This window comes from Paraburkholderia sp. BL6669N2, from assembly GCF_003387275.1.
Lineage (GTDB): Bacteria > Pseudomonadota > Gammaproteobacteria > Burkholderiales > Burkholderiaceae > Paraburkholderia.
Map to the genome: position 1 here is coordinate 2,645,734 of NZ_QUNA01000002.1, position 57,671 is coordinate 2,703,404.

At 61.2% G+C, this 57,671-nt stretch carries 50 protein-coding genes and 4 pseudogenes (2 of these 54 only partly in view); 22 read left to right on the top strand and 32 right to left on the bottom strand.

Going from position 1 to position 57,671, the window contains the following annotated elements; all coding sequences use genetic code 11:
* The 8 genes from B0G80_RS34360 to B0G80_RS34395 all read right to left on the bottom strand — a co-directional run.
* Positions 1-417, bottom strand: the 5' end (the start) of a protein-coding gene (locus B0G80_RS34360) for an acyl-CoA dehydrogenase family protein (protein ID WP_116122245.1). Its footprint begins 792 nt before the window's first position; only the first 417 of its 1,209 coding nucleotides appear in the window; it begins with the start codon at positions 415-417; its stop codon lies off the left edge, out of view.
* Positions 418-429: 12 nt separating this feature from the next.
* Positions 430-1,611, bottom strand: coding sequence for an acetyl-CoA C-acyltransferase (locus B0G80_RS34365; protein ID WP_116122246.1), 1,182 nt, complete (start codon positions 1,609-1,611; stop codon positions 430-432).
* A 38-nt stretch (positions 1,612-1,649) separates the two neighbouring features.
* On the bottom strand, positions 1,650-1,880 hold the full coding sequence (locus tag B0G80_RS34370) for a hypothetical protein (protein WP_116122247.1): 231 nt from the start codon (positions 1,878-1,880) through the stop codon (positions 1,650-1,652).
* A gap of 163 nt (positions 1,881-2,043) precedes the next feature.
* Positions 2,044-2,955: a LysR family transcriptional regulator gene (locus B0G80_RS34375; RefSeq protein WP_106283064.1), complete on the bottom strand. Its 912-nt coding sequence runs from the start codon at positions 2,953-2,955 to the stop codon at positions 2,044-2,046.
* A gap of 95 nt (positions 2,956-3,050) precedes the next feature.
* Complete coding sequence (locus B0G80_RS34380; RefSeq protein ID WP_181920120.1) at positions 3,051-4,070, bottom strand: zinc-dependent alcohol dehydrogenase family protein; 1,020 nt, start codon at positions 4,068-4,070, stop codon at positions 3,051-3,053.
* A 116-nt stretch (positions 4,071-4,186) separates the two neighbouring features.
* Entirely contained in the window at positions 4,187-4,618 is a 432-nt protein-coding gene (locus B0G80_RS34385; protein ID WP_106283062.1) for a tautomerase family protein, read from the bottom strand.
* A 201-nt stretch (positions 4,619-4,819) separates the two neighbouring features.
* A complete protein-coding gene (locus B0G80_RS34390) occupies positions 4,820-5,704 on the bottom strand; it encodes a 3-keto-5-aminohexanoate cleavage protein (RefSeq protein WP_116122249.1) in 885 nt (294 codons plus the stop codon).
* A gap of 47 nt (positions 5,705-5,751) precedes the next feature.
* Positions 5,752-7,158 carry an NAD-dependent succinate-semialdehyde dehydrogenase gene (locus tag B0G80_RS34395; protein WP_116122250.1) on the bottom strand — a complete coding sequence of 469 codons (1,407 nt, stop codon included), beginning with the start codon at positions 7,156-7,158 and terminating at the stop codon, positions 5,752-5,754.
* Between the two features lie 164 nt (positions 7,159-7,322).
* Here B0G80_RS34395 and B0G80_RS34400 point away from each other — a divergent pair, with 164 nt between their 5' ends.
* The 6 genes from B0G80_RS34400 to B0G80_RS34425 all read left to right on the top strand — a co-directional run bounded on the left by B0G80_RS34400 (position 7,323) and on the right by B0G80_RS34425 (position 11,789).
* Positions 7,323-7,619, top strand: a complete 297-nt coding sequence (locus tag B0G80_RS34400) for a DUF1330 domain-containing protein (protein WP_106283233.1) — start codon at positions 7,323-7,325, stop codon at positions 7,617-7,619.
* Between the two features lie 275 nt (positions 7,620-7,894).
* The gene (locus B0G80_RS34405) at positions 7,895-8,671 is read left to right on the top strand and encodes an enoyl-CoA hydratase/isomerase family protein (RefSeq protein WP_116122251.1); all 777 of its coding nucleotides are present in this window, start codon (positions 7,895-7,897) and stop codon (positions 8,669-8,671) included.
* A gap of 1 nt (position 8,672) precedes the next feature.
* Entirely contained in the window at positions 8,673-9,959 is a 1,287-nt protein-coding gene (locus B0G80_RS34410; RefSeq protein WP_116122252.1) for a CaiB/BaiF CoA-transferase family protein, read from the top strand.
* 54 nt (positions 9,960-10,013) lie between these two features.
* Complete coding sequence (locus B0G80_RS47425) at positions 10,014-10,412, top strand: hypothetical protein (protein WP_258879126.1); 399 nt, start codon at positions 10,014-10,016, stop codon at positions 10,410-10,412.
* Positions 10,413-10,509: 97 nt separating this feature from the next.
* The gene (locus B0G80_RS34420) at positions 10,510-11,223 is read left to right on the top strand and encodes a TetR/AcrR family transcriptional regulator (protein WP_258879127.1); all 714 of its coding nucleotides are present in this window, start codon (positions 10,510-10,512) and stop codon (positions 11,221-11,223) included.
* 131 nt (positions 11,224-11,354) lie between these two features.
* Positions 11,355-11,789 (top strand): PaaI family thioesterase, encoded by a 435-nt coding sequence (locus B0G80_RS34425; protein ID WP_106283056.1) that lies wholly within the window; start codon positions 11,355-11,357, stop codon positions 11,787-11,789.
* Positions 11,790-11,926: 137 nt separating this feature from the next.
* Here the strand turns inward: B0G80_RS34425 and B0G80_RS47890 are convergent.
* Positions 11,927-12,436, bottom strand: a pseudogene (locus tag B0G80_RS47890) (SDR family oxidoreductase); the annotation flags it as partial.
* Between B0G80_RS47890 and B0G80_RS34435 the strand changes: the two are divergent.
* The 5 genes from B0G80_RS34435 to istB all read left to right on the top strand — a co-directional run bounded on the left by B0G80_RS34435 (position 12,372) and on the right by istB (position 16,396).
* Positions 12,372-12,677, top strand: coding sequence for a hypothetical protein (locus B0G80_RS34435; protein WP_147309952.1), 306 nt, complete (start codon positions 12,372-12,374; stop codon positions 12,675-12,677). The pseudogene B0G80_RS47890 and the gene B0G80_RS34435 sit on opposite strands and share 65 nt — an antisense overlap.
* 10 nt (positions 12,678-12,687) lie before the next feature.
* A complete protein-coding gene (locus B0G80_RS34440) occupies positions 12,688-12,984 on the top strand; it encodes a CsbD family protein (protein ID WP_116122255.1) in 297 nt (98 codons plus the stop codon).
* A 65-nt stretch (positions 12,985-13,049) separates the two neighbouring features.
* On the top strand, positions 13,050-13,424 hold the full coding sequence (locus B0G80_RS34445) for a phage holin family protein (protein ID WP_106283052.1): 375 nt from the start codon (positions 13,050-13,052) through the stop codon (positions 13,422-13,424).
* A gap of 570 nt (positions 13,425-13,994) precedes the next feature.
* On the top strand, positions 13,995-15,629 hold the full coding sequence (gene istA / locus B0G80_RS34455) for an IS21 family transposase (protein WP_116122256.1): 1,635 nt from the start codon (positions 13,995-13,997) through the stop codon (positions 15,627-15,629).
* Positions 15,626-16,396, top strand: coding sequence for an IS21-like element helper ATPase IstB (gene istB, locus B0G80_RS34460; RefSeq protein WP_116116777.1), 771 nt, complete (start codon positions 15,626-15,628; stop codon positions 16,394-16,396). The genes istA and istB overlap by 4 nt, the downstream gene beginning before the upstream one ends.
* Before the next feature lie 449 nt (positions 16,397-16,845).
* Here istB and B0G80_RS34465 read toward each other — a convergent pair whose 3' ends face one another.
* Genes B0G80_RS34465 through B0G80_RS46185 form a run of 3 tightly spaced genes read right to left on the bottom strand, consistent with a single transcriptional unit; the run spans position 16,846 to position 17,593 of the window.
* Complete coding sequence (locus B0G80_RS34465) at positions 16,846-17,121, bottom strand: GlsB/YeaQ/YmgE family stress response membrane protein (RefSeq protein ID WP_106283231.1); 276 nt, start codon at positions 17,119-17,121, stop codon at positions 16,846-16,848.
* 29 nt (positions 17,122-17,150) lie between these two features.
* The gene (locus tag B0G80_RS34470; protein WP_116122257.1) at positions 17,151-17,432 is read right to left on the bottom strand and encodes a YqjD family protein; all 282 of its coding nucleotides are present in this window, start codon (positions 17,430-17,432) and stop codon (positions 17,151-17,153) included.
* 23 nt (positions 17,433-17,455) lie between these two features.
* Positions 17,456-17,593 carry a hypothetical protein gene (locus B0G80_RS46185; protein WP_181920230.1) on the bottom strand — a complete coding sequence of 46 codons (138 nt, stop codon included), beginning with the start codon at positions 17,591-17,593 and terminating at the stop codon, positions 17,456-17,458.
* Between the two features lie 243 nt (positions 17,594-17,836).
* Between B0G80_RS46185 and B0G80_RS47435 the strand changes: the two are divergent.
* A pseudogene (locus tag B0G80_RS47435) lies at positions 17,837-18,111 on the top strand (hypothetical protein); the annotation flags it as partial.
* 195 nt (positions 18,112-18,306) lie between these two features.
* On the opposite strand, the gene B0G80_RS34480 reads toward B0G80_RS47435, so the two are convergent.
* Positions 18,307-18,987, bottom strand: coding sequence for a hypothetical protein (locus tag B0G80_RS34480; RefSeq protein WP_116122258.1), 681 nt, complete (start codon positions 18,985-18,987; stop codon positions 18,307-18,309).
* 220 nt (positions 18,988-19,207) lie between these two features.
* Here B0G80_RS34480 and B0G80_RS34485 point away from each other — a divergent pair.
* A pseudogene (locus B0G80_RS34485) lies at positions 19,208-19,510 on the top strand (ParB/Srx family N-terminal domain-containing protein); the annotation flags it as partial.
* A gap of 281 nt (positions 19,511-19,791) precedes the next feature.
* On the opposite strand, the gene B0G80_RS34490 reads toward B0G80_RS34485, so the two are convergent.
* From B0G80_RS34490 to B0G80_RS34535, 9 genes are all read right to left on the bottom strand, one after another.
* Positions 19,792-21,828, bottom strand: a complete 2,037-nt coding sequence (locus B0G80_RS34490) for an alkaline phosphatase family protein (protein ID WP_258879129.1) — start codon at positions 21,826-21,828, stop codon at positions 19,792-19,794.
* A 356-nt stretch (positions 21,829-22,184) separates the two neighbouring features.
* On the bottom strand, positions 22,185-22,418 hold the full coding sequence (locus B0G80_RS34495; RefSeq protein ID WP_116122259.1) for a hypothetical protein: 234 nt from the start codon (positions 22,416-22,418) through the stop codon (positions 22,185-22,187).
* 178 nt (positions 22,419-22,596) lie between these two features.
* On the bottom strand, positions 22,597-23,253 hold the full coding sequence (locus B0G80_RS34500) for a TetR/AcrR family transcriptional regulator (protein WP_116122260.1): 657 nt from the start codon (positions 23,251-23,253) through the stop codon (positions 22,597-22,599).
* Positions 23,254-23,675: 422 nt separating this feature from the next.
* Positions 23,676-24,539 (bottom strand): 4Fe-4S dicluster domain-containing protein, encoded by an 864-nt coding sequence (locus tag B0G80_RS34505; RefSeq protein WP_116122261.1) that lies wholly within the window; start codon positions 24,537-24,539, stop codon positions 23,676-23,678.
* A 10-nt stretch (positions 24,540-24,549) separates the two neighbouring features.
* Positions 24,550-27,528 carry a molybdopterin-dependent oxidoreductase gene (locus B0G80_RS34510; RefSeq protein WP_116122262.1) on the bottom strand — a complete coding sequence of 993 codons (2,979 nt, stop codon included), beginning with the start codon at positions 27,526-27,528 and terminating at the stop codon, positions 24,550-24,552.
* Positions 27,529-27,800: 272 nt separating this feature from the next.
* The gene (locus B0G80_RS34515) at positions 27,801-28,541 is read right to left on the bottom strand and encodes an OmpW family protein (protein WP_116122263.1); all 741 of its coding nucleotides are present in this window, start codon (positions 28,539-28,541) and stop codon (positions 27,801-27,803) included.
* Positions 28,542-29,053: 512 nt separating this feature from the next.
* Entirely contained in the window at positions 29,054-31,078 is a 2,025-nt protein-coding gene (locus tag B0G80_RS34525) for an acyl-CoA synthetase (protein WP_116122265.1), read from the bottom strand.
* A complete protein-coding gene (locus B0G80_RS34530; RefSeq protein ID WP_116122266.1) occupies positions 31,075-32,031 on the bottom strand; it encodes a fumarylacetoacetate hydrolase family protein in 957 nt (318 codons plus the stop codon). The genes B0G80_RS34525 and B0G80_RS34530 overlap by 4 nt, the downstream gene beginning before the upstream one ends.
* 34 nt (positions 32,032-32,065) lie before the next feature.
* Complete coding sequence (locus B0G80_RS34535; protein ID WP_116122267.1) at positions 32,066-33,136, bottom strand: VOC family protein; 1,071 nt, start codon at positions 33,134-33,136, stop codon at positions 32,066-32,068.
* A 464-nt stretch (positions 33,137-33,600) separates the two neighbouring features.
* Between B0G80_RS34535 and B0G80_RS47445 the strand changes: the two are divergent.
* The 3 genes and pseudogenes from B0G80_RS47445 to B0G80_RS34550 all read left to right on the top strand — a co-directional run.
* Positions 33,601-33,812 (top strand): annotated as a pseudogene (locus B0G80_RS47445) (TetR/AcrR family transcriptional regulator); the annotation flags it as partial.
* A 529-nt stretch (positions 33,813-34,341) separates the two neighbouring features.
* Positions 34,342-36,888, top strand: coding sequence for a DUF3772 domain-containing protein (locus B0G80_RS34545; RefSeq protein ID WP_116122269.1), 2,547 nt, complete (start codon positions 34,342-34,344; stop codon positions 36,886-36,888).
* A 378-nt stretch (positions 36,889-37,266) separates the two neighbouring features.
* Entirely contained in the window at positions 37,267-38,019 is a 753-nt protein-coding gene (locus B0G80_RS34550) for a TetR/AcrR family transcriptional regulator (protein ID WP_106283040.1), read from the top strand.
* Positions 38,020-38,110: 91 nt separating this feature from the next.
* On the opposite strand, the gene B0G80_RS46500 is transcribed toward B0G80_RS34550, so the two are convergent.
* The 7 genes from B0G80_RS46500 to B0G80_RS34585 form a co-directional block, all read right to left on the bottom strand.
* Positions 38,111-38,443 carry a hypothetical protein gene (locus B0G80_RS46500; RefSeq protein ID WP_134137620.1) on the bottom strand — a complete coding sequence of 111 codons (333 nt, stop codon included), beginning with the start codon at positions 38,441-38,443 and terminating at the stop codon, positions 38,111-38,113.
* 39 nt (positions 38,444-38,482) lie between these two features.
* A complete protein-coding gene (locus B0G80_RS34560; RefSeq protein ID WP_181920121.1) occupies positions 38,483-39,172 on the bottom strand; it encodes a membrane integrity-associated transporter subunit PqiC in 690 nt (229 codons plus the stop codon).
* Positions 39,169-40,764 carry an intermembrane transport protein PqiB gene (locus B0G80_RS34565; RefSeq protein ID WP_116122272.1) on the bottom strand — a complete coding sequence of 532 codons (1,596 nt, stop codon included), beginning with the start codon at positions 40,762-40,764 and terminating at the stop codon, positions 39,169-39,171. The genes B0G80_RS34560 and B0G80_RS34565 overlap by 4 nt, the downstream gene beginning before the upstream one ends.
* A 65-nt stretch (positions 40,765-40,829) precedes the next feature.
* A complete protein-coding gene (locus B0G80_RS34570; RefSeq protein ID WP_116122273.1) occupies positions 40,830-42,170 on the bottom strand; it encodes a PqiA/YebS family transporter subunit in 1,341 nt (446 codons plus the stop codon).
* Positions 42,171-42,352: 182 nt separating this feature from the next.
* Entirely contained in the window at positions 42,353-43,816 is a 1,464-nt protein-coding gene (locus tag B0G80_RS34575) for an efflux transporter outer membrane subunit (protein WP_116123832.1), read from the bottom strand.
* A 2-nt stretch (positions 43,817-43,818) separates the two neighbouring features.
* Positions 43,819-46,992 carry an efflux RND transporter permease subunit gene (locus tag B0G80_RS34580; protein WP_116122274.1) on the bottom strand — a complete coding sequence of 1,058 codons (3,174 nt, stop codon included), beginning with the start codon at positions 46,990-46,992 and terminating at the stop codon, positions 43,819-43,821.
* Positions 46,989-48,167, bottom strand: coding sequence for an efflux RND transporter periplasmic adaptor subunit (locus B0G80_RS34585; protein ID WP_408968828.1), 1,179 nt, complete (start codon positions 48,165-48,167; stop codon positions 46,989-46,991). The genes B0G80_RS34580 and B0G80_RS34585 overlap by 4 nt, the downstream gene beginning before the upstream one ends.
* Positions 48,168-48,580: 413 nt before the next feature.
* Here B0G80_RS34585 and B0G80_RS34590 point away from each other — a divergent pair, with 413 nt between their 5' ends.
* Positions 48,581-49,336, top strand: a complete 756-nt coding sequence (locus B0G80_RS34590) for a TetR/AcrR family transcriptional regulator (RefSeq protein ID WP_116122275.1) — start codon at positions 48,581-48,583, stop codon at positions 49,334-49,336.
* 117 nt (positions 49,337-49,453) lie between these two features.
* On the opposite strand, the gene B0G80_RS47450 is transcribed toward B0G80_RS34590, so the two are convergent.
* Positions 49,454-49,585 (bottom strand): hypothetical protein, encoded by a 132-nt coding sequence (locus tag B0G80_RS47450; RefSeq protein WP_258879276.1) that lies wholly within the window; start codon positions 49,583-49,585, stop codon positions 49,454-49,456.
* 690 nt (positions 49,586-50,275) lie between these two features.
* Positions 50,276-50,458: a hypothetical protein gene (locus B0G80_RS34595; RefSeq protein WP_106283226.1), complete on the bottom strand. Its 183-nt coding sequence runs from the start codon at positions 50,456-50,458 to the stop codon at positions 50,276-50,278.
* Positions 50,459-50,976: 518 nt separating this feature from the next.
* Between B0G80_RS34595 and B0G80_RS34600 the strand changes: the two genes are divergently transcribed.
* Entirely contained in the window at positions 50,977-51,348 is a 372-nt protein-coding gene (locus B0G80_RS34600) for a hypothetical protein (protein WP_116122276.1), read from the top strand.
* Positions 51,349-51,893: 545 nt separating this feature from the next.
* Here B0G80_RS34600 and B0G80_RS34605 read toward each other — a convergent pair.
* Positions 51,894-52,511, bottom strand: a complete 618-nt coding sequence (locus B0G80_RS34605; protein ID WP_116122277.1) for a TetR/AcrR family transcriptional regulator — start codon at positions 52,509-52,511, stop codon at positions 51,894-51,896.
* A gap of 188 nt (positions 52,512-52,699) precedes the next feature.
* On the opposite strand from B0G80_RS34605, the gene B0G80_RS34610 reads away from it, so the two are divergent.
* From B0G80_RS34610 to B0G80_RS34625, 4 genes are all read left to right on the top strand, one after another.
* Complete coding sequence (locus tag B0G80_RS34610; protein ID WP_116122278.1) at positions 52,700-54,208, top strand: efflux transporter outer membrane subunit; 1,509 nt, start codon at positions 52,700-52,702, stop codon at positions 54,206-54,208.
* Between the two features lie 56 nt (positions 54,209-54,264).
* Positions 54,265-55,431, top strand: a complete 1,167-nt coding sequence (locus tag B0G80_RS34615; protein WP_116123834.1) for an HlyD family secretion protein — start codon at positions 54,265-54,267, stop codon at positions 55,429-55,431.
* Between the two features lie 12 nt (positions 55,432-55,443).
* Positions 55,444-56,985, top strand: coding sequence for a DHA2 family efflux MFS transporter permease subunit (locus B0G80_RS34620; protein ID WP_116122279.1), 1,542 nt, complete (start codon positions 55,444-55,446; stop codon positions 56,983-56,985).
* A gap of 105 nt (positions 56,986-57,090) precedes the next feature.
* Positions 57,091-57,671: the 5' portion of an AI-2E family transporter gene (locus B0G80_RS34625; RefSeq protein ID WP_116123835.1), read on the top strand. The gene runs 496 nt beyond the window's last position; only the first 581 of its 1,077 coding nucleotides appear in the window; its start codon is at positions 57,091-57,093; its stop codon lies off the right edge, out of view.

Sequence of the window (57,671 nt, forward strand, 5' to 3'; positions counted from 1 at the left end):
CGACGCCAGATCGGAACCCGAACCCGGCTCCGAATAACCTTGGCACCACCAGTCGGAACCATCGAGAATGCGCGGCAGCCAGTGACGCTTCTGCGCTTCGTCGCCGAACTTGATGAGCACGGGCCCCAGCATATTTACGCCGAACGGCACGATGCGCGGCGCGCCCGCCAGCGCGCACTCGTTCTCGAAGATGAACTTCTGCACGGCGTTCCAGCCCGGACCGCCGTATTGTTCGGGCCAGTGATTCGCGAGCCAGCCCTGTTCGTTCAGGATCGCGTGCCATTCGGCCATGTCGTCGCGCGTGAGGCGCAAGCCGTTGCGCACCTTGCTGGAGAGCCGCGCGGGCAGTTTGTCGTTCAGGAAGCGCACGACCTGCTGGCGAAAGGCTTCCTCCTCAGGGGTGAAGTTCAAATCCATATGCTGTTTCTCTCAATAGATTTCGAAGAGGCCGGCGGCGCCCATGCCGCCCGCAATGCACATCGTGACGACCGCGTACTTCACGCCACGACGCCGGCCTTCGATGAGGACGTGACCCGCGAGGCGCGAACCCGTCATGCCGTACGGATGGCCGATGGAAATCGCGCCGCCGTCGACGTTGAGGCGCTCGGACAGAATGCCCAGGCGTTGCTGGCAATAGACCGCCTGCGAGGCGAATGCTTCGTTGAGTTCCCACAGGCCGATATCGCCGACCGTCAGCCCGTGGCGTGCGAGCAGCTTCGGTACGGCAAGCACCGGGCCGATGCCCATCTCATCCGGCTCGCAGCCTGCTACCGCGAGACCCCGGAATGCGCCGAGCGGAGTGAGGTTCGCGCGCTCGGCGGCTTTCGCTTCCATCATCACGCAGGCCGATGCGCCATCGGAAAACTGCGACGAGTTGCCTGCCGTGATGAATTTGTCGGGGCCTTTGACGGGGGCGAGCTTCGCCAGCGCCTCAATGGTGGTGCCGGGACGATTGCAGGTATCCGCCGAGACCGTCACCTCACGCTGGCTGACGGCGCCCGTCTCCTTGTCGGTCACGGCCATCGTGGTCGTCACGGGCACGATCTCGTCGGCATAGCGGCCGGCGAGTTGTGCCTCCGCCGTGCGCCGCTGGCTTTCCACCGAGAAACGGTCCTGCGCTTCGCGGCTGATGCCGTAGCGCTGCGCCACGATGTCGGCGGTATCGATCATCGTCATGTAGAGCGAAGGCTTGTGCTCGACGATCCACGGGTCGAGCGCGGTCACGCCGTCTTCACGCGTACGGATGCTGGAGATGCTTTCGACGCCGCCCGCGATCATCGCCGGCGCACCGTCGACAACGATACGGCCGGCCGCCATCGCGATGGCCTGCAGGCCAGATGCGCAGAAACGCGTCACCGTCGTGCCCGCGATCGACAGCGGCAACCCCGCACGGATCACAGTCTGGCGCGCGATGTTGCGGCCCGTGTTGCCTTCCGGATAGCCGCAACCGAGGATCGCGTCCTCGATCAGCTCGAGGTCGACGCCCGAGCGTTCGACGACTGCCCGCACCGCGAACGAAGCCAGCGTGGGACCGGGTGTGATGTTGAATTCTCCACGGTGCGCTTTGGTCAATGGCGTGCGCGCGGTGGAGACAATGACGGCTTCTCGCATGGTCTGGCTCTGCAAAGTGGAATGAAGAGTCGAACGGATCAGGCGGTGTGATTGAGGCTCGCCAGGGTGGCGCCGCGCTCGACGAGATCGACAATCAGCGGCGACGGCTGCCAGAACACCGGGTCCCGTTCGGCGGCTCCGATAGCGTCGCTCAGTGCGCACCGCACCGCGACGCCCAGCGCGTTGACGGGCGGATTGTCGACAGTGACGACAGGAATGCGGTTGCGCAGCTCACGCCTGACGGCGTGTCCGGCCGAGTGGGAAGTCATGTCCCGCGTCTCCATGTATTTCGTGTTGACTGATTGTTAAATGCGCAGCGCGCATTGACAATCCAACTGGCAGTTGACGAACTGTTAACTGAAAGTTGACACTGGACATGGGAGAGTCTTGATCGAGCGGGGTGATGTGCCCGTCGGAGTGAAGCCCGGCGGTCTAGCTCCAGGCTTGCGCGAGCGAAAGGATTTCGGCGCGCAGGTAGTCGATCAGCGCTTGCGTCGCGGGCGACGGGTAGCGATTAGGCAGCGTTACGATATACAACGTGTTCTGCATGCCGGCTACGCGGAAATGCGGAAGGACTCGCGTCAGTTCGCAGCTCATCGGAGCGAGCGGCACGTAGGCCGGCAACAGACCGATGCCCATGCCCTGACACACGGCTTCCGTCAGAAATGGATAGTCCGAAGACTGCAGCGCAGGCTGCATCGTGATCACGTGGACGTCTGTCTCGTCCTCGCGGTGCGTGAGCGTCATCGTGACGCGGCGGCCAGGATAAGGTGATGCGACCAGCGTCTGCTTTTCGAGGTCGCTCGGACAGTCGATGGGACCGTGCTTGTCGACGTAGTCCGCCGACGCAACCAGGTTCCAGTCGATCGAGCAGATAACGCGCGCCACGTAATCGAGCGGCGGCGTCGTCGTAATTCGTATCGCGACGTCGACTTCGGCTGCGATCAGGTCTTCGATCCGGTTGTTGAACGTGACCGTGAGCGCGATGTTCGGATGCATGCGCGCGAACTCCAGCAGCTTGCCGCCGAGAAACATCCTGCCGAAGCCCGTGGGCACGCTAATGCGAACACGGCCGCTCAACGTCTGTCCGAGGCTGTCGATCGAGGCCCTCGCCGTGCTCAGGTCTTCGAGCATGCGCTGTCCGCATTCGTACAGCGTGTGGCCGGCTTGCGTCAGTTCGAAACTGCGTGTGGAGCGGCGCAGCAGTTGCGCGCCCGTCTCGCGCTCCAGCAGCTTGAGCCGCTGACTGATGTTCGCGCGCGTCATGCCCAGTTTGCGTGCGGCGGCGCTGAGGCTACGCGACTCGACGATTTCGACGAACAGGCTGACCAGGTTCAGATCCATGATTTGACGGTGCGCGTGATTGCCAGGCGATCGACTGCGGCCGCTTTCCCATTTCCAGAATAGGCCGCCAGTTTAAGTCAGCCGCGGCCAGGACCTCAGCGCTGCGCGAACACCAGCAGCGGCTTGGCGTCGTGTGCGGCGCTTTCAGCAGCCACGAAGGCTTCATGTGCGCGGTCGAGGCTGTAGCGCTGCGCTGCCGGCGGCTTCAAGGTGCCCTCGGCCATACGATCGAGCAGACTGCGCAGCGTCTGGCTGGCTTCACTCACTCCTTTGCGTGCGAGCCACGAGAAGATCAGCCAGCCGCGCACCTCGGCAGCCGAATAGATCAACGCCGGGGCGAAAATCGGCATCTCGAACGCCGCCGGATCCGTCTGACGATGCGATGACAAGGCGCCGTAGACAAGCATGCGCCCATTCGTGGCCAACTGACGCGCAAGCGTGGCGCCTGTCTGGCCCGCGACGCAGTCGATCGCGCTTACGATGCCTTTGTCGCCAGTGGCCGTTTTCAGTTGCTCGGGCCAGCGTTCGTCAGCCGTGCATAACACGACGTCACCGCCCAGTGCCTGTATCTCGGCGACCTGCTCTTCGCGACGCACGAGGTTGATGGTGCGGAACCCCTGTGCCTTCGCGATCTGCAGCACGAGGCGTCCGACTGTCGAGCCCGCCGCGCTCTGGACCAACCAGTCGCCGCGTTCGAGCTGATGCTCGGACATCGTCATCGCCCATGCCGTCATCGGGTTGATCAAGGCCTGCGCGGCGTCTTCGTCGGAGATTGCAGCAGGAACCGGTATCGCACGGTCGGCTGGACTGATGACTTGCTCTCGCCACGTTCCTGGCACGTCCAGCAACACAACACGTTCTCCTACCCGCGTGCGTGACACGTCGCTGCCCACGGCGTCGATGACGCCGACGCCCTCGGACCCGGGCGACGCCGGAAGCACCGGCTGACGCTGACGGGCGAAACGACCACGAATCACGTGCAGGTCGGAGGGATGCACGGGTGCAAGAAGCATCTTCACGCGGACTTCACCGGGCGCTGGGGTGGGTTCGGGCAAATCACGCCAGTGGACTACCCCTGACGGCTCGCCGTTACGTTCGATTATCAAGGCCTTCATGTGCTCTTCCATACGGTCGGGAGAGACTGCGGCGAAAGCCGGACTTTCACCGCAATCGATTGGGTTCAGCGTATCAATAGACTCAGCCCCAATAGCTTCAGACGAAGCTGATCGCTTCAACCTTCGCTCGGCTCATATGGCGACGCCCGGTTTTCGCGTTTCCATTTCTTTTCAGCTTCCGTATCGGGCCGAGGTGGGCGAATGCCGTCGATCAACCACAGTTGTTGCGGCGTTTCGCCGACATGCAGTTCGTAGTGGTAGCCCCGCTCCTGGACGAATGGCGCAATGGCCGCGTTCGCCTTGCGCAGCCACGACTCCGTCCACGCGACGTCGTTGGCGATATGTCTGGCGAAATGATCCAGTCGGATTCTGACGAAATCGCCTCGCGACTCACCTCCCATGAAAAAGGAGTCTTTCGGCTGTTCATGAAACAGAACGCCGACGTAAAAGGGAGGAATGATGTAGATACCGGTGATTCGTTTCGCCATCTCCTGCTTGTCTTCAGCCGTGTAGGCACCGGGGGGATGATAGATATTCCACAAAGGCATTTTTGTCTCCATACATCAATAGATGCCGCGTTTCTTATGTCAGAACATCCCGTTGTCTTGAAAGATAAGGCGAACCAGACATGAGCGACGCGGCGTGATAGATAGCCCAAGGATAGGCTACCGTTTGAAATCAACGCTTTCACAATGCAGCATTGATGGCGACTCGTCACATAGAAGTGCAATCACATCGTCGCACCCGTTCTAGTGGCGACGGGGAAGGCCGAGTATGCTGCGCGCCTCGCCGGGTGTTGCCACCTCCCCGCCGATGCTTTTGACGATACTGACCGCGCGTTTCACCAGCGCCGCGTTGCCCGGCGCCAGTTCCCCTTTGGCCAGATAAAGGTTGTCCTCCAGGCCGACGCGTACATGTCCGCCGAGAATCACGCTTTGCGCCACGATTGGAAACTGGGCACGCGAGATGCCGAATGCCGACCAGCGGGCATTCGCGGGCAGATAGCGTTTCATCTGCAGAAGGCTCTCGGTATCGGCGGATGCGCCCCACGGCACGCCAAGACACAACTGGAACAACGGCGCCTGCAGGATGCCTTGCGTTTCGATCAGATGGCGAGCGAGGCGCACGTGGCCCAGATCGAATACCTCGAGTTCCGGTTTCACGCCGGCTTCTTCAATCAAGGTTGCCATCTTGATCAGATGGTCGGGCACGTTCACGAATGCGCGATTGCCGAAGTTCATCGTTGCGATGTCCAGCGTGCAGATTTCCGGGCGCAACTCCAGCACATGCCGCACGCGCGCCTCGGGCGTCATCATCGTGCTGAGTTCGCTTCCCCGGTTCGGGTCCTCGTCGCTGGGAACGAAACGCGCCCCCGGTCCTGTCGTCAGGTTGATCAATATCGGGCATCCACTTTTGCGGATGCGCGCAACGACTTCGCCGTAGTGCGCCAGCTCAGTGCTTGGCGCGCCGGTCTTCGGGTCACGAACGTGAATGTGCGCGATGCTCGCGCCCACTTCACATGCAGCAATGGCCTCATTGGCAATCTGCTCGGGCGTTACCGGAACGGCGGGGTTCACGCGCTGGGTATCGTCGCTGCCAGTGAGTGCACAACTGATAATCGTCTTGCTCGTCATGGTGTCTGTTCAAGAAGAGAAAAGAATCAGGCGCTGCAATCGCGCGCTCAGGCGGCCCGCGCGGGGCCGAAGGGTGAAGCGCCGACGGGCGCAACCCGGATTAGCTTCTTGTTGACGAATTCGTCGAAGCCCAGCAGAGAAAGCTCTCGCCCAAACCCTGAGCGCTTGATGCCGCCGAACGGCAGTTCCGCCGACGTGCCGAACGGCTGATTGATGAACACCATGCCACTGTCGATCTGTGCGGCTACTTGCTCGCCGCGTTCGGTATCGGCCGTAAACACCGACGCACCGAGACCATAAGGCGTCCCATTGGCTAGCGCGATCGCAGCCGCTTCGTCCTCGACGACATAGAAAGCGGCGACCGGGCCGAACAGTTCTTCGGCGAAGATGGGGTTCTGCGGCGAGATGTCGGTAAGGACAGTCGGTTGCAAATAGAAGCCCGGACGCTCGACACGTTTTCCGCCACACGCAATGCGAGCGCCACGCGAAGCCGCGCGATCGATCTGCTCAAGCAGCAGCTGCAACGCGCGCTCCGACGAAAGCGGTGCGACGGCGGTCGCCGGATCGGCTGGATCGCCCGTCTCGAGCTCTGCCATCCGCTGCGTGAAGCCCTCCAAAAAAGCGGCACCGCGTTCCTTGCCGACCACGATAATGCGCTTGGAGCCCACGCAGCATTGACCTGCATTGAGCATGCGGCCTGCGACCGCGCTTTGGATCGCCCAATCGAGCGGCGCATCGTCGAGCACGATGAACGGATCGCTGCCGCCCAGTTCGAGAACGACCTTCTTCAGATTGCGGCCCGCACGCTCGGCGACGGCGGCGCCGGCGCGCTCGCTGCCCGTCAGCGTTACGCCCTGCACGCGCGGATCGTCGATGACGCGGCCAGCCTGTTCGATCGAGATGAACAGATTCGTATAGACACCTTCCGGCGCCCCCGCTTTCTCGAACAGCCGGGCGAACGCCAACGCCGATTGCGGGACGCTTTCCGCATGCTTGAGCAGCAGCACGTTACCGACCATCAATTGCGGACCGGCCACACGCGCAATCTGGTAGTAAGGGAAATTCCACGGCTCGATGCCGAAGAGCACACCGATTGGCTCGATGTGCACGGCAGCACCGGGCGCTTCATCGAGCGCGCGCGGTTGCAGATAGGCATGCGCGTGTTTTGCGTAGTAGTCGAGAATGTTCGCCGCCGACTCCACTTCCTTGCGCGCTTCGCCCCTTCGCTTGCCCATTTCCAGCGTCAGATAGCCCGCATATTCGTCGGCCTTCTCGCGCAACAGCGTCGCAGCGCGCGACACGATGCGAGCCCGGTCGCTGACGGGACGACGACGCCAGTCGGTTTCAAAAGCGCGCTGCGCGGCAGCGAGTTTCGCTTCGAGCGACTCGTCGGATATATCGTCGTAGGTGGCGAGCAGTTCGCCGCTTGCAGGATTGATCGTCGTGTACGGCATGAAGTTCTCCGCAAAAAAGTTGACAATGAGTCATCGCGTTGACAAATGCTAACACCGTTAACACGCTCGACGACCAGCTTTTTTGGCCAGGAAAAACCCTCATTGATATTCATGTTAATGCCGTTACTATTGTCGTGTATCTTCTTCAAATATGGGAAGGCGAAATGGCAAAGGGATATTGGGTGGCAGCGTATCGGGCGGTCCATGACGCGAGCAAACTCGCGGCGTACGGCGTCCTCGCGACACAGGTAGTGAAAGCAGCGGGTGGAAAATTTCTGGTGCGAGGCGGGGAAGTCGTTGCGTTTCAGGCTGGCATAAAGGAACGGACCGTCGTGGTCGAATTCCCGAGCTTCGATCAGGCGCTCGCCACATTTCAGAGTGAGGCATATCAGGAAGCTCTGGCCGTATTGGGAGACGGCGCCGAAAGAGACGCGCGCGTCGTGGCAGGCCTCGATGATTGAAATGCTCGTCCGCTCCCCGCTGTGGACTTCCGGAGAACATTTTGGCTTGTGAACAAAAATCGCTGCGTACTTTGGTCGAGCGTTGGCTTCCCTCCTGCACAGGCTCGGCCCGCGATGGGCGCCAGCTGTGCCTTTACTCATTGACATTGATCAACCACCGGAGCTGGGAGGCGACCCTATTCAAGTTAATGCCGGCGCTATTTTTTTGACTAAATGTTATGCTTGTTAACATACAGGCATGCGAGAGATACAAATCTGAAGAACCCGGAGCAAAAATGGACGAAGCAATTGTTCAGACCGAAATCAAAGGCCACGTAACAGTCCTTACGATGAACCGCCGACCGCACAATCTGATGGGCCCGACGCTGTATCGCGCGCTACTCGATGAATTCGACGAGGCGGTCAAACGCGGCTCGCGCGCGATCCTGCTGCGCAGCGGTCTGCGGCATTTCTCGGCCGGCGCTGAAGTGGCGCTCTTTCCGGATCGTATTGCCAAACAAGGCAAAGCACTGATGGATCCGCTCGAGGTGCTTCGTGGCTTCGAAAGCCTTCCGATCCCCATCGTTGTCGCGGTGAACGGCACCTGCCTCGGCGGTGGCTTCGAAGTGGCGCTCGCCTGTGACTTCAGCGTCGTCGCCGAATCAGCCAGGATCGGCTCGGTCGAGGTCGCGCTCGGCTTGCACCCGCTGCTCGGCGGCATCCAGCGTCAGGTGATGCGTGCCGGTCCGGCGCGTGCGAAAGAGCTCGCGTTGCTCGGTCGTCGTTACGACGCGGCGACGCTCGAACGCTGGGGTTTGATCAATCTCGTCGTGCCCGACGACAAGCTCGATGAAGTGGCGTTGTCCGTCGCTCAGGAACTGGCGGCCGGTCCGACCGTCGCGCATGCAGCCACCAAGCAGCTAGTACGGGTCGCGGTCAACGAAGGCGTGGCCGCTGCCGACGAGGCGATGTTCGAACTGCAAAAGCCGATCTGGGCGTCGCAGGATCTAAAACGTGGACTGGAGGCCTTCGACAAAGCCGGCCCTGGCACCGCTATATTCCAAGGGAACTGACATGACCGGACCGCTCGAAGGACTCAAGGTCGTCGACTTTTCCCGCGTGCTGGCCGGCCCGCTGTGCGCGCGGACGCTAGCCGATCTCGGTGCTGACGTCATCAAGATCGAGCCGCCTCGGCCCGACGTATCGCGTGCCGCGTTCCCGAATCGCGACGGCATGTCCGGCTACTACGCCCAGCAAAATAGCGGCAAGCGCAATATCAGCATCGATCTGAACGCGCCGGGCGCGCGTGAGTTCGTGCTACGCCTGTGCGACGAAGCCGACATTGTCGTCGAAAACTTTCGCGCCGGGACACTCAAGGGTTTCGGACTCGACTACGACACGCTTTCCCGCCGCAATCCAAAGCTGGTCTATGTATCAATCACAGGCTATGGCCAGCGCGGTCCTTGGGCGTCGCGCATGGCTTACGCACCGACCGTGCAGGCCGAAACGGGATTCACGCACAACACGTTGCGACATTTCGACAGTGCGGGCGAGGGCCGCAGATGGACCGATCCCCTATCGCATGCGGACGTCTATGCGGGCCTGCAGGCGACCATCGCCGTGCTCGCGGCGGTGCGCAAGCGTGAAGTCACCGGGCGCGGCCAGTATATCGACGTGGCCATGGCGGCAGTGATGCTATCAATCAACGAGCGCGCGCACCTCGATCTCGCGGGTGTCGATACGGGCGCCGAACCGGGCATCCTCGGCGCCGCCGATGGACCACATTTCGTCGGCCCCGGTGGCGAAGAGTTCGTGGCGGCGCAAAGCATCGTCGGCAGCAACACGTTTCCGAACTACTTGCGCGCCATGCGCCGTATGGACCTTGCACAGGACCCGCGTTTCAGTACCGCTGAGCGCCGCCTGCAGAACTACAAGGCGCTGCACGCGGTGATCCAGACGTGGATGCTGTCGTTCCGCGATCTCAAGTCGCTCGATGCGCAACTCGACGAGGCCAAGATCGCGATGGGGCAAATTCGTACGCTGAAGGAACTCGCCGAGACCGATTGGGCAAAGCAATGGGGTGCTGTACACGAGATTTCGGATCGTCGCGGCGGGTCGTATCTGATACACGGCTATCCATGGAACTTCTCCGATGACGAGCTTGGCATGCGCAGCGCGCCCGCGTTTCGCGGCGAGCATAACGAGCAGGTGTTCCGCGAAGCAGGAATGGCCGATAGCGAAATCCGCCATGCAATCGATACTGGCATTCTGGTCGGCGGCCCACTACCGTCCGCAACGAAGATCGGGGCCACCGTTCTTTCGCAAGCGCGTGAGTTGCAGAATGTGACGGAAGATCTTTGATCGCCGCGATATGCGTCGTAGTACCTGTATCGACACAAGACATCGGAGGACCGAATGGAAGTGGTCAATCAAGCCGTCAAGAGGAGGCTTCGTCTGATGACGACGCCCTCCTTCCCCGCCATCTGGATCTTGAGCGCCGCCTACTTTAGCCTGCTGGCCGCCACCGCCACACTGTTTTTCTTCTCCCCGACGATACTGCGTGAAGCGGGATTCGGCGGATTCAAAGAGATCGGCCGTGCGGTCGCTGGTGCCTGCGCATTGGGGGCATTGGGCAATGTACTTCTCTGCAGCATCGGGGGCAGTGCGCAGCGTCGCCGGCTCTTCTGTGGCCCGTTGACGATGTATCGGTTCGATGCCCAATTTGATGAGAAGATGCCGGCGTGGGCGCGCAAGGTACTCGTGGTAAGCCCACCGGCAGCCTACCGAGCCGTTACGCGGCTAGAATGCCCGTAGCGGGTTACGGTTGTCAGCGCGCGATTAGCAATACTGCGTGCCTCTTCGCGCAGAATATATAATCGATTCCTTGTTTTACTCCACGAACGAAGGCCACGTGAGTCCCAAGTCACCTATCGCGAAGAATGCGGATTACCACCACGGCAATCTCCGCAACGCGCTCATCGAAGCGGGGCGCAGTGCGCTCATGGAAGTATCCGCACAGGACTTGAGCCTGCGTTACCTCGCGCGCATGGTGGGCGTATCGGAAGCCGCGCCCTCGCGTCATTTCTCGGGTATCGACGAATTGCTGGCGACGATCGCGGCGAGTGGTTATCGTGATCTCGCTGCGCTGCGCGTTGCGATCCGTGACAGCGAAGATACGGCGCTTTCCAAAGCGTACCGGATGATGCGGGAGTATGTTGAGTTCGCACAGCGCCACAATGGACTGTTCGGCCTGATGATCGGTCCTCGCATCGTCGCGCATCAGGCGTATCCAGAGCTGATCGAGGAAAGTAACCGGTCTTTTGGCTTGTTTTCCGAAACGATCGAGGCACTGGCAATCGAAACTGGCTGGTCCCAGGCCGATCTGAAGCTCGTGACGCACGCCGCGTGGAGCATGGAACATGGTCTCGCCACGCTCATCCTGGCAAATCGCGCACCACGAGCCGACACAAAAGTCTCAATCTCAAAGCTGATCGATTTTGTATTGATGACCTTGCTTAGCGCGATCGCGGCCGGTCCGGATCATCTCGAGCGCGTGATCCAGCAATGCGAACTCTCCGGAAAGAAAGCGGTGTCGCGCACGGCTCGCAAACGCGCCAAAGCGTAGTCATCGCCGCCGTTGTCCTGATGTCAAGTTTCAGTTAACAGCGCGTTAACTCCGACGACGTTCAATTCCGCGCCAATACATCTACACTTCGAAGCGAATATTTAAACGCAAAGGCGTTTCGGAGGAAGGGGATGCAACCATTGGAAATGAGCGGTCTTGAATTGCTGCGTGCAACTGCTTCGGGCCAATTGCCTCGCGCTTCTATGGGAGAGACGATTCCCATGTCGTTTGCCGAGGTCGATGCCGGATATGTGAAGATGACAGCGCGCGCCAGCAGCCAGCATCTGAATCCTCTAGGCGGGGTACACGGCGGCTTCACGGCAACCGTACTGGATTCCGTGACCGGTTGCGCCGTACATTCGATGTTGGAGCCAGGCGTCGGGTATGGCACGATCGACCTGCAAGTGAAAATGTTGCGACCTGTGCCGCGCGATCAGGACGTCGTGGCGGAAGGCAGAACGGTCCATCTCTCGCGGAACATCGCAACCTCCGAAGGTACGTTGAAGTCTCTTGACGGCAAGCTGCTCGCCACGGCAACGGCTACCTGCTTCCTGAAGAGAACCTGAGCCACTCCGACAATGCCCCCGCGGTAGCACATGGCGAGAATTGCCGTGTGCGACGCGGACGCCTCTCGTAACGGCGCTTGCACATCTGTCGCACGAGATTAGAAACCAGTTCGAGCACCGGTTCGGCGGCGCTGACCGATCCAGCTTTCGTACATCGCCTGATCTGCGAACAGGGCGCCGGCGAATTTGGTTTTGGTGAGCCCCGGCAGCAACGCATTCACGCGAATGCCAAGCGGCCCGCACTCCTTGGCGAATGCGCGCGTCATGTTGACAACGGCCGCCTTTGTACCCTGCGGCGCCTGCGTGACGCTAGCGCCCTGCATCGCCGGCCCTGATCGTGCAACCCCTACACCACTCGCTCCCGCCTGATGGGCCGCACCCGTGTCTCGCGCGGATCCGGTCGCCGCACAGGTCGACATCAGCGCTGCAACTGTGAAGTTGCTGAAGCGCAAGTCCATTTTGGTCTCCATGGTCACGCGTTCATTGATGTGCGGGCGTGTCGACTCGACAAAGCGCTGCTGACACAGGAGCTTTTTCCATAGAGGCAGCCCGAAATCGCCGGATCCTCCCTCACGCGATCTGATGATCGCCGTGGCCAGGATACAAGCCAGCGGACGCAACGCTTTGCCGCGGCGATCACTTCCCATGTTCGATCCGTTAATGGACGGGACCGGTATTTTTGTTACCTACGACGAAATCGCGATGGAGCGCCGACTTTGGAAAGCGCAGGCGCTGCGAGCGCGCGTCAACGAATTGCCGAATTGGGCCCGGATTTTGCGCAGCATCTTGCACGCCTCCCGCTGCCGATCCAGTGCTTTGCGCAGGGGCGTGGTTCCCGACATTCACGCGGGCGCGTTGTTTCGGTGCGACCTGATCGCACGGACCTGAGGAGCAGACCATGGAAACGACAAACGGAGAAGGAACGGAGAAGGAAGTCGCCGGGAATGTGCAGCCAGCCGCCGGGGACCTGCTCGGCAATGTCGGCGCGCAAGTTAGCGAAACGGCAAGCGAATTGAGTGGCAAAGCGCAACAACTCTATGCCGACTTTGTGGATGTCGTACGCGAATCTACGGTGGAGCGGCCGCTCGCGGCGCTGGCAATTGCCGCTGGCGTCGGATTCATCCTCGGGGCGTTACGCGCGGCAAATCGCTCGACGCCCGATAACAGCCGAAGCGACTGGAGAGATCGGGAGTAAGGCCATTTACACCAGGTGGCGCGCCAGGGCGCTTCCACAACGAGCCGACCCCGAGGAGTTCCGCAATGTCCATGCGTTCGAAAGTCACGAAGTGGCGAAACGTCGGCAGATTTTGCGTCGAGCGAGCCACCGATTATGGTGAGTTGCTCGGGGTCGAACTTGAGGAGACCAGGACGCGCCTGGTCCGCGAGTTGAGCGCACTGGTTGCCCTGGCCGTCGCCGGGCTGTTCACACTGTCGTTCGTGTGCATTGCGATCATCGCGACCGCGTGGCGTACACCGTACTTTCTCCAGGTGGTATGGGGCGTTGCCGCGACGTGGCTGGTGGTTTCCGTGATTTCTTTGCTCTTCGTCCGCGCCCAGAAACCTGGACGCTCGCTTCATCTTTTGCAGAGAGAAATCCGGAGCGATCTCGACACGTTGAAGGAGGCGCTGAAATGAACCGCACCGTTAGCATCAGGGAAGCCGAGGCCGCCATCCTGCTGCGCATGGCGGAAACACGCGCAGGGCTGCTACTGGCAAATAGCCTCCCACCATCGACCCCGAGCATACGGGGACAGACGCGCTCTCCTGCGCTTGGCCTCGTCGTCTCGCTCACGGAGGCACCGCGCGTCACGCTGCTGCTGGCGTTATGCGTCGGCGCCATCGTCCTCGGACCTCGCCGGACTATCGTCGTTGCCGGCCGCTCCGGGATCACCGCATGGCTCGGAGGCGCCGTCCGGAAGGTCTTGCGTGGCGAAACCCAGGCTGCAGCGGCAGACAGTCGGTCACGACGTGCATGATGCCGAGTCGGCGGAACTGGCTGCGTTGCTGATACGACGTGCCAGTGTGGCGGAGCGCGTGGCAGGACGTCCGCTGCTCCTGCACCCCGGGCGGTCACCCAAATTCCTCCGGGCGTGGTCACTTCAAACTCCCCCACCTTGCGGTCCGATCTGAGCAGACCGACGTCGCCGATCGCACCGCGTAGCCGGACGTTATTTTTACCTCCTTGGCCAGCCCGGGAGGTGGGAGTTGAACGTCTTGAAGCCGCATCAGCAAAGTACGGTGTTCACGTTGCTGGAACTCAACAAGAGCCAGCGCGAGATTCATCGGATCACTGGAATCGACCGCAAGACGATCCGCCGTTACATGGCGATCTTCGCTGCACGCGCAAGCGCGTCCGCAAATTCCCCCACTGCGGTGACCATCGGCTCGAGGCCACCAGATCAAACTCCTCCACCCCCGCGACCACCGGCTTTTGAGGTCGCACCGGCCGGGACACATAACTTCGATTTTGCCCGCTCGTTGTGCGAGCCTCACCGGCAATGGATCGAAGAGCAGGTCTGCCTGCAGCGAAACGCTCAGGCAATTTACCAGGATCTGGTCGACGAGTTTTCGTTCGCTGCGAGTTACGAGAGCGTCAAACGGTTCGTGCGCGCGCTGCGACACGTCGATCCCGAGCAATTCGACCGGCTCGATTTCCTGCCCGGCGAGGAGGCCCAGGTCGACTATGGCGAGGGCGCTCCGACCCGCGATCCAAAGACTGGACGTTATCGGCGACCGCGGCTATTTGTGATGACGTTGCGTTATTCGCGCCACAGTTTCCGGCGGGTTGTCTGGAAATCCGGGCAGGAGGTGTGGGCGCGACTGCACGAAGAAGCGTTCCGCTATTTCGGTGGTTGTGTTCATTACGTCGTCCTCGATAACCTCAAGGAAGGGGTTATCACACCGGACCTGTACGAGCCGGAGATCAATCATCTTTACGCTGCGATGCTCGATCACTATGGCGTGATCGCCGATCCTGCACGCGTCCGCGATCCGAACCGGAAGGGTACGGTTGAGAACGCGATCCAGCATACGCAAGGCACCGCGCTGCGCGGCCGGAGTTTCGATTCTATCGAAGAGCAGAACGCGTTCCTTGTGCGCTGGGAGGCGAACTGGGCGTCAAAGCGCCTGCATGGGCGCGCTCGCCGCCAGGTCGAGTCGATGTTCGAGGAGGAGAAGCCGCACCTCCGAGCATTGCCGCTGACTGCATTCCGTTACTTCAAGCAGGTCGTTCGCACTGTCTCCGACGATACGACCGTCCGGATCGACCATAGCTGGTACGCAGCCCGTCCCGCCGCAATCGGCAGCACGGTGCTGGTGCGCGTCTTCGATTCAACCATTGAAGTTCGGGATCGACAGACACAAGCGCTGTTACGCATCCACCCGCGTTTCACGGAGCCCGGTCAATTGCTACTGCCCGAGGACGAGCGTCCGTTCAATCCGTCCCGGCAAACCGCCTTCCTGCTCTCAGCCGCAGGCGACATCGGTCCGCAAACGAAGGCACTTTGCCAGCGAATGTTTGAAGCCCAGGGACGCGTTGGCCAGCGGGGCATGTGGGGCATCGTCGGTCTGGCAAAGAGATACCCGGCCCGCATCGTTGAGCAAGCCTGCAGCCAGGCACTGCAGTACCGCCTCCAATCCTACAAACAGGTTCGCAAGCTGGTCGAGCGACTGTTCGAGCAGGCACTGGAACAGCTTGATCAGGCGCCCCAGGTCGCTTTGCCTCTTACCCAGAATCACGCGCTAATCCGTCCAGCTGCCGAATACGGTGAGCTGTTCAGCCTCGGCGCACGACAGCAACTCAACCCATTGTCGTTGAACAACGGAGAGACCAACGAATGACCATGTCGATGCCAGAAATCGAGCGTTCGCTCAAACAGCTCCACCTGTCCGGCGTGCGCGACACGCTGGAGACCCGCATACTGCAGGCACAGGCGGCAAATCAACCGTTCATCGAAACCTTCTCGATCATTCTGCAGGACGAACTGGATCGTCGTCAGTCCCGGCTGATCGATCGTCGGCATAAACAGTCGGGCCTCGACGAGAAGCTCACGTTCGCCGAGTTTGACTGGACATTCAATCCAAAACTCCCTCGGCAGGCCTGTCTGGAGTTGCGAACGCTGAAGTTCGTTTCTGCTGGCGAGAACGCACTTCTCATCGGCAAACCCGGCACTGGCAAATCGCACATCGCGAAGGCCGTCGCGAATCAGGCGGTGATGCAAGGCTACAAAGTACAGTATCTCGAAACCGACGACTTCTTCGCCCGCTTCAATCTCAGCGAGCCCGAGCAGCAGGAGAAACGCCTGCGCACCATTCTCGACTGCGATCTGCTAGTTCTGGACGACCTGTTCCTGTCGCGATCGATTCCAGATGCCGCTGGTGCGCTGCTGCAGACCCTCGTCCATCAACGATACAAACTACGCCGCAGCACCATGGTCACGTCCAACCGCGTCGTTCAGGACTGGGGCGCCTACCTCGGCGATAACACCATGAGCAGCACCATTCTCGACCGACTCATGCACCACTGTCACTCGCTTGAATTCGACGGCCGAAGTTACCGGCTGAAGGAGGCTGCTGAAACTCTTGCGCGCAAAACCAAAGCGAGCTAAAAAACAATCTTGTCCTGCTGCCGGGTGGAGGAGTTTGCGCGACCACAAGTGGGGGAGTTTGAAGTGACCATCCGGGCCTGCACTGCGATAACGGCAGCCGGATGAAGGGCGCGACGATGCTCGCCACCCTGAAAAACCCAAGGGCGTGGCCTCGTTCAGCCGGCCCCCGGTGAGTGACGACAACCCGTTCGCGGAATCGCAACGGAAAGAACTAAAGCCGGTTGCTTGAAGTGACGCGACAACGGGCGCGGGGCCAACAAGACAGGACCGGCACAAGGCGTTCCGAAGTTGAAATATCGCGCGGAAATGCGCTTTAGTTGATTCGGCGATGAAGATGCGGTCGGGCGCGTCTTCATCGCTTTTCGTTGGTGCTCGGCCGCCTGCCGGACTGATTCTCGCCCTGCCCACTTACGATCGGTAGCGGCCCACCCAGTGTAAAAGTGAGCGCTCTAGAGTGGACGCGTGCGACCTCGGCTGAAAAGTCGCAGAACAGCGAGCAGGATGACCGCGCCAATGAGCGCCGTTATCAATGAGCCGATGATGCCACTGCCCAGATGAAGTCCGAGGGCTCCCCCAAGCCATCCTCCGATAAACGCTCCAACAATTCCGACGATGATATCGACAACGATGCCAAAGCCGCCGCCGTCGACTATACGACCAGCCAGAGCGCCGGCGATGCCGCCAATAATCAGCCAGAAAATGATTCCATGCGAGACCGGGTCCATGTTTCTTTCCCTATAGAGGTAAATCCGCATTAACGGCGAGCAAGCATTCCGATGATGAGTCCGCCGATGAGTGCCATAGTGACCGCTTTCCACGGAGCCTCATGAACGTAATCGTCGGTCGATTCAGAGACGACACGGTACTTCGTCTTGACCACTTCCTGTGCACCAGCAATCTTGTCCTTCAGGTCGGCCAGAACCCGGGCACCGTTTGGTCGTTCGCGGTCATTGTCGTCGGACTTGGGTGTCGAGCTACTGGCCGGCTGAGATAAACCGGTGGAGCCGCCGTGGGTGGATTGAAGAGACTCGTCCATATAAACCTCCATTCTGTTAGTGCTCAAGACTGAGCAAGTGGTGTGCCTTCCAGATAGCGCAGCCAATAATCGTGGGAAGCGACTCTGTCATCTGCTTTTTCAGCACCGTAAATGTCGGGCAGCGAATGAATGAACAAATCCTTCAATGTCTTCGTAGGCATGTCTCTCCTTCAGTCGGTAGGGAACCGCAACTGGAAAAAAGCGCGGTGTAAGCGCAGCGGCGCAAACCCCCTTCGCGCTCGGCAAAATGTCTGAACCTGACGGGACACCGGCGCCCAGCGTATGACGAGACGATTCACAAACGTCTCCGGCACTTGCTGTCTTGCAAACTTCTGTTGCAACAAATGGTGCGGCAGCGCTTGAGTATCTTCGCGATGGGCCGCGGTAGAGACGGTTCGACGCCGGGCGATGAAGACTCGGGTCCCTGGAACGAGGGCCCCGGTTGGCAATTTGTTGAGACGCCCGAACCTGCCGTCACGGCGGCGACGGCTTGGCGTCAGTGAACATATTGGGCGCGGACCTTAAAACCCTGACGGCTATGGCTGCGCGGACGGCTTCGGACACGAACTCGGACCCGGCTACAGGAGCCGACCTGGGTGGGGACAATATACGGCGGACCCGGAAGAGTGAGCGAGGCGTGTTGGCATCTCTTAGATTTTCTCCGCCTCGGCCGGGTTGACGATCGCTGAGGTGTTAGCGACGGTTGCGTCGTTACTGCTGTGCGACAGAAAACGCTTTCGGTGACAAGAGCGTAGGTGCGATGGCGCCCACGAGCGCGAAAGCGTTCGCGGACGTCATCGCTGACAGGAAGAGTTACGTCGCCATGACGCCCCTTAGGCCACTCGTAGCCCCTGTCGTCTTCTGGGCCAGTCGCCTACACCGCCCCTCGCACGGACGAAGATGCTGCCGCGCTGCCGGCTTCGACCGGCGGCTGATGACGGAATCCGAGGCCTCCTGCCCCCAGCGCTATGATGGCACCGACGAACAGGGCGGCGACGGAGAACCAGCTCGCACGCGCGACGGCACGCGCCGCGGTGTCGGCGGCCTGTCGAGCATCCGCTTCCGCTTGGGGGCTGGACGCTGCTGCTGTGACAGATGCGATAGCGTTGCCCGCCTTTTGCGTCAGGGAATTTATCGGATTGTTTCCCGCATTCGTCTGGTTCGCGGGCACGCCGATCGCCGCGCCGGCCGACGCGACGTTCCCGACGACACTGACCGCACCGCCAATTAGTGATGCCATCTCGAACACAACGAAAAGAATCATCACCGCCCACGCCAGCAGTCCATGCAGCCAGCCCAGAACTGGCGCGCAACGACCCGAAAAGTACGCTCCGGCAAATACGGATACGACGGTCGTGACAATCATCCAGGCGCCTGAGCCGAAACCAAATGCACGGGAAGGGTTTGGCTGGGATAGCGGATTGAGCAATGACGCACCGATGGCCGTGCCAAGTACGCTCATTACAAGGTAGACAAGGAGCGAGATAATGACGCCAGTGAAAACCGCACCCCACGAAACGCGCGGCAGTCCCTCTTGGGTTACTAGGAGTCGCATGGCAAGTCTCCGGTTGAATTGGCTGTTTCAGGTGGATTCGCCGGAAATGCCCCGGCACGCGAGACCCCGCAAGCGGCATTCCACTGTCGCTGCTCGGTGCTAACTCAGCAAGCAACTGGGTGATTCTGCTGTCCCGATTGTTCTGGTGGCGGACCTGTCGTCACTCGCGCAAGACGACTTCTGACTGACCTTGGAAAACCACCGTTAGACCTATCCGTATGATGTTAAAGGTCGGCGAATATCCTTCACAGCGATGCCGGAACACGTCTGGGAAATGGCCGACGACGAATGTCGAAGCCTCGCGGCGTCGGTGCGCGACGCGGTCGGCTACGAGCAAACGACCGCCCCGGTGGAAGAGTTCCGATGGGCGGACCTGTTTCGCGGCAACCGGCGCTCCACCTGCAATTCCGACTGTTATTGCGTCGCTGATCATCGTGCTCATACATCGCGTGCTTCCGTGCGCGTGTGTCGCCGGATTCGCGCAACAGGTCCGTCGCCATGGAGGTGCACAGAACCGCAATGACGGCCAGCCCGGCGATAACGATACCGGTCACGATGATCTCCACGACATGTCTCGTCCGACGGGTTCGGTCAGATTCAGACCGGGCGTGTTGAGCGCAGCAACCGCGCACCGAGCCTTATTTATGTGATCAGCAGTCGAGCAAAGACCTTCAGGTACGGAGCTCCGACAGGCCAGAAGCGCGGGACCGGTCGGGTACCAGTGGAGCGAAAGGGAGCGCCGCCGGATGAGCCGCACTCCCCCGTCCTGATTGAGTCCTCACTGCGCGAACGCGCGGGACACGATCAGAATGGCCACCAGCCCTTACCGCCGCTGCCTCCGTCATCGTTGCGGGACCGGCCGTCATCGCGTGCGTGATCGTCATGATCGTCGGAGTCCCGCCCGAAGTCGAAAAGATCGAACAGGTCGCCGATCGCGGGAGCATTAACCGGGACGTACGGGTTGTCGCTGCGCTGGACCGGGTTTGGCAGGTTGTCACGGCTGCGCCCCGTAATCGGCGGCAGCCCCCAGTTGCGCTCGATGAATTTGACCAGCGACGCGTGATCCGCGTACCCGTGCGAAATGCGCCCTCCCGACGAATACTTCGACACAGCGATCATTGGAATACGCGATCCATCGCCAAAGAAGTCGATGGGCTGGATGTAGCCTGAATCGTAGTAGCCACCGCCCTCGTCCGTGGTGATGAGAATCGCCGTAGTGGCCCATAGTTTCGGATCGCTCTTCACCGCATCAACCAGTTTCCTCACGAACGCCTCGTAAAGCCCGAACTTCGAGGACGTCGGGTGCCCGTCGAGCAGTCCGCCCGGCTTCACGAATGAAACGGCGGGCAGATTGCCGTCGCCGATGTCCGCATACAGATCCGGCAGGTCGGCAAGGTGCGTCTCGCGGACCTGCTGATTTGTCATGATTGACGTCTCATACAGGAACGGATTGCAGATGTTGCAATAGACGCTTTTCGACGGATCGCTGATGAAGCTGCGCCACCCTTCACCGTAGTACTTCCACGGGATCTTGCGCTCGAGCAGCGTGTCGCCGATTGTGCGCACCGGCGAGGGCGGTATCGTGAACGGCGACTTCGTCCTGTCGAGCACCGTGCCGTCCCCGTTGTAACCCGGGTTGTAATTGTTGAGGAGGTAATAGTGCTTCGGCGCACAATTTGGCTTTGGGTCGTAGGGCAGCGCTTCAAGGTATCGACGGATCGGGCGGACACCGGGCTGGCCGGGGTCCGAACAGTTGCTGTAGCTGCCGCCCGAGTAGCCGTCCTGCGTGTACCAGTTGTTCGTGCCGGCGAGCGGGTTGGGGTTTTCAATCTGGTCCGACGGCGGCGTTGCCGCGTTGCCGGCGCCGTCGGTGTAGTAGTACGCATCGGCCGCGCCGATCATGATGCTGTTGGCTCCGGTGCCGCCCATCACCGGTTGATGATAGTTGTCGCTCATCGCGTATTGGCGCGCCAGCTGCGTGAAGTACGGCATGTCGCCGTTGTTCACGTTGTAGAAGCCGAGCGCATTCGAGCCTTCACCAGTAGTCTGGTCGGTGAAGGGCGTGGGTTGCGGCTTCCCGTTGCTGCCCGCACCGATGCTGGTCTCGACCCACGCGAACAGATCGGCCAGACAGCCGCTGGGATTTGCGTGGCTCGCATGCGCGACTGCGCAGTCCGCCTGCTGCCACGCCTGGTAGAAGCGATGAACCGGACCACCCATGTAGGCATCGTAGAGCGGTGGCTGCAGAAGATACGGACCGTTCAGCAGCGAGTTGTAGTTGGCCACCCGCGAATCCTTCGCATCCGTCGGCAGCCCTGAAGCGCCGGTCAACAGTTGATCGATGTCGGACACCTCCAGAGCGTCGCTTTCGGTTTGCGCGGCCGCATCGTGCGTCAAGAAAGGTGGCGGGCTTGCGTCGCTAGCCGCGGTCGCGGTCCCACCGGTGTTCGGTGCGGGCAGTGTTCCGTACGGAGTTTTGTTCGAGGGGGCGAGCGAGAAGTCGGCCGGTCCCATCAATTGTGCCTGGTATTGCTGAGCCTTTTTGAAGTGTGGGCCTGGTGAGCCGTCCGCGTTGACAATGCCCTGCGACAGCAGGTTCCACACTGATTGACCCCGTTTCGGTTGGTAGGTGCCGAACACGTGGTCAAACGTCCGGTTTTCTCCGACAACCACGATCACATGTTTGATCGGCGTGCGCGTTTCGGACTTGTGGTCATCACCTGCTGCCGTCACGCCTGTGGGCCACGTCGCGAATGCGAGCGCGCCCGCTGCCGCACATGCGCTGAGCGAAACCCGTACGCACACCTTATTGCATCGTTGTGACAAGTGGAACATTGCCATCTCCGTCTCCTTACCGTTGGTTACGACGGTAAGACCTTAGGGTGCGCCCATGAACCTTGGGAGTCGCTGGCATTACACTTAGCTGTCGTTGGACAGTCCGACCGCGTGAAGCACGATATAAAGGCGATGGATTGCTAGTGTGTGTCCGATATCGGCGAGCCCTCCTTACGGCGATGATCGTTCGCTGCCATCGGGTGCGCCGCTTCGTGTCGGGCGGGGAAAAACGGTGCGCGTGGCGACACGCGCGTAGATCTGTGCGTTCGTCAAGTACGCGAATACCATTCGTACACGACGGCTGCGTCAACTGTGAGGCGCATGCACGCAAACGGCGACGAGCCGAACTACACCTCGGGTCGTCACTCGGACGGAGTTGCCGCAGGAAATGGACTGTGCCAGTCCATCCAGTCATATGCATCGCCAGAGTGCGCCCATGCCCAGTTCCTTGCCGAATTCGGACTGGTTGCCTCAATAGCAGGATTCTTCACCGAATCGAACTTGTTCGGGTCATTCGTGCTGCTCTCGGCATCGGTATTCTGGAAATTCGTATGCTCGCAGTACATGGCCACATCCTTCAACAGCTTGGAAAACATATAACTATTTGCATCGACCGCTCAAAGACCGAAGTGCTGTCGGGGCGGTTATCTCTGGCGAACGAAACGCGAGCAGGATACAGCGCGTCACACAGACGCTTGCCGCTCGACTTCCTCGTACGAGACCTTGGTCGCGGATCCTGTACGCGCACACGATGGCGCTCGGACATCCGCGGACTCAGTCGGGCACGACCGCGCGATGATCGACCAGCGCCATTTCTTTCGAAGGCCGCCACAGTGCACACGAAAAAAATGCGGCAAGCACGGTATGCATCACCTTGTCGGTCATCAATTGCGGATCGCACATTCTGAAAAACTGCACACCATCGCACAGGCTCATCAAGCCAAGCGCGAGAGCGTCGGTCGGGAGAACCATTGGTCCACCATTGCGGTCCGAAATCGTGCCGACGTACGCGCCAATCTGTTCGAACCTGTTGTGCCGGAAGGCACTAAAGCGCTCCTGAAACGCGGTATCTCGGCCCGCGAGTAGCTTGGCTTCGACCCAAAGGGGAAAGCAATCGTTTTCAAGAAAAGATCTGCTGTAGTGCGCGACGACGCGCTCCTTCATTTCCTCGGCCGTGCCACCCTCCTTCATGATCCCCTGAAGATTCGCTAGCGCCCTATCGTCTTCGCGTCGTAGTAGCTCGATCAGCAGTTCCCGTTTGCCGCCGAAATTCGAATAGAACGCGCCGCGCGTATAGCCAGCCGCCTCAGCGATTTCCTCAACGCTTGTTGCGGCCACTCCTTTTTCAATGAACATCTTCCGCGCAGCCTCAAACAGAAACTCTCGAGTCCGTTCTCTGCGCTGTGAATGTGTCAGGCGTTCGCGCTGCATGGAATAGCGTACCGGTCAGGCCGCCATCCGAGTTGTCGCCAATGGGCGCGTGTGTCAGATGACGCGTTTCAAAATGGTTCAGTCAATAACGGATATGTGTCTCACAGACTGCAACCAAATGACATTAGACTCAATACTGATGGTTGCGTCAACTTTATTAATAGGGTCTCCAACAAAGTGCGCTGGATACACGGGGCGTCGTAGCGAATAGCGGAATCCGGAAAAAGGTACGGAACGGTCAGACGAGGCGCCAGAACGCCCTTCGTGAGGAATCGGTGCAGTATGTCAAGAGCGCCTTCGTCGCGTTGGAATGTGTTCTAGCGACAGGGCGCGCCGTTCGAGTGGCCCGGCGACTGCCTATGCAGCTGGGCCGCCGGTGAGCGGGGCCCGTCGCTCTCAGGCAAAGCAGCTTCATTGCGCGATCATGCGACCACAGCGTCATTAGTGGCCTGGACGAGACTGACCTCGCCCAGGTAAGCGCTTTCGCCCAGTTCGCATTCGCACGAAGCGTTGCCGAGGTCATGACGGATCTCGACCCGGTAGATGCCGCTTCCCTTTACTAGGCCGCCGAACCGGAAATCACCGAAGCCGTCTGAGACAGTTTCAGCCAGCTTCTCGTTGCCGACGTACAGCGCCACCGCCGCATCCGTGACGCACTCGACCACGTCACCGATACGCGCGCTGACGCTTCCGCCAATGAAGCAGGTTTCCCAGCGCTCGAGGCCGCTATACCAGACGCGAGGCTTTGCGCCCAGGTTGGGCCGCAACACTTTGAGTCCCTCGCGCCGGGCCTTTTCTGCCATCGCAGCATCATCGAGTTTGACCGTCTCGAAGACGTCGGTGGGACATGACTGCTGGCAACGCGGCTGAGGCCAACCCTGATCGAGCAAATGGGCGTCGAAGATCCAGGTCTGCGGCAGTTGCAGTTCTTCATTCCAGACGATCGCCTTGTACGGGCAGGACTTCACGATGTCCTTGCGGCCCCGCGCCTTGTCCGGGTCGATGATGACGATGCCGTCGGCGCGCTTGCGAATGGCGTCGCCGCCCACCCGCATGCAAGGTGCTTCGTCGCAGTGGTTGCACATGACAGGCAGATACGTGGTCTCAACCATATGCGAATCGCCCTGAACACGGCGCAGGATGCGCACCGTGCTGTCGGCGTCGGCTGCGGCGGGCGCGGCATAACCTGGGAAGTCGTTGCCGACGTGCTCGTCCCGCGCGGCAATGACGCAGTTCTGGCAGTTCTCGCAACGCCCGACTTTGATAACCAGATTCCACTTGCTCATTCCATGTTCCTCACGCTGCGCGACCGAGCATGAACGCCTCGGCACTTCTCCATTTTTCGACCTGCACCAGGCAGGAGTTGGGACTCATGCTGCTCGTGCCGGCGGTTTGAGGCCGGTCGGGGGTCAGCATATTCATACAACCGCCGATCTCGACGCGCTCGCCATCGATTTCAATCAGCTTGAATTCAGCACTTGCCTCGTACGACTTGACCACTCCCGCGGTGACCAGCGCCGAGACGTCGGCCGCGCAGATCACGGCGCCACGGTCGTTGTAGACCTTGACGAGGTCACGATGGGCAATGCCTCGAATAGCCGCATCGGCCGGACCAAGCCTCAGCAGCCAGAAGCGGTGGCCGCCAATCAGCGCGCGATGGTCCTCGACGCTGTTGACCGAGGAGTTCTTGCCGTCACAGTGGGTATGGAAGCTGTAACGGCTGTGAGTGGCGATCAACTGCAACGGATAACGCTGAGCCAGGTCCGAGCGCAGCCCCTCCCACGAGGGGATATACCGGTTAAGCGGTGGCCGCTCGGGATTGTCCGCAGTGTGCCGCTTCAGCAACTCGGGCACGAACTCCACCTTGCCGCTCGGCGTCTGCAGGCCCATGCCGAATTTTTCCGAAAACTGGGACGGCAGCGGATGGGGTTCCTGCAGGTCCTTGCGCCGTCCCTCCGCGAACCAGCGCATGTCCACCGGATGGCGCAATTCGGGCTTCTCCGGCGGCACGACGAAATAGCCCTTGCGGCAGAACTCGCGCCACGAAATGTGATCGGGCAGATCCGACGAGTCGAAGACCCGCCTGACCCAATCCAGTTCACTGCACCCCTCGGTGAACACCCCGCCAAGGCCCAGCCGCGTCAGGATGGCGGCGAAGATATCGTAGTCGGAACGGGACTCACCCAAAGGCTCGATGCACTTGTGCTGCAGTGTCATCACGCGATGATTGACCGTGCTAAACCCGTGATGGGCATAGCCCCCGGAATTCGCCCATTCGCCGATGTCCCATCGCTCCAGCGCGGTACATGCAGGCAGGATGATGTCGGCGAACTGGGCCTCGCCCTCCATCCAGATCGACTGGTTGACCACGAACTCGATGCTCGGATGCCGGTAGGCCTCGGGCCAGCGCCCGGAATTCGTCACCGTGCTGAAGGCGGACCCGCCGTAGCGGTAGATCATGTGGATGGGCGAATAGCCGGGCATGGGGTAGCTGAACGGCGCGAACTGGGCTTCCTGGGACATGCCGTCCCAGAGGTAGCCCGTCGCATGGCCGTTGATAATGGCGTCGGGCAGTTGCTGCCGCGGCACCATTTGCTTGACCGGATTCATGGACAGAATGTGCGGCATGCGCTGGTAATTGTTCACCGCATTGGCGGTCCACGCCAGGTCGCCGGATATGCCGCCGTCCGCGTAGCCAGGGAAATAGAAATGGAGGTCGTGGGGCACACCGGCTTCAAGGCAGCCGAAATTGACCCCCGGCTTACCCCAGCCCTGCATCGCCATCATCATGATCATGCACCGCGCCCATTGCGCTCCAGTCGCACCTCGGCCTGCTCCACCGAATCCCGCGCCGGTCATCCCCACCGCGAGATGGACCTTCCTGTTCCCCCATCGGCGCGCAAGCGCACGAACATCCTTGGCGGGCACACCGGTCTCGCTCTCCTGCCACTCGGGAGTCTTGGGAACGCCATCGGATTCGCCGAGAAGATAGGCCCTCCACTCGTCGAATCCGGTCGTGCGCGTGGCAACGTAATCCTTGTCGTACAGGTCCTCCACCGCCCACACATACATGATGGCGGTGGCGAGCGCGGCATCGGTTTGTGGCCGGACCGGAATCCAGCGCCCGCCCAGCAATTGCGCGGTCGGGTTGCAGTGCGGGTCGATATGAACGAACTCAATGCCGAGCTCCTTGGCCCACAGGCGCCGCGGCGTGCCCTCGAATCCCGCGTAGGCCCCGTTGGTACTTTCTGGGTCGCAGGACCAGAAGACGATCATGTCGGCTTCCTGCAGGCAATCCTCCACTCCACCATAGCCGGATGGCACGCCGACGCGCATCGAGTTGCCGAAATGATGCATGGCACCCCAGTACCAGCCTTCCCAGCTGTCCGGATTGGCCGCGACCCGGGTGAAGCCGATCAGGTTGGCAAAGCGCGTCAGTGCGCTGAGGTAGTAGCCCACGTTGCCCCACTGGTGATGAGACGACATCGGGAAGGTGATGGAACCGGGACCGTGAACGCGCTTCTGCCGGTTGATTTCCCTGGCGACAATGCCCAGGGCCTCGTCCCAGCTGATACGCACATAGCCGGATTTGCCCCGGTTCTGTGGATTGCGCTCGCCGTCAGGGTCGAAGTCGACCCGCTTCATCGGATGAAGGATGCGCTTGTCGGAATAGACGAGTGACTTGAGCGTCAAGGCGTGGGGTGCTACCAGGCTACGCCGTGGCGGGCTGAAACGGCGTCCGCGCGCCTCGATCACATAACTGGGCGCATCCGTGCTGTCCAGTTCGATGGGAGTCACCCGAACGACGCGGCCATCCTTGACGTAGACGAACAGAGGACCGCCGTTGGTACAGGTGGTGTAGCGGCGCGTGCCATCGCGCAGAGGCGTGCCCATCGGCAGGCCGACGGTGCGCATCATGCCCAGGGTCTGCATTAACCAAACCAGCAGTTCGTCTTCGCCCTCGGTCACCACCTTGAAATTCTTGGCAGCGTGGATGATCTCGCCCTGGTCAGGGTTCGGAGAAAGGAATTTCAGGGCGGTGGCGACATCCTTGAAGGCCATGCGCACGTCGGCCCGCGGATGCTTGCCGGCGCGCGACCGCACGCGCCCGTTCCTGAATGTGATGACGCGGCCGACGCTTTCATCCATCAGTCCGATCCAGGCCACGAGATCGCGCTCCTTCAGGCGATCACGATAAGCGGGAAAGCGGCGTGCCGTCAGGTCAAGAACCTTGGGCAAGGCAAACAGAATGGTCTTGAGGACCTGTCGTTTCATTATTCAATCCAAAGAAAAGCTTCGTTTGCTGCGCAAGCGCAGGCATGACGGCATGACTGAGCGCTTCCCCGGGCGGGCGAGTGGCCCGGGCGAGCGCGGCCATGTCAGGCTGTAAGTCAGAGACCCGGCAACGCCGGGCTCCATTGCAGCAACATGTCGCAATCGACCGCGAAATCGCGGACCGCAGCCGGGTCCGGGTGGCGAAAAATCATGTCCATGTCTTCGATGAGCGTTTCAAATCTCTCGATTCGTGCATTGGCGATCTCTACGCGCTAGAACGTATAGGCGACGTTCAGGAAGACGTTAATGGGATCGATTCGCAGCGTCGATCTGGAAACGATGTGCGTCCCAGTTGCGGTCGTCCCGTCCAGGGTAAGGTGAGTCTTTAGCGGAACGTAACCGACAGCGGTTCCGACAGACCAGTGTTTTGTGATCGCATAATTTGCCCCGATTTCAAATACCGGATTCCAGGACGAACTGAGTGACGCGTGTGCCGACCCGCCCGGACCAAGGTTATCCGTGACAAACTGGCTGTTGGTTGTCCGAACCTGTGTGAACCATGTGTAGTTCACTCCTAATCCGACGAAAGGACGGAATTTCGACTGGGCTGCAAACAGGTGGTATCGGAGGACGATAGCGGGCGGGATCGGTCTCGTCGACCCGAGGGTTCCATACTTCTTGAGCGTGCCATCGCCGACCAAGTTCACTGTGAGTGGCAGTCCAATAAGCGTGGCGACGCCGATGTTGTCGGTGACGTAATATTCGGTGGTAATTCCCATCGTATCCGTGGAACTCGCGTGCGCGCCGGTGCCGGAAAGTTGCTGATTCACCGTAACGCCGCCGACGCTTTCTACTGTGAGCGGCGTTGCATTTCCCTGTGGCGCGACGTGAAGCCACCCTGTCGAAAGCGTTATGCTTCCTGCCGATTGCGCATTGGCATTGCCGATAAGCGCAGCCGAGCAGATGCAAGCCACCATACCTACCGAACTGATTGCGCGTTTGTAATTCCGCATGTCTCTCCTCCTGTCGCTCTGTTTCGAACTTGTTATGAATCATCGGTGTCGCAACTGGATCTACCCGAATGATTTTTTTTCCTCATTTCGTATAGCTAAACACATGCCACGCACTCCGATTACCCCGCGCCCTGGTAAGCGTGCATGGCCAGGCGTTCCGTCTCAGGCGGGAACACGCACCACGTACCGTCGCGGTGCCGGAAGAAAAAGAATCCAAGCGGGCCGGCCGGTAGCAGTAGTTCGATACGCACGCAGGGTCTCTGATTCGAGTGTGCGCGACTGAATCGAGTAACGCGAACCGGCGTCGAAGAAGTCGGCCCAAGCCATTTTTCAACCTGCGAACGCAAAGACCGTTCTGCTCCAGTACTCATGCTCTTTTCCCGCAAACCATTAGGTGTTCTAAACTCGAAACACTGGCAGGTGTCAGTACCGCGACTTCGCGGCGCCTACGCCCGGTTAAACTTTAATCCGGGTGCGTGACCGAACCCGTCCCTGTGATGTCGTGGCTCGTGTCACGTTGCGCTGCCCTGCGCATCTCTCGCTGCTGGGTCTTTCTCACCCGACGGTTGCTCTGCCCGCAACGGCCTCGCGGCGGCCGAGATCGAAAATGCGAACGGAAAGCGCCCGAGCGCGGATGTCGCCAATGCTTCAAACGCGGGGTCGGCAAGTTCGACGTGGAGCGACATTCCGCGCGAGGCGTCATCAATGAGGCGAACGGTTGCATCCGCGACGCCAGCTTCCGCGAGCGCCGACTTCAGGGCGTCTACCGTTTCGCGCCGTTTAAGCGCTGGTTTGAAGATCTTGCCGACGCCGGTCAGTGGCATCGCATCCACGATCCGTATCCCCTTCGGCAACGCGGCGCGTTCGTTGATCTCGTGACGCAGAAACTCGGCCAGTTCCGCTTCGGTTGCGGTTGTGCCTGGCTTCAGTTGGACATAGGCGACCGGCAACTCGCCCGCGTGCATATCGGGGCGCCCTACAGCCGCGGCGATCTGGACTGAGGGATGGCGATGCAATGGTTCCTCGATTGCCGCAGGGTCGATGTTGTGTCCGCCCCGGATAATGAGTTCCTTCTTGCGGCCGGTGAGCCAGAAGTAGCCGTCAGTGTCGCAGCGTCCGAGATCGCCGGTATTGAGCCACCGCCCGCCGTCGCCACCGTCCATCCAGATGCCATTGTTCTGCTCCGGCCGCGTATAGCCAGCGAACACGTTGGGCCCCGAGATAACCAGCTGGCCGACCTCATCCGCAATGCAATCCCGAACATAGCGGCCAGCTTCATCGACCACTACGGCTTTCATTGCCTGCCCTGGAAGACGCAGACCAATCGAACCGACCCTGCGCTCTCCAACCGGCGGGTTCACGCTGCTAACGCAGGTACCTTCGGTGAGGCCGTAGCCTTCGAGGATTCTTATTCCTGTACGATCCTGGAACGTGCGAAGCAATTCCACCGGCATGGGGGCGGCACCGCACAACCCATACTCGAGTGAACTGATATCGTGTTCGCCGACCGGAACGTCGAGCAGCGATCCGTAGAGTGTCGGGACACCGCTGAAGAAGTTAATGCGGTAATGCTCGACGATTTCCCAGAAACGATTTACAACGCCCTCGCCCCTGTAACCTTGCGGTGTGCCGAGTACGACGTGGGCACCACGCGAAAGCGCCAGCAGACCTGTCACCATCACGGCGTTGACATGGAAAAGCGGTAGCCCGCAAAAAATCGTTTTCCCTGGACCAATGCTGTCGCCGAAGAATTGACCGGCGTTCCACGCATTGGCCACCTCATTGCGGTGCCGGCGAACCGCAATCTTCGGCAACCCCGTGGTGCCGCCCGTGCAGAAGAATGACGAGACATCATCGCTGCTCATCCGACCGCTGGTGTTGACCGCCTCCCCCGATTCCCTCGCGATTACGGTGCTGAAATCGTGGATGCCGACATGTGCAGGCACGGCACCGTGCACGCCGCCAGGCCCATGCAGATGTGAACCCTCACCACGTCGAAGCACCCTGGCGGCAAGTCCCTTTTCGCCCGGCATGCGGGCGGCCGGGTTCACGAGTACCAGATGCTGCAGGCAAGGGAGCTTGTGCAGCACTGCCTGCACCTTCTGCCAGAGGTCGGTTCCGGGCAGCGGCGCCAGCGTGACGAGCACGCTCGCGCATGAGGCGTTGAGCAGTTCGCCGATGGCGTCACTCTCAAGCAGCGGATTGATCGCGCAGACAATGCCGGCGGCTTCGCCGCCCCAGATCACGAAGTGCGTCTCAGGGAGATTCGGCAGAACGTAAGCGATAACGGAGTCGCGCCGTACTCCCAGGCGCGCAAACATGTTCGCGGTTCGCGTGACATCGCGCACGAATTCGCTGTACGTCCAGCACTCTGCGTGCCGGTGGTCGTCGGCGGTTGCAAAGAAAGAAAGTGCGGGTGCCGACGGATTAATCGCCGCGCCCCGGCAGATCATCTCGTAAGTGCTCAACGGAAGATCCGCCGGCAGTCCCTGCGTTTCGATGGCAAGGACTTCGTCCATGTTTGCGATGCCTTTCATGCGGCCTGTTCCACAACGACGTTATGCTGCACGCCCAGATCGATCGAGCGATCGTAGCTGGCGATGTGCGCCTCCACGACGTCTCCCACTCGCAGGTATTGCGGTCTTTCCTCCTGCATCTTCAGGAACAGACGCCATTTTTCTGCGTCGGGCAGCTGCGCCGCGGCGCGTTGCTTTTCGGGCGATGGAATGCTCAATGCACAGCCGGACGGCGTGCCCGTCGCGAGCAGATCGCCAGTGTGCAGATCATGCACGCCTGAAAGCTCCGACAAGGTTTCTGCCGGTCCATAGACAAGACCCGCGGTCGTGTCATTCTGGCGGACGGTTCCGTTTACCGTCAGCGTCAGCACGAGTTCCTTCAACTTCGGAATATCGTGTTTCTCAAGGAGGCAAAGGTAAGGGCCGACAGGGCCGAACGTGCGATAGCTCTTGCCCTTGTAGAACTGCATCTGCGGAATCTGGATGTCGCGCGCGGAATAGTCGTTGACGATAACGGCGCCGGCGATGTACTCATGCAAGTTCTCTTCAGTGACAGTCTTTCGCGACCTGATGCCGCGTTTGAGGACAAGACCGAGTTCGATCTCGTAGTCGAGGAACTGCACCTCCCTGGGCTTCACGACGGATGAGTCGGCGGGAACGATGCAGCTCGTCGCCTTCGTGAAGATCATGTTGAACTTCTTCACATCCGGATCCATGCCGGACTCGATCATATGCTGGCGATAGTTCGCGCCCTGGCAAAGGAACTGCTGGTTGTCAGTAATGGGCGACAGCCAGTCCACCTCCGACTCGGGAATCGTCGAACCGCCTAGCACCAGCAGCCGTTCGACTGGATTCGCCTCGATGAACTCGGCGGTCGTGTTGAACTCGCCGGGAATCGGCGTAATCGCGCCGTTGGCCACGATGCCCCATTGGGCGCGGCCATAGTGACTGTAATGCAGAACATGAAGTGCCATTTATCGATCTCCGGTTTCTATTGAAGGGTTTGGTTCAGGCGAAAATCTTTGCCAGCGAGCGCAGCTTACTCAGCGTCAGGTCGGGGCTGCGGCGCAGGTTCCTGAAGAGCGCCGCGATGCTCGCAGGCGTGAATCTGGGCTTTGTAAAACTGCGCGGCATTGTCGGCCCCCATTGCGCCATCGCTTCGCGGCTCACCGCGTGCACACCCGCCGGCGCATCCGCCGTAAAGAGATCGCCGTCGCAATAGTGTTCGTGCTTGTCGCCCCACGGGTCCTGCCAGTAGTCGAATATCTGGCTGCCCAAAATATGCCGGCCGATCCCCCAAGCGTGCGTCCAGCCCTTTTCGCGCAGAACCCGCTGTCCCATGCCGACCGCATCGGCATCGACGACTTCGTAGGCGCTATGGCTGTAGGTGGGCAGGAAGCCTTGTGCAAGCGCGAGAGTATGGTGGTCGGCCGGCGTGTCACGCAGATCTAGCCGCATGAACGCGACGACGGGCGAGCCATCAGGAAGTACCTGTACGTCGCTGGGGATAAAGCCGAAATGCTGCGTATACCATGCGCAGGTTTCCTGATAGTCGACAAGCTCAAGCACGACATGTCCGAGCCGGACGATTTCCGGCGCGCACTCGGGCGGTCGCTGCGTCGCGTTAATCCGGACAGCCGCATCGGCGGAATTAAACGGCAATGGCGGCCGATGGGATAGCGTCGAAGCCGGCGATTGGCCCCATATCGCATCGATGCGAAAGCCTGAAGGGTCGGTCAGTCGTACCAGATAGCCGCCGCCGGGCAAGGGAGACCGTTCGACGTCCGAGGCGCCCGGCAGTTTTGCAAGTGCATCAAGCTCGGCCCTGTTATCGACCTGCAGACCGAATCCAACGAACCGGGACTTTGGTGCCTTCCGGACGACATAGCAAAAGTGCGAAGCACCCGTTCCCCGCAACAGGAGGAGGTCTTCACTGCGCAACACCGTCTGTAGCCCGAAATCAATGAGAAATTGCTCGGCTTTATCGAGGTCTGGTCGGTCGAATATCAGATAGGCCAATGCGGACGCTTTTGTCGTGGGATTGGGGTGACGGCTCGGCTGTGCAGTAGTCAGTTTCATGGCAATGGGAAATCAGACGGGTCGGATGACGTATGCAGCTTCAAGGGTTCGCGCGCGGATGAGACGGCGGGGCTGCACCTGCAAGGCAAGTCTTTCGCGCACGAGCCGATTTGCTTCGGCGGCCGGAGTGTCCTGGCCGATCGTCGCGTGCGATCGATCGGACCGAGGCAGCCCGTTCGACGGGCACGAGCCCGCGAAGAAATGCGGCTTCGAGGTCTTCCCAACTATCGTGTTGGGCGAGACGAAGCCGTTGCTCCCGATGGGCAATCTGGCCATGCCGCTTGACGGCGCGGCACCCGCCTTTGCTGCTGTCTCCACAGTCACTCCATCTGTCGTTTGGCGTTTGCCATGTTGTCTGTAACGCTGGCTCTCTGCCGTCGTTAGTGACATTAAAGTCATCGATGATACTTTTGTCAATAGAGAGATTCCATCTATACATGGACGTGGGGACGCCTCGACCTGTCATGCCCGACGCCACAAATCGCCGGGCAGCAAAGCGTCCCAGCCATACGGCGCCAGTCGCCCCGGTCGACGTACCAGAAGAACGCGAGCCGCGCGGTGCGTGCCCCAAGCGCGAGACGCGTGGCCGTCTGCTCGACGACGCCCTTACGCTGAGGGACAACAAAGGCATAGGGGCGTAGCGATCAACGAAGTCACCGAATCCGCCGAAGTTGGCGCGCTGGAAGGTGTAGTGACGGCGCGCGTTGCCGCATGACTTAGTTATCGAGGACGCGACTGGCGGCGACGACCCCGTGACCGTCATCGATTTTCAGTCGATGCAATCTTAATTTATCTGAACCGTACAGTTTATTTTTGTTGACAGGCGCGCTCCCCATAACTAGACTGCTCGTACTGGAAAAGAGGGCAAGGGAGCGCGGGGGCATGCAAGAGAGCATGGATATTCGGAGTCGGAACCTTCAACGGTCCTGCCGCATTCGATCAAGATGACCACCCGCGACCCACAGTTTCTGGCTCGTCCACACGGACACCGCATCGCGACCGATGTATGTCCCAAATAAATGAAATAGTCGCTTCGCGCGCCCTCCCCCTCATCCAGACTGCCAAATGCTGACGTGCAACCATCCCATCTGTTTCCGAGATCGTCATATGACGGCAAATGCTGAGAATTTTCCAAGTCAGTGCGGCGTCCGATTTCCCGCCCGGCCGCGACCGAATGCAACTCTGCTCACATACGTATCGCGCGCATGAGCCCGATCTCGCCAGTGCATACTCTTCGCCACCTTCACGTCGTGCGACAAGTGGTTGCCGTCATACTTCGCCTTATCGCGCTCATCATGTTCGGCCTGGCCAGCGCCGCTCTGAATGCGGCGGCGCTGCCGCCCTCCAGTCTGGACGCTCCCGCTGATGTTTCGCCCTCCGTGGGCGGAGGTTCCATCGCTTTGCAAACGCTCAATGCGCTGCAGAATAGACAGGACCAGATACGGCAGCGTGCTTCGACGGCAACAAGCGATGCGCAGTTGTTCGAACTGGATGCGCTGAGCCGGCACGTCGCCGAAGACGTCGACAGGCTGATAACCACGTCGCTGGAGCCTGATCGCGCGAAAACGCATGCACAGCTCGACGTACTCGGAGCCGCACCCGCTTCCGAATCCGCAGCGGAAACGCCCGCAGTCGCCCAACAGCGCAATGTGCTCGCTGCTGAGCAGTTACAACTCGACGCCGAAATCAGGCAAGCGGCAACCATCAAGGAAAACCTTGCTAAGCTGAGCGCGCAGATCACCCGACTGCTGCACAACCATCTAAAGGATCAGTTGGCCCTTCGTTCCGACAGCGTAGTCAGCACCGCGTTCTGGGCACCCGCGTTCCATCCCGATACAGCTGATTATCAACGTCTGCGAGACTTCTATGGGCAGATCCAAGGGCAGATTCAATCGACGTGGCAAGCAGGGCATCGGGTCGTAACCGCGCTGCTTGTGCTGTTCGCTCTAGCCCTCGCAACGATTGGCACGCGGCTTCTTGACAGAGCATCGGAACGGTTCTGCCTGCACCGCCTCCCGGAAGGCCGGTTACGGCGCAGCGCGATGGCGATCTCGACCGTATTCGCGACCGTGGCGACCACTATATGTGTCGTTGATCTATTCTATTTCGCGTTGACCCGCCAGCAGGCGGTGCCCGCTACGCTGCAGGGCTTCGCCAGCGAATTCATCAAACACGTGGTGACCTGCGCGTTGGTTGTTGCTCTCGGCCGGGCATTGCTTAGCACACGACATCCGTCGTGGCGGTTGCCGGCCATCGCAGATCCGGTCGCTCGCGCGCTACGTCCTTTCCCATGGATACTGGCCGCACCGTTGCTATTTTCAGGTGCCGTCGAGCAACTCAACCGCGCAATCGACACGAGTCTGCAAATTACCCTCTTTACTCGTGGCGTGGTTGCGTTAGTGGTCGCGCTAACCATCGGTATGTCGCTTTTACGAGCAAACCGGGTACGCCGTGCGCTTGCCGCTGCAGGAGAATCGCCCGAGGCTCGTTCGACTCTCGCTGGGATTATTCACGCCGCCGTCTGCCTTGCCGTCGGCGCTTCTCTGATTGCATTACTTTGTGGCTATGTTTCGTTTGCGCGGTTCCTGACCTACGAACTGGTCTGGTTCGATCTCGTACTGAGCAGCGTTTATCTGCTGACAAAGCTCGCCCATGATGTTTCCGAAAGCGTGTTTTCCCCATGCCACGCCAGCGGCAAAGCAGTCGGGCAACTATTCGGACTGCAAGAAGTCCATCTTGCACAGGTGGCAACGATCCTGTCTGGCGTTCTTCGTAGCGCATTGATACTGGCTGCAGTCATCGCACTGCTCACGGGGGGGCTCGGGACGACGCCATCAGACCTGATCGACAGCATTCTCAGCGTGCTCGGCGGCGAGCGCTTACACGCGCTCAATATTGTTCCCGCCCATATTTTTAGCGCTATCTTTACCTGCGCATTATGTCTGTATCTGGTTAGCCTCGTCCGCAAATGGCTCGACACCGAGTTTCTGCCCAAGACGCAAATGAGTTCAGGTATGCGCGCGTCGCTGCTAACGGTGTTCTCCAATGTCGGCTATGTCCTCGTCGCGCTGCAAACCTTTTCCGTACTCGGTGTGAAATGGCATAACCTGGCGTGGATCGTCAGCGCATTGTCAGTAGGCATCGGCTTTGGTCTGCAGGAGATCGTTAAAAACTTCATCTCCGGACTAATATTGCTTGCGGAACGGCCGGTCAAAGTAGGCGACATGATCAGTATCACCGGCATTGAAGGCGACATCCGGCGTATCAGTGTACGCGCAACCGAAATACAGCTCGCGGACAGATCAACGGTAATCGTTCCCAATTCACACCTGATTTCGCAGAATGTGCGGAACGTGACAATGGGAAACAAAACGCAGGGAGTTGTCACGCTGAGCCTTACGTTTGCGCTGGACATCGACCCGGAGCAGGTACGCGATGTTCTTCTGGAAGCTTACCTGGATCATCCATCGGTTCTCGACCGCCCCGCGCCTTCGGTGATCTTCAGCCAGTTGACGCCTGAGGGAATGACACTGACCGCCACCGGATATGTCGCCAGCCCCAGGATCGCCGGCGACACGAGAAGTGATCTGCTATTTGCAATCCTGAAGCGATTACGTGCTTCGGAAATACCGCTGTCGATCTCTCGAACGGTCGTAGTCCGAGGTATGAGCGGTAGCATTTCGAACCAGCAACCCACAGATCGCAATCCCGGACCGGCAGAGCTTCGGATTCCGTCTACAGTCATCGAATAGATAGTCATCCAAAATAGCACGCCTGAAATTTTTGACTTCTACAATGGCGCGAAATACGCGCAAGCTTTCAAGCCGCGTCAAGCCCTCTACAGACGTCTGGCCTTTGAACTGCCGACCAATGAGTCGTCGCACAAGCGACTTGATCCCGCCCGCGCCCATCAGATAACAGGTCTTGACTGCACGGTTGCATTCATTGCGAGATCCAGTGACGCTGCCGGGCGACTGGTTGCTCGCCGAAGGCTGCCATCTCGACAGTCACTCCATATGTCGTTCATTAGACCAGCCTCTCTTGCCGTTGACACTAACATCATGGTTGCGTACTTTGTCAATGTAGACGTTTGAATCTATACTTGGGCATGCCCAGGATCGGATCCATCAATGCCTAACCCTTCAAATCGCCGGACAGCAAAGCCCGCAGCCCCTGCCGCACCGTCCCCGGCACCCGTCGCAGAAGAGCGCGAGCCACGCGGCGCGCGCCGCAAGCGCGAGACGCGCGCCCGACTGCTCGACTCCGCCCTCAGGCTCATGGCTGAGAGAGGCATGGAAGGCGTAGCGATCAACGAGATCACCGAGGCTGCCGACGTCGGCTTCGGTTCGTTCTACAACCACTTTGAATCGAAAGAAGAGATTTACTCGACGCTTGTCGACAACGTCTTCAAGGACTTCGCGGACGTGCTGGACCGTGTTGCCAGTGGCCTTTCCGATCCGGCCGAGGTGGTTTCCGTCGCCGTGCGCCACACGGTGATGCGCGCGCGGCGCGACCCCGTATGGGGACGTTTCCTGATACGCGAAGGGTTTTCAGCGCGCGCGCTGAGCCGCGGTCTTGGTCAGCGGCTGCTGCGAGACATCGCCAACGGTATTGCGGCCAAGCGCTTTGTGCTTGCGGACCCGCTGATGGGCTTTCTTTCAGTGGGGGGCACCGTGCTGTCCGTGATTGCCGCGGACCTGAATTTCGTCGCTCCCGGTGCACCCGCGTCGAACGTACTCAAGGAACTTGGGTTTAGTGGAGAGCACTTGCCCGAGCGTACAGCAGCCACGCTGTTGTACACACTCGGGATCAAGCGGGCAGAGGCGGAGAAGATCGCGGCGCGTCCGCTGCCTGCCGTCGACGAGAGGACTGAAGCCGTTTGAGTTCGAGGGCCCGGTCACACTAATTCCGACGGTTTGGCCGCCTGAAATCAGCCGCCAGCGTGGCGGACCGGGGAACAAGTCCGGTCGACCGCTAGCGATAGAATCCACCGGCTAAAGCCTTGACACTAGCAATGAGCTCGCGCTCCTGGTCGTCGAGAGCTTCGCTGTGGCACTTCGCAAGTTCGCTAAGCGCTCGCGACAGAGCTCTGACCGGATGAGACGCCGACGGCAAAAACGGCCACGCATGGAGCAGGTAGATGAGTGGCGTAATCTCGCGGCGTTCGCACCAGCGATCAAAGAGCACGATGCACACGTCATTGGCCTCCTTACGCAAGCAGGAATCGTCGTTCCCGCTGCTGTTGCAAGGCTCGGTCCCGACGATCTTGAATGTTCCCGCGCAAGTGCGGTGGCGGTTTCGTTCCATGTTCCTTCCGGTGCGCGGTGCGCCAATTCCTGCATCGGTTCAGCCCGCCAGAGCTGGGCATGACAACGCCGAGCCTCCCGTGCCGGCAGGGATGCGCGCCGGTGCAGTCGCCGACACGATCGCCGACGCCGAAAATTCCCGGACGGCGTCGCCAATTTGGGTGCCTATCCTTCTCACTGCGACTCGATGGCCGTTGACGAGTGCATCGTAGCCGGCCGATACGGGCTGGCTGACTATGCTGCGGCAGGTCAATGTTCGTGAGTCGTTTGACTTGCGTACACTCCAGGTGACGTCAATCAACGCGTGTGAGCCCGGCCACGACTCAAAACGCTGCACGTCGACGGAGACCTGATACGTGCGAGCGTCCTCAGCATGACCTGGCTGGAACGTGTCGGGTCGGCCCGTCGGCCGAGTCGCGGCCGCGAGCAGCGCATTGCGGAGCTCGTCTGCAAGCGGCGATGCCCAGCGCTCGTCTTCCAGAATCCTGACGCGCGCCGCATCGACCTGTACGACGATCTGGCTCCTTGCCACTGAAACCGGCACCTTCGCCACGCGCATGTCGATCCAGAAGGCAGGACTGACCGTGACGCTTTCACGCGTCGGCTCCCTGTCAGTGCCGAGGGTATAGAAGCGGGCCGGCGGGGAAGCACAGGCGCTCAGCGCGGCCAGACCCACGACGGCTGCAATACGGGCGACCGCGCGCCACGCGCGGGATTGGATGAGGTTCACCGTTGATCTCCTTTCTTCCCGAACAGGAGCGCCTGGGGATGACGTTCCAGATAATCGGCGAGCGCATTGAGGGATTGCAGGGTGCGCGTGAGTTCCTGCATGGCATCCTGGACGTCCGACTGCATGGGCGCCGTCTGCCGGAGCGTCGTTTCGGCGGTACTGAAGGTTTTCTGCGCCGCCGCTAGCGTGTCGCGGGCTTGTGGAACGACCTCTGTGTCCATGTGACCAAACAGCTTGTTGGCGTTTTCAAGTGCACCGTTAAGGTTGGCTCCGATCCTGTCGAACGGCACCTGATCCAGCTTCCTCGCAATGTCGGCTATCTGCACCTGAAGTTCGTCAAGGGTGTTCGGCACAGTCGGCAGTTCAATAGGATTGCGATGTACATCGACACTCGCCCGAGGCGCTTTCGGAAACATGTCGAGTGCCACGAATAGCTGGCCTGTCAGCAGATTGCCGGTCCGCAACTGGCCGCGCATTCCTTCCATGACGAGGTGTTCCAGCAACTCATGACCACCCTGCGAGTTCGGAGCCGGTAGCGCTTCGTTGGAGCGCCGGCTGAGCCGGTCGGGATACAGCGCCAGCGATACCTTCATGCTGAAACTCTTCTCCTTTTCGTTGTATTCGATACCGATGTCCGTCACCTGCCCCAGCGCGATACCTCTAAGGTCGACAGGCGCGCCGACAGACAGGCCACGCAGCGACTGGTTGAACCGCATCACGACATTGAGCGGCGCACCGTCGGGCTCGCGCATCGCGTCCGACTCGTCCGATGCGAGCCGGAACACGGCCTTGTCCCCCGCCGGTTGTCCGGCGTCCTGACCCGGCGGCGACTGGAATGCCAGGCCTCCGACAACCACCGTCGCCAAAGATTGTGTATTGAGCTTCAATCCGTTCGAATCCAGACGAAGGTCAACACCGCTTGCGTGCCACCACCGTGTATTGGTGCCGACATACTGGTCAAACGGGGCGGTGACGAAAACATTGACGATGACGCCGGTGCCATGCGGATCGAGCGAGAAGCCGACCACCTGGCCTACCTTGACGCGATGGTAGAAGATCGGAGCGCCGATATCGACGGAGCCCAAAGACTCCCCTCTCAGCGTGTACTGATGCCCCCGCTGCCCGGAAGTGACAATAGGCGGACTTTCGAGCCCGACAAACGCGGCTTGGCTTTCCGAAGACTGCCCGACGTCGACACCGATGTACGCGCCGGACAGCAGCGTACCGAGGCCCGAGATGCCGTTAGCGCCCACGCGCGGACGAACCACCCAGAAGCGCGTGCCTCGGTTCGCGAACTTTCCTGCCTGCTTGATCAGATCGATCGTGACGATGACATGCTGCAGATCCTTTGACAGCGCGACCGACTGAACCGAACCGATCTCCACGTCCTTGTATTTGACCTTCGTTTTGCCCGCCTCCATGCCCTCAGCGTTGCTGAATGTGACCGTCACCGTCGGTCCCTTGTCGGTGACGGATTTGACTACCAGCGCAACACCGATCAGCGCACAGATGAGTGGCACCAACCAGATGAGGGAGGGAATCCAGCGTTTTCGCGGTTTGATGTCAGGTCTGGGTGGCGTGGGAAGATGCATCGATCGTGGAGTGGGTAGAAAATATGAGGTTATTGAGAAGTGCGGAAGCCGCTAAAGGAATTCGTTCATGGCCGTGAACCACGCGCTGGCTCGCAGCGCACGTTGTCCCAGATCAGCCGCGGATCGAACTGATGCGACGCGAGCATGGTGAGAATCACCACCGCGCCGAAGGCCAACGCGCCCGGACCGGCAGTGACAACGGCAAACGAACCGAAGTGCACCAACGCGACCGTCAGTGCGACAACGAAGACGTCGAGCATCGACCACCGGCCTACGCACTCGACGAGCCGATGCAGCCTCGCGCGTTCGAGCGGCTGCCAGTCCGGACTGCAACGGGCCGCTACGATCTGCAGCGTGAGAATCGCGAGCTTGAGCATCGGCACGACGACGCTGGCGACGAACACAACGACGGCGAGCGGCCAGTCGCCTGAAGTCCAGAAGTACGCCACACCGCCGAGGATCGTGTCGTCCTCCGAGTGGCCGAGGGACGCCGCGTGCATGATAGGCAACAGGTTCGCGGGTAGGTAGGCGAGTGCCGCGGCAAGAACGAGGCTCGACGTGCGCGTCACGCTATCGGGATGGCGCGTGTGAAGCATCGATTCGCACCGGGAGCAGCGCTGGTCCGACGATCCCGCAATGTGCTTCTGCACCAGTCCACAGGTATGACACGCTACGAGCCCGGCGCGCCGCGCCGTCCAATGCACCGCCGGCGCGGGCTTCAGCCCGAAGAACCTCAGCCGTCGCGAGGCGCACCGGCGCTTTACCCTGGTCCAGCGGATCTCGGTGGGTCGTCGAAGCTTTATTTCGTCCCGCGCTGACCACAGCACGCGCGGGTCGAAAGCGCCGAGAAACGCCAACATCAACGTGAGTGCGCCGAATGCAAACAGTCCTGGCCCAGGGATCACCTGCGCCATGCTGACCATTTTCACGATCGTGATGACCACGCCGAGCATGAACACTTCGATCATGCCCCATGGACGGATGAACTGCACGACGCGAAGCATTCGACTGAAATGGCGTACTACCTTGCCAAGGCGCAGCGGAACAAGCACATAGAGAAGCGCGAGGAGTTCGATCAGCGGAAACAGGATCGCTGAGCACAACACCATCGTTGCGACGATGCGCATGTGGCCCGTCCATAACGCCCACACCGCGCCAAGTAACGTCGCCTCCGAGGTCATACCGTTGGTCTGCAGTTGTATGACCGGGAAAGCCTGCGCTATACAGAATGTGATCAAAGCTGCGACGGTGAGCGCACCAATCCGGTCGAGGGGCACGCTCGCTCCCTGCGTTCCTTCCAGGCTCGCACGGCAGCGCGAGCAACTCGCAGCCTGCCCGTCCCGCAGCAGAGGCTTGCGAAACAGCAGATCGCACTCGTGACAGGCGATCAGTTTCTTATATTCCATACTGGGAACTGGACAACCTGAAGTTGTGGCGCGTTCGATGCACGTGAAGTCCGGCTTGACCCTTCCTGTACGTCGGCGCATTGTTATTTCGGATTGAAAACGACTGCTCCGATACCGGCGGTACAGTCAAGGAAAAGCGGCCTGACTGGCAGGCCGCCCTCCGCGGCTTCATCGACGCGCGATCATTGCGTCGACGCTGTTTGCGGCTGGCCTGGCGGCAGTTCGCCCATCGACTGGAAGAGTGCAGCGGTATCGGTCATGCGCTGGCTTGCCGCGCGCACGGCGCCGATCTGTGCGCTGAGAAAGCGCTGCTCGCTGGCATGCTCCGCTGTTGACGGCAGCGAACCCATGCGGCGGCGCGACGCGGTATCGTCGAACCCCGCCTGCGCGGCCTGTGCCGCTGCTTCAGTCGACGCGAGTGTCTGTGCGTCGTTATCCAGCGCGGCAAGCGAATCCGCGACATTCTGGAACGCCGACAGAACGGTGGACTTGTAGTTCAGCACCGCCGCATCGTAAGCATCGATTGACGCCTTGCGGTGCGCGAACAGCGCGCCGCCATGGAAAATCGGCTGCGACAGTCCCGCACCGATCGCCCACAGCCCGCCCGCGCCCGAGAGAACCGCCGGCCAGCTAAAGCCGCCGCGGCCCATCGAAGCCGTCAGCGACAGGCTCGGAAAGAGCTGCGCGGTCGCAGCACCGACATCGGCGGCAGCGGCTTTCACGGCGGCGTCGGCTGCCTGAACGTCGGGGCGCGAACGCAGCAGGTCCGACGGCACCACGACGGGCACGTGTTCAGGCAAGCTCAGGCTGTCGAGGTCGGGAACCGCCGGCGCGTTGTCCGGCGTGCGGCCCATGAGCACCGCGAGCGCGTGAATTGCCGTGGCGCGCTGCTGGCGTAACGCAGGAAGACTCGCCGCGGCCGAAGCCGCATCCTGCGTCGACCCAAGCGCCTGCACACGCGAGACCGAGCCGAGTGCGTAGCGTTGCTGGTCCTCGTCCGCGGCCGTCCTGGCCACGGCGACGAGCCGTTCGGTGAGCGTGATCTGGCGATCGAGTGCCGCCACGCTGATCGTCGTACCGACGATGTTTGCCGCGAGCGCGCGCCGCGCCGCCTCCAGTTGATACGCCTGCACGTCTACGCGAGCGGCGCCGGCCGCGTTCGCCGAACGGGTCGCACCGAACAGGTCGAACGTGTAGGACGCGAGAAACTGTCCGGCAAAAAAGTTGTAGCGAACCTCACTGGGGCCGAGGCCGGGCACAACCGGTGAACGCCCGCGATCGACCTGTGCGGCAGCATCGATTGAAGGCAGCGTCGATGCGCCGACCTGGGCGCGCAGTTCCTGCTGCGCGGCTGCGAGCGTGCGCTGCGCAGCCCCGAGCGTGGGGCTGTTGCCCAAGCCTTCCTCGACCAGTGCACTCAGTGCGTCCGACCGGTAAAGCCGCCACCATTGCGGAACGCCCACTGCGCCGACATCGAACTGCTGCGCGACGCCGGCCGCGGTGACGGTCCTGGCCGGTTGTGCTTCGGCACCGTAGTGCACGGGCGAAGGCATCGCCGGGGGCGCGCCGTTCGGGCCGAACGTGCAGGCCGTCAGTGCGATGGCCGCAGCCACCGCCATTACGGATGTCTTATACGAAAGGCTCATCATCAATTCTCCGCATGTTCGGCGACGACCGGCTGCACCCCGCGCTCGTCGTGCCGGACCCTGAAGCACGCCGCGTACAGCGCGGGCAGGAAGAACACGGTCAGTACTGTGGCGATCGTGATGCCGCCCATCAGCGCGGTCGCCATCGGACCGAAGAAGCCCGAGCGCAGCAGCGGAATGAGGGCGAGCACGGCGGCCGCAGCCGTCAGCATGATCGGCCTGAAACGCCTTATCGTTGCGCCGATAATCGCGTCGAAGCGCGCATGCCCTGCCGCGATATCCTGATCGATCTGGTCGACCAGAATCACGGAGTTGCGCATGATGATGCCGAACATCGCAATCACGCCCAGCAGCGCGACGAAGCCGAAGGGCTTGCCGAACAGCAGCAGCGCGGCCACGACGCCGATCAGGCCGAGCGGCGCCGTCAGCACGACGATGAAGGTCCGCGCGAAGTTCTTGAGCTGGATCATCAACAACAGCAGCACGGCGATGATCATCAACGGCATTTCGGCATTAATCGACGTCTGGCCCTTCACGCTTTCTTCGACCGCGCCGCCCACCTGAATGCGATAGCCGACCGGCAGCCTGGCGGTTTGCGCCGCGAGCGCACGTTCGATGTCGTGGGTCACGTCGATGCCCTGCGCGTCGCCGCGCACGTCCGCCTGCACCGTGATGGTCGGCTGGCGGTCACGTTGCCAGATGACGCCGTACTCGAGCGTATTGCGCACGTGCCCGAGCGAGGCGAGCGGCACTGGGCCGTTGGGCGTCGGCATTGCGAGGCTCGTAAGCTGTGCCGGGTCGACGCGTTCGGTTTTTGGCGCACGCAGATCGACACTGATCAGCTTATCGCGCTCGCGGTACTGCGTCACCGTGTAGCCCGACAGCGTCATCGCGAGGAAGTTCGAGACATCTTCCGAGCTGACACCAAGCTGGCGCGCCCGGTTCTGGTCGATCTCGAACGAGATCGAGCGCTCCGCCGGCTCGTCCCAGTCGAACTGCACGTTGCGCGTGCGCGGATCAGCGCGGACCTTGTCCGACACGTCTTGAGCAATCGATCGCACGGTTGCGATATCGTCGCCACTCACGCGGAATTTGATCGGGAAGCCGACCGGCGGACCATTCTCGAGCCGGGAAACGCGTGCCCGCACGCCGGAGAAATCCTTCTCGAGCTTGCCGTCGAGCCAGCGCATCAGTTCCTCGCGGTTTTCCACGCTCTTAGCCGTAATCACGAATTGCGCGAAATTCGGCTGCTGAAGCTGCTGGTCGAGCGTCAGGTAAAAACGCGGCGCGCCCGTGCCAACAAAGTCGACGAAGTGGTCGATTTCGGCTTTGCCGTCGAGCACCGCTTCCAGGCGCTTCGCTTCACGCAGCGTCGCTTCGAACGAGGCGCCTTCCGGCAACCGCAGATCGACCAGCAGTTCCGGCCGTTCCGAGTTCGGGAAGAACTGCTGCGGCACGCGCGTGAAGGCCAGCATGGAAATCGCGAAAAGCACGACGGTGACGCCGAGCACGACCCATCGACGCTCGACGCACCACGCAACCCACCCCGACAGGTGCCGGTAGAAGCCGGTGTTGCCGATTTCATGCGGATCATGGTGTGCACCGCCGGGTTGAGGCTTGCGTTCCGGCAGCAGGTAATAACCCAGCAATGGCACCAGCACGACGGCCGCGAACCACGAAACGATCAGCGCGATGGCCGACACCTCGAAGATCGAACGCGTGTATTCGCCGGTGCTGGATTTAGCCAGCGCAATCGGCAGGAAGCCGCATACGGTGACGAGCGTGCCTGTCAGCATCGGGAATGCCGTGCTGGTATACGCGAACGCTGCCGAGCGCGCCCGGCTCCAGCCCTCCTCCAGCTTCACCGCCATCATTTCGACGGCGATGATCGCGTCGTCGACGAGCAGGCCCAGCGCGAGCACGAGCGTACCGAGCGAAACCTTGTCCAGCCCGATATTGAACATGTGCATGCAAAGCGCCGTCACCGCCAGCACGATCGGAATCGTGATCACGACGACCATGCCCGTGCGCAATCCAAGCGAGACGAGGCTCACGACCAGCACGATCGCCACCGCTTCGCCAACCGATCTCACGAACTCGTCCACCGAGTGCTTGACCGCGTGCGGCATGCTCGACACCGGCGCGAGTTTCAGACCCGCCGGCAGCGTGGCCTGCAGTTCGGCGGCTTTTGCGTCGAGCGCCTTGCCGAGGTCGATCACGTCGCCGCCCTTTTGCATCGTCACGCCGATGCCGAGCACCGCCTGGCCGCCGACGCGCATCTGGGTCGCCGGCGGGTCGTCGTAACCGCGCGTGACCTTCGCGATGTCGCCCAGCCGGAACGTGCGCCTGTTGATGGTGATGAGCATGTCGGAGAGCGCCTGCACATCCTTGAGCGCGCCGCTCGGCCGCACGAACACGCGGTCGTCCGCGGTCGTGATGGTGCCGACGGGCGCCACGGCATTCTGTGCGTCGATCGCCTGCGCGAGCTGCTGCGGCGTGATCGAAAGCCGCGTGAGCTGCGCATTCGATATTTCAACGAAGATGCGCTGATCGGGGTCACCAAAATAGTCGACCTTCGCCACCCCGGGTACGCGCAGCAGGACCGTGCGCAGCTTGTCAGCGTAGTCGTGCAGTTGCGCCGGCGAAAAGCCGTCGCCTTCAAGCGCATAGATGTTGGTGTAGACGTCACCGAACTCGTCGTTGAAAAACGGGCCGACCGTGCCCTTCGGCAGCGTCGCGGCAATGTCGCCAACCTTCTTGCGCACCTGATACCAGGTTTCCGGCACTTCCTTGACGGGGGCCGAGTCCTTCATGGCGAAGAAGATCATCGACTCGCCCGGGCGCGAGTAGCTCTTGATGTTGTCGATGTTCGGCGCGGCCTGCAACTGGCGGCCGATCCGGTCAGTGATCTGTTCCTGCACCTCGCGCGCCGTCGCACCAGGCCAGTAGGTCTTGATCACCATCGTGCGGAAGGTGAACGGCGGATCCTCCGACTGCGCGAGTTTCGTATAACCGATCACGCCGAAAAGCGTGGCGAGGCCAATCAGAAAGATCACGAGCTGCTGATGACGCAGCGCCCAGGCGGAAAGATTGAAGCCGCCTTCGCCAGATCTGTCTTCGCCGGAAGACGGGACAGGCGCGCTCTTGCGCACGGATTCATCGTCGCGTGAGTTCATGACGGGGAATCCTCCGGATGCAGCGGTGCCACCACCTGCACATGCTGGCCTGTGCTCACGGCGTGTACGCCCTGCACCATGACTCGGTCGCCGTCGTGGAGACCCGATGCGATGGAGACCGTGCGCTCGTCATATCGCTGCACCGTCACAGGGCGCAGCTCGAGCGTATCGGTGCCGGCACGCACCACCCAGACTGCGGGGTGCTCGCCTTGGTGAAAAAGCGCCGTCACAGGTATCGTGAACGGCTGTGTGGCTGCCGCATTGCCGACGGCATTGAACGCAACGGTCGCGGTCATGCCGGGGCGCACTTCAGGGCTGGGCTCGCTCAGGGTGAGCTTGATGCGCCATGTCCGGCTTTGCGGATCGGCGCTCGGCGAGACCTCGCGCACGCGAGCTTCGAACAGCTTGCCGGGCAATGCAGGCAGTCTGACGCGCGCCATGCTGCCGACTGTCACCGAGCTAAGCGTCTGCTCGGCAGCGTCGCAGATGATATCTACGTCGCCTGTCCAATCGAGGTGATAGATGGATTGGGTTGCCTGAACATTCTGGCCCGTGTCGGCGTCCTCCGACGTAATCACGCCGTCGTGGTCCGCTGTCAGCGTCGCATAGCGCAGATTGTCCGACGCGAGCGCCATCTGCGCGAGCGCCGAGTCGCGCTGCGCAGTAGCGGAAGCGTACGCGTCCTGCGTCTGTTCAAGCTGCGCAGGTGCAATCAGGTTTGCTTGCGCCTGCGCTTGATCCCGATTGAGCTGCTGCGTCGCGTAGACAAACCGGTGTTCGGCGGCATCGAGTTGCGCCCGCGCGTTCGCCAGATTACTGCGCAGATCCGTCGGATCGAGGAGCGCAACGGCCTGCCCCGCCTTGACCGCGTCGCCGAGACGAACGCGCCGTTCGATGATCTTGCCGCCCACCCTGAACGAAAGCGCCGTGGAGTAGCGAGCCTGCACCTGAGCCGGCAGCGAAGCACTTACCGTGCGCCCGTCAGCGTGCACGGCCAGGGCGACCACGGGCTTCGGCTCCGGAGCGGCCGCTTCCCGCGGGTGGCAAGCCGAGAACAGGACCGCGCAGCAGGCCGCAAGCGCCACGCGTGCGCATTGCAGAGATTGGACGAAGGAAGGTAAGAAGCAACGCGCAGGCGCCTGCGCGATAAGGCCGGAATGTTTCACGATGTTCACAAGACGGGCAATAACCCAGGTAAGAAAGTTTCCTCATGCGGTGCAAACCTGAAGTGCCAGTAAGCACAGTTTGCTATCAGCGAGGACCTACAAAACCAGCTCTGTTGATACGTTAGCTGTCCTTCTTTAGACGTACATATCGGGGCACGCCACCCGGGTACGACTCACGCTGTCAGTGGTCGACGCCGCGCCCGCTTATGCCTAGGCGCAATGATCTGCCAGCCTGTCAGTTTCGCCCGAAGACTTGGCGAGACCGGAAAGGCATTTTTTCGCTCCGTCGCCATTAATCAGCTCTGCGTACGTCCGGTTGCGGGGCGGTCGGAATGAGATTAGACCCATTACTGATAGACTTGTCAACCATGACATATAAATCTAGAATCTGAACATCGAACAAATAAGATTACGGAGCCGACATGCCAGACGCCCTAAACCCGCGCACCAGGCGCGCACGCGCGCTCAAGGCGCCAGTCGCATCTCGCGACGCCGTCAACGGGAGCTTCCCGCGCGGCGCCCGTCGCAAACGCGAGACGCGCGCCCGCCTGCTGGACGCTGCGCTGCAACTGGTGGCGGCCAATGGCTTGAGCTCCGTGACCATTAACGAAATCACCGCGGCAGCCGACGTCGGGTTCGGCTCTTTCTACAACCACTTTGAGTCAAAGGAAGGCATCTTCACGGCGCTGATCGAATGGCTGTTCGAGGAATTCGCAAATTCGCTCGATCGCCTCGCCGCGGGGTTGTCCGATCCGGCGGAAGTGATCGCCGTCTCAGTGCGTCATACGCTGTTGCGGGCCCACCGCGAGCCGGTTTGGGGGCAACTTCTCATCCGCGAAGGCTTGTCGCCGCGCGCACTCAGCAGGGGTCTCGGCCTGCGCCTGCTGCGCGACAGCGAGAAGGGCATTTCAGAAAGGCGCTTTGTGATCGCGGATCGGCTCGTGTCCGTTATTTCCGTGATCGGCACGGTGCTCGCGGGAATTGCCGGCGAACTGCAATTAGCCCTCTCGTCGAAGCGCACAGTTCGTGCGCGAAAAGCGCTTCGCTCGAAGGAGGAGAAGTTTGCGCAGCGAACCGCCGCCATCGTGTTGCAGGCGTTCGGTCTTCCACGTGTAGAGGCCGAGCGCATCGCACGACGTCCCCTGCCCAGCGTTCCCGCCGGTCAGACCTTGCCGTGAAGGCGCGACTAGCGCGAGCTTTGCGCCCCTTCGCATCTGTGGGCGCACGGCCAAGATACAGAATCGGACGGTAGGCGCGATCGCGCCGCACATCTGATCAGACGAACGCGCCGCCGGTCAGATCTGGTAAAGGGCACTCACGAGATAGCGGCGGCGCAGTTCCCGCAATGACGATGCGAGGATGGCGCTGACCGGCAAAGCCAGCAGCGCACCGAAGAATCCGAACAGCCGCCCAAAGCCGGCACGCAAAGATCTCCGCAAAGATGATCGAGTGGCTTTCGTCGCTGGGTCGAAGTGTCGGCGGAAGCCACCGTCTTAACCGCGGGACCCGGCGATGATGCGGTCGTCCGCCGGCGTATCCGTCAGATTCGCGTCGCAACTTTAGCGGCGCTGCGAGTCATCCTGGCATTACCCTGTTGACGTGACGGGTCTTGCGGTGTCGCCGGCGTGCGGGTGCCTATCTGCGAACGCCCGCCGGGTCGCCCGGCGACCTAAATCCACAATGGAGGCGCCTTCGGATGGGGCTGCGGCATCATCACCGGTGCAGCCATCGCGGGAACAACAATCGCAATGACCCGAGGTGTCGGCATCACGATCGTGGAGCAACCGCAGACCATCGCAGCGAGCGGGAACTGGCACAGCAAGGCGAAAAAGAAGCGCGATCGTCGCATCATTCCTGCCACCGATGCAGCGAATCGTTCAGGTTTTGGTCGAACAGTTATGAGTGACATCTCCGCGGTTGATACAGCGTGCGCTGGCGTTGGGGACGACTCTCCTACGCCATTTCGTGGACAGGACTAAATATGATAACAATATCATATTTGATGATTAACATCGTCGTAGATTTAGAAAAATGCAAGCGCACTGCACCGGCGGTCGCAATGCGCCGCGCGCTGCGTTGCCGTCCGGCTCGCGGACGGCGGCAGACGCGCGGATGGGTCAATGCGTGAGGACGCTCGTCTGCGCGGCTAGGCGCTCGACCTCGAGTAGCGCCTGGCCAAGCACATCGATAGCCCCATTCGTGGTGGAGGCCGTAGCAGCGCTGCGCAACGCATGCTGAACGACTTCATGAATGACTTCCGTGTTCGATGAACCGACCTGGAACATGATTTGGTGTGCCATAAGCATTCCTGCGTAAATAGCGAAGTGTGTATGAGTGGATGCAGTATAAGCAAAGCGCGCCATCATTCGACGCGCGCAACTATGAGTTGCGAGATCTTCAATACACGGGGTTTGCGTGAACCGCGAATCGCGGGCAGCAGAACAACAAGCGGACGCTATTCCCGTACTCACGTGCGGTCTTATTAACGAACCTCTGTCGAGGCGTCCACGCTCGATCCGCTGATATCGTTGACGTGACGCCCAGTTTGAAACCGCCGAAGCGACTGCGGTACGTGTCATTCAGATGGTCCGCAGCGTCCGTGCCTTCGGACACGGTATAGAAGCGCGCGGCGCTTCAGGGCAATCGGCTGCTAGGCTTGCAGCGGCGGCAACTCTCCGTTGCTCCGGGGGATGCTTGTAAGCAGACGGTAACTGACTAAACTGGCACCAACGAACTGGCAAACAGCACTCATGCCTCGCCAGACCGTTGTTCCCCAAACACCGCGTCTCCTGCACGACGCTCGATATGGAGTCTGATCATGCAAAAGTCGAAGACCTTCCTCCCCGCCCCTGTTGTCGCGTCACTCCTGTCCTTCTCGACCGCCGCATTCGCTAACAGCGATGCTCCCCAAAAGTATGAGCCAGCGGCTGCGCAAACGGTTCAGCGTAAAGCGGTTGAGGGTCGAACGGTCGGCTATCACGACCGCACGAGCGCCGCTACACGACATGCAATGGACTTTCAGGCGGTGTTAGCCCGCGTAGAAGCCCAACGACAGGCGTTCAACAACTACGGCGGGGTGGATAGTTCGTCCGCTTCCCGCCCCTCAGACAACGTAGCGTCGAACCGATCCGTCGACTTCAGTACCGCAACGGCGCCCTGGCGTTACAAGGCAATCCTGGCCGCGCGCTGATACGGCCTGCGGCTGCCAATCGCATCAAATTCAGGACAACCAGCTGGAAAAATTGAAATGAAAAAGACCTTCGCCGTACTGTTCGCATTCCTTACCAGCACATCTGTGCTTGCGCAAAGCAATCTGCCGCAGCAATTCCCATCGCAGCAGCTTCCCTCCACCGGACAGTCCCCCACGAAGCAGCTTTCACAGGGTGGGCCGCAGCTTCCGCACCCTCCACAGCTTCCGCAACTTCCGAACCAGCTTCCGACACAAGCGTCGACCCAAGTACCGACCCAAGTACCGACCCAGCTTCCGAAATAACCCGTATGGCCGCGCAAGCGCCGCAACCATACCTGAGAGACTAGCGATTGTCGCGCCTACCCCGATTCTGTTCGTCGCGGTAGGCATGCATGCGATGCATGACGGTGTTTGCCATATGACGTCCGCAACTCGCTGGCCGCGACACCGTGGCTGGTCGAGCAATAGACTGGGGGTTGGACGGAGCCGCCCACCTGGCGAAACGGTGGCGGTTCGCCTGCCATCGCCCGAGTTCAGGCGCCTGCCTATGCGACGTCACCTTTGTCCGTCGGCCCATAGGCGGCCAGAAACACGTCGACCGCTCTTTGAACGACTTTGGCGACGTTGCGGGAACTGGTATCCGCCGGCACACCCAGCAGGCAAAGCTCCAGCAACTCCGCTTCATATAGCCCGCGCAGATGCGCGGTCGCGACGTCTGCGTTACAGCTGCGCAGCTGCCCGCCGTCAATCGCCTGCTGCAGGAAGTCAGCCACCATTTGCCAGCCGACCTTCGGCCCGCGGTCATAAAACAGGGCGCCGACGTGCGAGCGGCCGCCTTCGTGATTTGCTAGACGGCGCACCGCCAGTATCTGCGGCTTGAGCGTGGCGGCGAGATAGTGCTTGCCGAACCTCAGCAGTGTCTCGCGAATCGGCAGCGAGGTTTTGAGTAGCTCCGTCGCTACTTTGGCTTCCTCCGCGGCGGCCATCATGACGTCCGCGAACATCAGATCCTTGGACTCGAAATAGCTGTAGAGCGTGGCTTTTGATCCGCCTGCCCGCGCCGCGATCTCGGACATGGATGCCCGTTCGAACCCCACTTCACAAAACACCTGGAACGCGGCGTCGACGATCGCCTGCCGCTTTTCTTCTGTCTTCACCCTCATTTTCAATGCCCTCCTTCTCTCTGCAAGACCGATCAACGACATGGCCGGCGGCGACACCGTGACCGGCCTTCGACTTCCAATGGTGTGATCTTATCATATCTGAACCGTACAGTTTATTTCTGTTGACAGGCAAGATCCGTATAACTAGACTGCCCGGTATCGTAAAGGAGCGAAGGGAGCAGGAGATCATGCAAGAGAGCACGGACATTCGGAGTCAGGTGAAACCGGTGAGGCTGGCCGTCGCGTTCGCGTTCGCGATGGTGGTGAGCGCTTGCGCGCAACTGCCCGACATGGCGCAGAAGCCGGTCACGAAAGACATCAGCAGCTATGAGACTGCGCAGAGTCTCAGTGCGGTCGGCGGCAAACAGGGCAGCTCGGCGTCAGCGTGGCCTACCGATCAGTGGTGGCTCGGCTACAACGATCCGCAACTGAACGCGCTGATCGGAGAAGCGCTCCAGGATGAGCCGACACTGGCGGCCGCCCAGGCGCGGCTGCATAACGCCGAGGCGTCGGCGCAGGTGGCCGGCGCGGCGCTGCTGCCCGAAATCGACGCGGACGGCTCGGTCCAGAAGAAAAAACAGAGCTACAACAACGGTATTCCCTCGGATTTCGTTCCCCACGGATGGCGCCCCTACGGCAGCGCCGAGCTGAATTTCAACTACGAAATCGACTTCTGGGGCAAGAATCGCGCGGCGCTGGCCGCCGCTACGTCGGAGCTCGACGCCGCACGCGCCGATGCCGCACAGGCCCGCATGGTTCTCTCGGCGTCGATCGCGGCAGCGTATGCCGACCTCGCGCGTCTGTTCGCCGAGCGCGACAGTGCGCAGGCGGCACTGCAGGTGCGCACGCAATCCGCACAGCTGTTCCGTGAGCGCTTCGCCAACGGGCTCGAAACGCAGGCAGGTGTGAAGCAGGCGGAGTCGAAGCAGCAAAGCGCGCAGGCCGACCTTCTCGCGCTGGATGAATCGGTGGCACTCGAGCGCAACCAGATCGCCGCGCTGATGGGCGCCGGTCCCGACCGCGGCCTGCGCATCGCACCGCCGGCCGTCGATCTGACGCAGCCCGCCGAGATGCCCGCCAACCTTGGACTCGGCCTGCTTGGCCGCCGTCCGGACGTGGTGATTGCACGCCTGCGTGTAGAGGCGGCGGCGAAGCGGATCGACGTCGCGCGAGCCGGGTTTTATCCCGACATCACGCTCGGCGCGTCGATCGGCTTCCAGTCGCTTGGCCTGAACATGCTGACGAACGCGGCTTCGCTGGCCGGCAACTTCGGTCCGGCGATCACACTGCCCATCTTCAATGGCGGACGTTTGCGCGGCGAACTGCGCGGCGCGCGGGCGACTTACGACGAGGCGGTCGCGAACTACGACGAAACGCTGACAAAGGCGCTGCACGACGTGGCCGACGTTGCCGCAAGCAAACGCGCGCTGGCGGACCGGCTGCAAGCGACGCAAGCCGCCTATGACGACGCAGCCCAGGCGCACCAGGTCGCGCTCGATCGCTATCGTGCCGGCCTTGCCGGTTATCTCGAGGTGCTGAACGCCGCCGACACGATGACCTCGGCACAGCGCCAGCTCGCCGATATCCGCTCGCGCACCTTCTCGCTCGATGTCGCGCTCGTGCGCGCTCTCGGCGGCGGATATCAGGCCAGCACGCCGGCCGCGACCGACGCAACCCATCCCAACAAACAAAGCTGATTTCGAGGACTCCGATCATGTCTGAAACCCAATTCATCAAAACCAGCGAGTCGCTGATGCCGGACTCGCCCGCTTCCGCTGCTCCCGCCGATACCGGTGCCGCGGCCCCCGCTCCCGCTTCGAACCGCAAGAAGCTGTTCGCGCTGCTCGGCGGCGCCATTCTCGTCGCCGGTCTAGCCTACGCAAGCTACTGGCACTTCATCGCGTCGCACCACGTGTCGACCGATAACGCGTACACCGCAGCCGAAGTCGCGTCGATCACGCCGGCGGTGAGCGGGATCGTCAGGAGCGTTCCGGTGGTGAATACGCAGCAGGTACATAAGGGCGACGTATTGGTGGTCATCGACGACACCGACGCAAAGATTGCACTCGCGCAGGCTGAGGCCGATGTGGGCCGCGCCGAACGCAAAGTTCGCGGCTATGTCGCGACGGATACGCAACTGAGCGCGCAGGTCAGTGCGCGCGCAGCCGACCAGACCCGGATGGCCGCGCAGATCGCATCGGCCCAGGCCGACTTTGACCGCGCGGCGATCGACCTGCAGCGCCGCGAAGTGCTGAGCCACACCGGGAGCGTATCCGGTGAAGAGCTGAGCAACGCGCGCGCTGCGTTTGCCACCGCCAGGGCGGCGCTCGACGCAGCCCGCGCTGCGGCCTTGCAGGCGAAGGCAAGCCGCGACGCCGCAGTCGGCTCGCTCGAGGCGAACAAGGTACTGATTGCGGACACGACGGTCGAAACCAATCCGGAGGTCCTGCTCGCACGTGCGAAGCGCGATCAGGCACGCGTCGATCTCGAGCGCACCGTGCTGCGCGCGCCGGTCGACGGTGTCGTCGCGAGCCGCCAGGTTCAGGTGGGGCAGCGCGTTCAGACCGGCGCGGCGTTGATGTCGGTCGTGCCGATCGAATCCGTCTACGTCGATGCCAATTTCAAGGAGACGCAGCTCGGCAAGGTGCGCATCGGACAGCCGGTGGAACTGGAGTCGGACCTGTACGGCAGCAAGGTCGTCTATCACGGCAAGGTCGCGGGCCTGGCCGGCGGCTCAGGCTCGGCGTTCGCGATGATTCCCGCGCAGAATGCGACCGGCAACTGGATCAAGGTGGTGCAGCGTCTGCCGGTGCGCGTCAGGATCGATCCGGCCGAGCTTCGCGCGCACCCGCTCGGCATCAACCTGTCGATGGAAGCGACGGTCGACACGCGCGGCGGCAACGACGCGCCCGCTCACTAAGGATCCGCCGCCATGTCTTCCAGTCAGGTCAACGACATCGCATTGCCGCCGCTGTCCGGCCCCATGCTGATTCTCGCGGCGGTGATGATCGCCGCCGCCAACTTTGTCGCGGTGCTGGACAGCACCATTGCGAACGTGTCCGTGGCGACCATTTCCGGTGCACTCGGCTCCTCGACGAGCCAGGGCACGTACGTCATCACGTCCTATGCGGTGGCCGAAGCGATCACGGTTCCGCTGACCGGCTGGCTCGCGAGTCGCTTCGGGACGGTACGCGTGTTCATCGCGGCGCTGGTCATGTTCGGACTGGGTTCGGCACTGTGCGGAATGGCGACGTCGCTCACCACGCTGGTGCTGTTCCGTGTGCTGCAGGGCCTCGCGGGCGGCCCGCTCATGCCTCTCTCGCAAACCCTGCTGCTGCGCATCTTCCCGAAGGAGAAGACGGCCGCTGCGCTCGGCCTGTGGAGCATGACGACACTGCTGGCGCCGGTGATGGGGCCTGTGCTGGGCGGTGTCATCTGCGACGACTACCACTGGTCCTACATCTTCTTCATCAACGTGCCGGTGTCGCTGATCTGCGCATACGCCGGATGGATGCTGCTCAAGCGCTATGAATCCGAGAAGATACGGATGCGGATCGACACGGTCGGACTGGTGTTACTGGTCATCTGGGTCTCGGCGCTGCAGATCATGATCGATGAGGGCAAGGATAAGGACTGGTTCAGTTCGCTCGAAATTCGCGTACTGGCGGTGACGGCAGTGATTGGCTTCCTGGCTTTCCTCATCTGGGAGCTGACCGAGCGTAACCCCATCGTCGATCTACGGGTGTTCCGCCATCGTGGCTTTGGTGCGAGCGTGGTGACCATGACGCTGGCGTTCGGCGCGTACTTCGGCGCCACCGTGCTCACGCCACTGTGGTTGCAGAGCAATATGGGGTACACGGCCACGTGGGCCGGCTACGCGACGGCGACCACCGGCATCTTCGCGGTCGTCTCCGCGCCGCTTGCGGCCAAACTGTCAACGAAGTTCGATGGACGCTGGCTCGTGTTTGCCGGCGTGATGTGGCTCGGCTCGGTGACGCTGTTCCGCACCCATGCCAATTCGGATATGGACTTCTGGCAGGTGGCGTTGCCGCTGTTGCTGCAAGGCGTGGGACTACCGTTCTTCTTCGTCCCGACGACGAGCCTCGGCCTAAGCAGTGTCGACGAGCCCGAAACGGCTTCGGCAGCGGGACTAATGAGCTTCTGCCGGACCTTCGGCGGAGCGATTGCCACGTCGGTCGTCAACACGTTGTGGGAGAACAAGACCAAGTACAACCGCGCGGAGCTGTCCGGCCTCGTCGACCAAGCCGGCCACTTCACGGCCTCGCTGACGGGCTCCGGCTGGAGCGCACATCAGGCGCAGGCGCAGATCAGCAACATGGTCGAGTCACAAGCAGTGATGCTGGCCACCAACCAGCTTTTCTTCAGCATCGCATGCTGCTTTGTCATTGGCGCACTTGCGATCTGGATTGCGCCCAAACCAACGCGTGTGGCCGATACGTCGCAGGCGCACTGAGCGCGGGGGGCGCGCGTGCGCGCCCCGCTCATTTGAATGGCGACACTGATGACCCTGCTCGATACGCCGCAGTCTTTTCTGCGCTGTCAGTTGCGGGTCACCCGAATACGACTCTCAACCATGCCCCTGACCTCCTATCAACGCCAGGCTCTCGTCTGGAGCGCCATCGCCGCTGGCCTCGGTATTCTTCTATGGATCCTGCGACCGGTTCTCACGCCATTCCTGCTCGGCGCGCTCGTCGCGTACATGTTGCAGCCAGGCGTCGAGTGGCTGGTGCGCAAGCGTGTGCCGCGTACGGTGGCCGTGCTCCTGATGATGCTCCTGTTCGCATCGCTCCTGACCCTGCTGCCGCTGCTTGCGTTCGCCGTGATCCACAAGGAAGGACCCGAGCTCGCGAAGAACATTCCCGTTTTCATCGCCGGCCTGAACGCGTGGCTGCAACCGAAGCTGGCACTGCTGGGCGTCAGCTACTCACTCGACCTGCCCGCAGTCCGCCACCTGCTGACGGGCGACACGATCGGCAACGGCCAGACCGTCATACTCGCCGCCGGGCGGTACGTGCGTACAGGCAGCAACGTCGTGCTTCCTGTTGTCAGCAACCTCATACTGGTGCCGCTTGTCCTTTTCTATCAGCTTTACGACAGGCACCAGATATTCGCGCGGATGGAAAGTCTTGTGCCGCGGCG

What these genes read in the sequence shown, in the direction of transcription:
- B0G80_RS34595 (WP_106283226.1), bottom strand. Translation starts at nt 50,458, where the DNA reads ATGGCACACCAAATCATGTTCCAGGTCGGTTCATCGAACACGGAAGTC.
- B0G80_RS34480 (WP_116122258.1), bottom strand. Translation starts at nt 18,987, where the DNA reads ATGCGACTCCTAGTAACCCAAGAGGGACTGCCGCGCGTTTCGTGGGGT.
- B0G80_RS47425 (WP_258879126.1), top strand. Translation starts at nt 10,014, where the DNA reads ATGGAAGTGGTCAATCAAGCCGTCAAGAGGAGGCTTCGTCTGATGACG.
- B0G80_RS34390 (WP_116122249.1), bottom strand. Translation starts at nt 5,704, where the DNA reads ATGACGAGCAAGACGATTATCAGTTGTGCACTCACTGGCAGCGACGAT.
- B0G80_RS34395 (WP_116122250.1), bottom strand. Translation starts at nt 7,158, where the DNA reads ATGCCGTACACGACGATCAATCCTGCAAGCGGCGAACTGCTCGCCACC.
- B0G80_RS46500 (WP_134137620.1), bottom strand. Translation starts at nt 38,443, where the DNA reads ATGGAACGAAACCGCCACCGCACTTGCGCGGGAACATTCAAGATCGTC.
- B0G80_RS34370 (WP_116122247.1), bottom strand. Translation starts at nt 1,880, where the DNA reads ATGACTTCCCACTCGGCCGGACACGCCGTCAGGCGTGAGCTGCGCAAC.
- B0G80_RS34410 (WP_116122252.1), top strand. Translation starts at nt 8,673, where the DNA reads ATGACCGGACCGCTCGAAGGACTCAAGGTCGTCGACTTTTCCCGCGTG.
- B0G80_RS34545 (WP_116122269.1), top strand. Translation starts at nt 34,342, where the DNA reads ATGAGCCCGATCTCGCCAGTGCATACTCTTCGCCACCTTCACGTCGTG.
- B0G80_RS34600 (WP_116122276.1), top strand. Translation starts at nt 50,977, where the DNA reads ATGCAAAAGTCGAAGACCTTCCTCCCCGCCCCTGTTGTCGCGTCACTC.
- B0G80_RS34530 (WP_116122266.1), bottom strand. Translation starts at nt 32,031, where the DNA reads ATGGCACTTCATGTTCTGCATTACAGTCACTATGGCCGCGCCCAATGG.
- B0G80_RS34580 (WP_116122274.1), bottom strand. Translation starts at nt 46,992, where the DNA reads ATGAACTCACGCGACGATGAATCCGTGCGCAAGAGCGCGCCTGTCCCG.
- B0G80_RS34490 (WP_258879129.1), bottom strand. Translation starts at nt 21,828, where the DNA reads ATGGCAATGTTCCACTTGTCACAACGATGCAATAAGGTGTGCGTACGG.
- B0G80_RS34565 (WP_116122272.1), bottom strand. Translation starts at nt 40,764, where the DNA reads ATGCATCTTCCCACGCCACCCAGACCTGACATCAAACCGCGAAAACGC.
- B0G80_RS34620 (WP_116122279.1), top strand. Translation starts at nt 55,444, where the DNA reads ATGTCTTCCAGTCAGGTCAACGACATCGCATTGCCGCCGCTGTCCGGC.
- B0G80_RS34605 (WP_116122277.1), bottom strand. Translation starts at nt 52,511, where the DNA reads ATGAGGGTGAAGACAGAAGAAAAGCGGCAGGCGATCGTCGACGCCGCG.
- B0G80_RS34365 (WP_116122246.1), bottom strand. Translation starts at nt 1,611, where the DNA reads ATGCGAGAAGCCGTCATTGTCTCCACCGCGCGCACGCCATTGACCAAA.
- B0G80_RS34470 (WP_116122257.1), bottom strand. Translation starts at nt 17,432, where the DNA reads ATGGACGAGTCTCTTCAATCCACCCACGGCGGCTCCACCGGTTTATCT.
- B0G80_RS34445 (WP_106283052.1), top strand. Translation starts at nt 13,050, where the DNA reads ATGTCCATGCGTTCGAAAGTCACGAAGTGGCGAAACGTCGGCAGATTT.
- B0G80_RS34535 (WP_116122267.1), bottom strand. Translation starts at nt 33,136, where the DNA reads ATGAAACTGACTACTGCACAGCCGAGCCGTCACCCCAATCCCACGACA.
- B0G80_RS34380 (WP_181920120.1), bottom strand. Translation starts at nt 4,070, where the DNA reads ATGAAGGCCTTGATAATCGAACGTAACGGCGAGCCGTCAGGGGTAGTC.
- B0G80_RS34405 (WP_116122251.1), top strand. Translation starts at nt 7,895, where the DNA reads ATGGACGAAGCAATTGTTCAGACCGAAATCAAAGGCCACGTAACAGTC.
- B0G80_RS34515 (WP_116122263.1), bottom strand. Translation starts at nt 28,541, where the DNA reads ATGCGGAATTACAAACGCGCAATCAGTTCGGTAGGTATGGTGGCTTGC.
- B0G80_RS34590 (WP_116122275.1), top strand. Translation starts at nt 48,581, where the DNA reads ATGCCAGACGCCCTAAACCCGCGCACCAGGCGCGCACGCGCGCTCAAG.
- B0G80_RS46185 (WP_181920230.1), bottom strand. Translation starts at nt 17,593, where the DNA reads ATGCCTACGAAGACATTGAAGGATTTGTTCATTCATTCGCTGCCCGAC.
- B0G80_RS34440 (WP_116122255.1), top strand. Translation starts at nt 12,688, where the DNA reads ATGGAAACGACAAACGGAGAAGGAACGGAGAAGGAAGTCGCCGGGAAT.
- B0G80_RS34550 (WP_106283040.1), top strand. Translation starts at nt 37,267, where the DNA reads ATGCCTAACCCTTCAAATCGCCGGACAGCAAAGCCCGCAGCCCCTGCC.
- B0G80_RS34575 (WP_116123832.1), bottom strand. Translation starts at nt 43,816, where the DNA reads ATGAGCCTTTCGTATAAGACATCCGTAATGGCGGTGGCTGCGGCCATC.
- B0G80_RS34525 (WP_116122265.1), bottom strand. Translation starts at nt 31,078, where the DNA reads ATGAAAGGCATCGCAAACATGGACGAAGTCCTTGCCATCGAAACGCAG.
- B0G80_RS34495 (WP_116122259.1), bottom strand. Translation starts at nt 22,418, where the DNA reads ATGTTTTCCAAGCTGTTGAAGGATGTGGCCATGTACTGCGAGCATACG.
- B0G80_RS34500 (WP_116122260.1), bottom strand. Translation starts at nt 23,253, where the DNA reads ATGCAGCGCGAACGCCTGACACATTCACAGCGCAGAGAACGGACTCGA.
- B0G80_RS34435 (WP_147309952.1), top strand. Translation starts at nt 12,372, where the DNA reads ATGATCGCCGTGGCCAGGATACAAGCCAGCGGACGCAACGCTTTGCCG.
- B0G80_RS34615 (WP_116123834.1), top strand. Translation starts at nt 54,265, where the DNA reads ATGCCGGACTCGCCCGCTTCCGCTGCTCCCGCCGATACCGGTGCCGCG.
- B0G80_RS34465 (WP_106283231.1), bottom strand. Translation starts at nt 17,121, where the DNA reads ATGGACCCGGTCTCGCATGGAATCATTTTCTGGCTGATTATTGGCGGC.
- B0G80_RS34610 (WP_116122278.1), top strand. Translation starts at nt 52,700, where the DNA reads ATGCAAGAGAGCACGGACATTCGGAGTCAGGTGAAACCGGTGAGGCTG.
- istB (WP_116116777.1), top strand. Translation starts at nt 15,626, where the DNA reads ATGACCATGTCGATGCCAGAAATCGAGCGTTCGCTCAAACAGCTCCAC.
- B0G80_RS34400 (WP_106283233.1), top strand. Translation starts at nt 7,323, where the DNA reads ATGGCAAAGGGATATTGGGTGGCAGCGTATCGGGCGGTCCATGACGCG.
- B0G80_RS34385 (WP_106283062.1), bottom strand. Translation starts at nt 4,618, where the DNA reads ATGCCTTTGTGGAATATCTATCATCCCCCCGGTGCCTACACGGCTGAA.
- B0G80_RS34505 (WP_116122261.1), bottom strand. Translation starts at nt 24,539, where the DNA reads ATGAGCAAGTGGAATCTGGTTATCAAAGTCGGGCGTTGCGAGAACTGC.
- B0G80_RS34425 (WP_106283056.1), top strand. Translation starts at nt 11,355, where the DNA reads ATGCAACCATTGGAAATGAGCGGTCTTGAATTGCTGCGTGCAACTGCT.
- B0G80_RS34570 (WP_116122273.1), bottom strand. Translation starts at nt 42,170, where the DNA reads ATGGAATATAAGAAACTGATCGCCTGTCACGAGTGCGATCTGCTGTTT.
- B0G80_RS34375 (WP_106283064.1), bottom strand. Translation starts at nt 2,955, where the DNA reads ATGGATCTGAACCTGGTCAGCCTGTTCGTCGAAATCGTCGAGTCGCGT.
- B0G80_RS34510 (WP_116122262.1), bottom strand. Translation starts at nt 27,528, where the DNA reads ATGAAACGACAGGTCCTCAAGACCATTCTGTTTGCCTTGCCCAAGGTT.